We start from the raw sequence: 57,236 nt of genomic DNA on the forward strand, positions 1-57,236 counted from the left end.
AAAATCAACTTTGCGCACTTTGCGTGTCTTTTATTTTACTTTGCGGTTAATTTCTTTTGTCGCAAAGGTTTTTGGAGTATTCGCAAAGTCTTTCTACAGAATAGTAAAAAGCAGTTCGCTAGGCGCTATATTCTTCTAGTTATCTTAGTTAGGAAATGCAATCTCCTTTAGAAAACCAACTTTCCGCACTTTTCGTGGTTCTTATTTTTCTTTGCGGTTAATTTCTTTTTGTCGCAAAGGTTTTGGAGCATTCGCAAAGAACGCAAAGGCTTTCTACAGAATAGTAAAAAGCAGTTCGCTAGGCACCGCATTCTTCTAGTTATGTTAGGAAAAGCAATCTTTTTTGAAAAATCAACTTTGCGCACTTTGCGTGTCTTTTATTTTACTTTGCGGTTAATTTCTTTTTGTCGCAAAAATTTTGGAGTATTCGCAAGGAACGCAAAGGCTTTCTAAAACAAACTCGTTGCGTTAATTATGACAATTAAATAATTCTAATTATCTGTAATATTGCAGCAAATGAATCATAGCCTTTATAATCCCTTCAAAACCTTTGATTTTAGGAACGAAAAATGCTTTTTAAGTGGTAACAGTGCGCAGCCGTTAGCTATCCGAGTACTTCCAAATTGGCTCATCGAGATGGCTGGCTTAACTGGGCAGGAGCAAATCAAGCTGTTGGACGAAAGCATTAGAACTTACGAAAGTTTGGTTGTTCCAGTAAGCTCGGAAGTTTATGCTAGCGCCATCTTACCATTGGAACAAACAATAGAAGCTGCTTTTGAAAAAGGCTATGAAGGCGTTTCTGCTTTGCCAGAGTTAGCATTATTTCAGTGGATTGGCAAATTAATGTACAGCTTTTTGTATATCGAAATGCAAGGCGCCATCCGCTTAAAACAACTTAGCGGTGATGGCATGAACATGTCGCAAGGCTTGATGCATAAATTCGGAAATCTGCACTTAATGTTGCAGAGCATCTATCGTGAGGTGGAGTTTGAAAATTTCCAACCATGGTCTATCAAGGTAGTGTCGTTGGAAAATGCGGAAACTGGATTCAGCTTCAGAGATGAAATTAACACTTTAATCTTCTCGCTTAAATTTAAAGATTTTGGCATTGTAGCTTGCCTACAAGATAATGGCGCAAATAAAAGATATCATCAGCCACTGCTTAATACAATTGAAGGTAAAGCATTGAGCGACCAACAATTTGAGGAATTGGCCGCCCGTTTTTTCTATTCGGCTTACTTATTTAATCGCTTGCCGGAGTATAACGTAATTGAAGCTAATGGCGTAGCCTACATTGATCCTATGCCATTAAGAGGCATACAAAACAAGCCTATTTTTGACGAATGGCAGCATAAAACCTATGGGCAGGTGCTCGAAAATTTTTGGAAGCCTTACGGGTTAACTTTATTCGAAATCATTAAAAACCCGCAGGCGCCAATGAGTTTTTTTGAAGAGCCTTTATTGCCAGATGCTTGATAATTGCCCAATAAAATGAGGGACGATACCTGGTACTAAAATCACAGTTAAAATTAATCCAGCTAATGCGCCGAAAAAGTGGGCATCGTGGTTAATGCCATCCCTCGCATTTTTGGACATATACATGCAGTAGGCTAAATAAAGCACGCCAAACAAAATTGCATGCATTGGGATAAACATTACGCCGATCATGCTTAGAGGGGCGAAAAGGATGTAGCTAAAAAGTACGGCACTGATAGCTCCCGAAGCGCCTAAACTACCATAGCCTAAATCATGCTTATGGCGCATTGCTGTAGGGATATCACTTACTACTAAAGAAACGAAATATAACACGGCAAACTGCCAATGCCCAACGGCGGCCTCTAATTGGAATGCGAAAAAATAAAAGGTGAACATGTTAAAAAACAGGTGCATCCAATCTGCATGAATTAATCCGCTGGTGATAAACGTATACAGCTTTTTGCCCCTGGCCACGCTGTAGGGATGCAACATAAATTTGCCGTACAACTGGTTATCATTAAAAGCGTAGATGCTGGTAATAATGGTGAAAACAAAAATTATTGAGGCTACAGGAGCGGCGTTCCAATATTCTAAAATCGTCATTGAGGTCAATTTTTTTTTAAGTAGTAATTAAATTATTTTGGCATATCGTCCAACAATTTCAAATACACGGCTAAATGTTGCTCGGCCACAACCGTTGGCGAAAAGTGGGTTAAAATGCTGCGGCGTGCTTCCTTCTGCACTTCTTCTTTTTGTTCATGCAGAAAAAGCCATTCAATACCATCGGCAAGGTCGCTGGCATCTTCATACTTGGCAAGGTAACCGTTTTGCAAATGCTTCACCATATCGGGTATGCCACCGGTGGTGAATGCTATTACCGGAGTTGCACAAGCTAAGCTTTCCATCACCGTATTAGGAAGGTTGTCCTCTAATGATGGCGTAATAAAAGCATCAGCCGCAGCATAACATTTGGCTAAATGCTCATCTTTATTAATGGTTCCTAAAAAAGTGGTTTTAAATGGAAATTTCGGCACGTTTTCTTCATCCTTATTGCCAAAAATTACCAGCTCAATTTGATCTTTAGGAATTTCTGGTCTGCGGGAAAGCTCAAACAAAGCATCAACTAAAAACTGTGTCCCTTTATGTTTGTCGTTTTTTGAAGGCATAAAACCGCTCATGATCACGAACTTTTCGGGCGCTATTTTCAGTATTTTTTTGGCCTCACTTTTCACATAAGGTTTAAATACATCTACTTCAATCGTGTTAGGGATTACATTTACCTTTCTTAAACCCAATAAACTGCTTTCTTTTACTGATTGTGCCATCCAATGGCTTGGTGCTACCACGTGAAAATTTACTTGCGAATAGGCTTTTTGCTTGCGCTTCCAAGTTTGGTGAGAGATATCTTTTGGGCCGCTCATTTTCAGCAAAGGGCAGTTACCACATTGCCGATGGAAATTTTCGCAGCTGTAACGTACGTGACAACCTCCCGTAAAAGCGTTGCTATCATGAAAAGTCCAAACAATAGGTTTGTCTAAATCCGCCAATTCGGCTAAAAATTTAGGGTTTAAAAAACCGTGGTTTACCCAATGGATATGAATTACATCAGCTTCCTTAACCAACTTGTTTTTAACTACACTTTTACCAAACCACTGCAAGGAAAACGGCGTTTTTACAGCTTTAGCAAAGGCTTTTGATAGATAGCGCTCGGCCATAATGTTAAACACGGCTTTGGCCTTTGCGAATGGACTTTTGCTGAGGTTGGTGATGTTGGGGTTATTGCCAAATTGATAGTAAACCAATACTTTCGAATCCACGCCAATTGCGTTCAAGGCATCGCTTAAACGTAAGCAGGCTCTTCCAGCACCGCCATTACCATCGTATGTGTTAAGGTGTACAATTTTCAAAGCAATCAAAAATACATTTTATTGTTTAGGTTTGTAAAAACGTAGCAGAATTTAACTAACTATTTAAAAATAAAATCGTCTTATTTAGTTGCGCTTTTCTAATTTAAGCCTAACTATTTAATTGATTAATCTGTATTAAAAATGAAGATAAAAGTTTTTTTTGGTCGCTTGGCCATGGGCTTTTTGTTGCTGCCATCTTTGGCGAAGGCTCAAAATCAAACCTATTTTGCAAGTTATCCAGCCTTATCTCCTGATGCGCAAACCATTGTGTTCAGTTATGATGGGGATATATGGAAAGTACCGACCAAAGGCGGTTTAGCCTCAAGAATTACGGCGATGCAGGGAGAAGAAATCAATCCTAAAATTTCACCTGATGGCAAGTGGCTAGCTTTTTCTTCAAATCAATACGGTAATTTTGATGTGTATTTAATGCCAATGGCTGGTGGCGAAATTAAGCAGCTAACTTTTAATGAAGCCACCGATGAGGTAGATAATTGGAGCTGGGATTCAAAAACAATTTACTTTACCTCAGGGCGATATAACAATTACTCCAGCTATAAAGTGGGCATTAATGGTGGTACAGCGGTGCGTTTGTTTGATAATTACTTTAACACTACACACAACATCGCCGAAGCTCCAGACGGTAGCTTGTTTTTTAACGATACTTGGGAGAGTAGAAACTTTGCTAACAGAAAGCATTACAAAGGGGCTTTTAATCCAGATATCCAATCGTACAACCCAAAAACTAAATCTTACAAACGCTATACAGCATATTTAGGTAAAGATTTTTGGACAAGCATCGATCAAAAGGGGAATATCTACTTTGTTTCTGATGAGCTAAATAACGAATATAACCTTTACACCTTTACTAACGGGAAGAAAACCGCATTGACCAAATTTGACACTTCAATTAAGCGTCCTTTTGTTTCGGCCAACGGTAGCACCATCGTTTTTGAAAAGGATTATCAGCTGTTTGTTTATGATGTTGCTTCGAAAAAGGCAGAGAAAGTAAATATCAGCTCCTTTAGAAATCAGGTGTTAACCAAAGAACAAGAGTATGAAGTGAAGGCCAATATTTCGAATTTTGATGTATCGCCTGATGGCAAAAAAATAGCATTTGTTTCCAGAGGCGATTTATTTGTGAGCGACGCTGAAGGGAAATTCATTCGCCAAATTAGCACCAATGTTGGTGGTGTTTTCGAACGTGTAATGGAGTTAAAGTGGCTATCGGACAATAAAACCATTCTTTTCAATCAAACTGTGGATGGCTACCAAAATTGGTTTACGGTGGTTGGCGATGGTAAATCGGTAGCTAAACAAATCACTAAAGACAAGGCGAACAATCACGATATTTCTTTCAATAAAACTAAAACTCAGGCAGTTTATTTAAGCGGTCGTAACCAATTGCGCTTAATGGACTTGAAAACATTGCAAAGCAAAACTGTAGTTACCGATGAGTTTTGGGCAATTCAAAATTCGGCACCAAGCTTTTCTCCAAACGATCAGTATGTGCTTTTTACGGCCTATCGTAATTTTGAACAGGACATTTTTGTTCACGACATTAAGGCAAACAAAACCATAAATTTAACCAATACAGGTGTTACAGAAGCTAGCCCGGTGTGGTCGTCGGATGGTAAGTACATTTATTTTACTAGCAATAGAACCAAGCCTTCTTATCCTTTTGGTATGCAGGATGCCCACGTTTATCGCATGGCTTTGGATTTTTACGATGCGCCTTACAAAGCTGATAAATTTGATGAGTTGTTTAAGGAAAACACACCTGCAACACCAGTTACCGCACCTGCAAAAGACGTTAAACAAGCCGATACAGCAAAAAAGAAAGCGGTTACGCCACCTAGCCCTAAACTAATTACCATCAATACAGATAGGATTTTGGATAGGGTAGAAACTGTTAGTCCGCTTTACGGCACACAGTACTTAATTGATGTTTTTGCCAAAGGCGATAAAACTTATGTCATTTATGCATCCAGCCATGAAGGGATGCCAATGAGCACCTACAGAACGATCATAGAGCCATTTGAAGCTAACAAGACTGAAAAAATAGCGCCTGGTACGTTGAGTACGGTAGAGTCGGCAGGCAAGTATTTTGCCTTGGTGCGTGGTGCAATTAATAAATACAATGTTGAAGCCAATAAGCTTGATGCCATTGAGCACAGCTATAAATTTAGCAGGAACCTAAATGCTGAATTTACCCAAATGTTTTATGAAACCTGGGTTGGTTTGGATGAGAATTTTTATGATGATGATTTTCATGGCGTAGATTGGAACAACATGAAAAACCGATATGCTGCTTATTTGCCTTACGTGAACAACAGGTCTGATTTGAGGATTTTGCTAAACGACATGCTGGGCGAACTTAATTCATCGCACATGGGTTTTAACAGTTTTGGTGCCGAAGAACGTAAAAACATGAACTATGTGACTAACGAAACAGGTTTGATATTCAACAATGAGCGACCTTACAAAGTAGAAAGTATCGTTGCCCGTAGTAGTGCATCATTGCTTGGCGGTAAAGTTGCCATAGGCGATGTTTTAACTCACGTAAATGGTATTAAAGTAGATCAAACGGTGGATAGAGAATATTATTTCAGTAAGCCATCGCTTGATAAAGAAATGAGTTTGACTTTTTCCCGTAATGGTAAATCATTCGATGTAAACATCCATCCTCAAAGTGCTGCTACACTTAAAATGAACTTGTATGATGAGTGGATAGCCAACAACAGGAAAAACGTAGAGAATTGGGGCAAAAATCGAATTGCTTATTCTTACATGAAAAATATGAGCACCGGCGAATTGCAGAGCTTTTTGCTAGATATGGTAGAGCAAGAGAACAACAAGGATGGCATCATTTTAGATTTACGTTACAACACCGGCGGTAATGTGCATGATGAGGTGCTGAAGTTTTTATCGCAGCGCCCTTATTTGAAATGGAAATATCGTGGCGGTACACTTACTACACAAAGTAATTTTGCGCCTGCAGTGAAACCTATTGTGTTATTGATCAACGAACAGTCTTTAAGTGATGCAGAGATGACTGCAGCCGGATTTAAGCAGCTTAAACTCGGGAAAATTATTGGTACGGAAACTTATCGTTGGATTATCTTCACTTCGGCAAAGGGTTTGGTTGATGGTTCCTCTTATCGCTTGCCATCTTGGGGTTGCTATACAATGGATGGCAAAAATTTGGAAAAAGAAGGCGTGGCGCCTGATATCTTCATAAAAAACACATTTGAAGATAGATTGGCCGGTAAAGATCCTCAGCTGGAGCGTGCCGTAGCCGAAATCATGAAAGAACTGAAATAACTAATTGAGCAATAAAATAAACTTACGAAGTTTAGAACGGCGAAGCCCTCAACTTTGCCGTTGAAACAATAATAGTTAAGGTTAAACTTCGTAAGTTTACCCCTGCAAAATGGACAACTTATTAACCGACAGAAATTTTTGGGTCAATTATTGGGAAAGCAAAACGGGGCTTTCCGTAGCTATCCCAGCCAACTATTTATTTCACCAACAGCTAAGCAACATCGTTAAAAGCAATAATGTGAAAAGCGCAATTGAACTGGGAGGATTTCCTGGTTATTACGCAGTTTTTTTAAGGAAGTACTTGAAGTTGGATGTGACTTTACTTGATTATTTTGTTCACCAGCCCATTACGCACCAGCTTTTAAAAACCAATAATTTACAAAGTGATGATATCCACATCATTGAGACGGATTTGTTCAATTACACGCCAGAGAAACAGTATGATTTAGTGCTAAGCTGCGGGTTAATTGAGCATTTTAACGATACAGCAGATATCATTAATAGACATATCGCTTTTTTAAAACCCGGCGGAACTTTATTTATTACACTGCCAAATTTTAAGGCGTTAAATGGCTGGTTTCAAAAAAACTTTGATCGTGAAAATTACGATAAGCATAATATCAATTGCATGGATCCTGCGTTATTAAAAACCATTGTGGAAAATGCAGGGTTACAGGTAAAACAAGCAGGCTACTTCGGAAAATTTAGCTTGTGGTTAGAAAATGAAAAAGAGAAATCTGCCAGTGTAAAACTGTTCAAGAAAACTACTTGGCTGGTGGGTAAGGTGCTTACAAAAATATTCCCTTTCGAGTCAAGGCAATTATCGCCTTACATTATTATTGAAGCGAAAAAAGTTAGCTAAAGCGTTGTTTAAGGTAACGTTTAACCCTATCCCATAAATTACCTTTTCTATTGGCTAAAAAGGCTTTAATGGCCTGATAAGCTTCTTTGTTTTCCGTTATTTCTGTTGGAAATTGTGTAATTGGTTTCGGATTAATGATGACGTTGTAGATATCGTTAATGCCTGAGTGTACGCCTGTGCCATCGTGGCCAATGTTGTTCACTAAGGATTGCGATGGGTTTAAGGTTAATCCGCCACGTAAAAAGATGGAGGCGTACCAACGAATGGCCCAAGAGTTGTTTTTGCCCTTCTTAAAGTCTTGCATTTGCTTCCAGAAGTTCATGGTGCCTTCAATAGCAAATTGGTTTATTTTCTGCCTATCAAATTGAGCAATTAACTTATCAATATTAGGTTCGAAATGTTGCCAAGCGCTTTGCCAAGTGGCCCATCCCCAGCTTGTTGCAGCTCTGTAGAAGAAGCTTTCAGGCAGGTTGCTATCTTTTAAATGATACATGTAAGCGCCAATGTGCATTACTTTGTCGTCATTTCGATAACGGTTTAGTGCCTCATTAAAGTAGGTTAGCGTGTGTGGCGATGAAACCAAGTCATCCTCAAATACAATCACCTGCCCATAATTGTTGTTGAGTTGCGTTACACCTTCAATTACCGAATTTGCCAAGCCTTTATTGGTTTTGCTTTCAATAACTTTAACTGATTTGAAACCATCTACCGTTTTAATGAAGTTGCGCACCTCATTTACCTGCTCTTCGTCTGAGTTGTTCTTTGGACCATCGGAGAAAATATAAAGCCGACTATCCGGAGCTAGAAGATTTTGCTGTAAGAACTTAATAGTACGCTCAGTGTGCTTCGGACGGTTATAAACAAATAAGGCGATAGGAGCTAAGGCTTGCATTGGGCAAAAATACGTTAATAAACGAGATGGAGGGAAATTTTATGATGATTAAAACCATGTAAGGCACATAAGTTCATTGAAGGCTCCTGCATTTTCCACTTTTTAGATAGGACATGTTAATAGTTAAACCATATAAGGCATATAAGTTCATTTAAGGAAATCTGCATTTTCACTTTTTGATAGGACACGTTATTACTTAAACGATGTAAGTCATATAAATCATTGGAAAAACTTCTATGCTCTTACATGCCTTATATGGTAAGTTAAAAACATTTAAAATAATTTCATTGAAGGCTACTCGTTTAAGCCATATAAAACATATAAGTTCATTCAAGGAAACCTGCATTTTCCACTTTTTGATAGGACACGTTATTATTTAAACGATGTAAGTCATATAAATCATTAGAAAAAAACTTCTATGCTCTTACATGCCTTATATGGTAAATTAAAACCATATACCATAATATGGCGAAAAAAAATCAAAATAACTCTTCGAAGAACTCATTTACATATGTCTTTTGCCCTTCTGAATAAATATGTGTGCAATTGAAGTTCAGCATTAGGCCCATAGGCTTGCGGAGCAATTTCATATACGTAAGTAATTGCGCTTTGTGAATGGGAAGTACAGTCTCCACGGCTTTTAACTCAACCACCAGCATATCTTCGATGATGAAATCACAACGCAGCGAAGCATCGATTTCTGCGCCTTTGTAATAAATGGGCAAATTTACCTCACTTTTAAAGTTGATTTCTCGCAACGAAAGCTCATGTGCGAAACAGCGATGATAAATGTTTTCTAATAATCCTGGGCCTAAGGCCTTGTGCACTTCAATAGCTGCACCATTTACCTGGTAAACCAAGTCTTTAAGGTATTCTCTTTGCGTCATCATAGGAGGGATGTTTCTCCTAAAATACAAAACTCAACGCATTGATTTACGTAGTGCTAGAAAATCTTTACTTCCTCATCTGTCTTTTTTACTAAAACGGTATAGGCATTTGCTAAATCTTCTTGTTTCTTTTTACCAAACAGCTTACCAATTGTAATTTTGAGCATATACTCAAGCTTCACCTTTAAAGATTTAATCGGGCTTTTTTTAATGTTTCTGTTGATGTAATCGTTGAACAAAGTAACCTCAGGAGTAATTATCGAAGTTTGATCAGCTATGATAGCAAGTCCTTCACTTTTCAGCAAAAAACGAAGTGAAGTTGGGGTATACATGTTAATATGTCCGTAAGCTAAAAAGTGATTAATACGCTCATCCACGCCAAATTTATAGTCTCTAGGCACTTCAATTACAAGATGTTTAGCTACGCGTTTAAGCTCTCTAATTAGTAGCCTTTCATGCTCCACATGTTCTAATACATGAGCTAGGATAATCAAGTCGAAACTGTCATCGGGATAAGGAATAGTGTATCCATCAAAAACTTGTACCTCTTTTACGCTTTTTAATTTCCTTTCTTTAATTTTTTCAACACCGGAAGCTGCAATTTCTAAGGCGTAAATTTCTGGAGCAAAGGCATATTGATCTAAAAAATGCAGTATGCTACCATCGCCAGCACCTACTTCAAGTACTTTTTGGGGCTTCATGCTTTTGCAAACGTTGATGATGTTCTGTGCCTTATATTTAGCACCCAGCATGCGCCAAGCTACATCATTATCAGTGTAGAAATTTTGATAAGCTTTTTGGAAATCGGTGTTTAACATATTTGTAAATATAACAACTATCTCAAAATTGTGACGCTTCCGGCATCCCTAGTTTTTTGATTTGCAGATTAACCGTAGGGTTTTTACTGTGGGATTATTTAATTTGGTGATGTTAATGTGGTAAGAAATAAAATTAGCATTAATTACATTTCTTAATTATATTTGGTTTATGAAAACAAAATTAACTCTCTCTCTATCTATCCTATTGATTTTTATTTTTTTTGCTGGATGTAAAAAAGAGCCTATCAATAGTGATACCGATCAAAACAATAACTTGTCTAGGGATAAGGATATTTCAGCGCTAAGTTCAACATCACCATACATAGTTGGCATCGATTTCGGGCCTGATAATATTGTGTACTATTGGGAATCGTCAAACGTAGTTACCAAGGGCTGGGCTGATCAAATTTGCGGTACATTTTCGGAATATTTTATTGATGGCAATCATGCAGACGTTCTTTCGGTAGCAACTGCAAGTGATGGAAGAGGCTACGTTTGGTATAGTGATGGTACAGTCTCGGCCGGAGATAACTACATATGGATGAGAGATTATATCGTTTCACAACCTTTTGCTCTTCCGAGTGGAAAAAGCCCTTCAGACATTGTAGGGATAGCGGTTGATAAAAATACCGACTACTGCTATGCTTTTTACGACGATGGTACGTATTCGGTTGGCTCTCCTACCGACTTAGCAGCATATTCAGGAATTCAAAGTTATCTAATAGCTCCAGGCGAAACTTATGCTAACATTGTAGACGTAGCATATTCGAATAATAACGGTATGTTCTACGTTTGGTATAACGACGATAAACTGTCTGCAGGTACGGAATCTGATTTAAATGCCTACATCCCTTTAAAAGATATGAGAGCTGGTTGCGGGTCAATAATGTCGCCAATGGCCGGTATTGATATTGGATCTGATGATGGAGTTTATTTTTGGAGAACAGATGGTCAAGTAAGTAAAGGTGTTTCCACAAATCCTACCGGTTTTACTACGTCTTATGTGCTTCCTTTTGGAAAGAGCATGAGTCAGGTGGTAGATATGGGAATTTCAATTAGTGGAAAAGGCTATGTATGGTATAAAGATGGAACAATGTCTGTAGGATATGGACTATATAATTTTGGAGATTTTGTTTCGCCCAAGCCTTATGTACTACCGTATGGAAAAAGTCCCTCAAATATTGTAGGCATTGCTATTAGAAGAACTGATGACCATTGTTTCGCATTTTATGATGATGGCACTTTTTCCGAAGGAAACTCTACAGATTTGGGCGCATATGCTGGCCTACAAAGTTATGCTATTTCACCTCACGAGGAATACTACAGCATTAAAGATATTGGAATTGCGCCATCATCTGGTAAATTTTATGTTTGGTTTGCAGACGATAAGATGTCCGTTGGCAGTCAATACAACTTAAATGATTTTATTCCACTTAAGCCAATGCAGCAATAAAATTTGCTAATATTGCAATTCAAAACAGATATTTATAAAATTGAATAAAAACTTAAAAAGCATTTTTCAGAAGTTATTTTATTATCTACAATATAGCAAATCATACTCTCAAGATGGTGAGGATATGATTTTGAAAGCGCTTTTCGAATCAAAAAAAGGTTACAAGGGTTTTTTTGTGGATGTTGGTGCGCATCACCCAGTTAGGTTTTCTAATACCAAATATTTTTACGACAGAGGTTGGAAAGGCATCAATATAGAGCCTACACCTAACGCAATTAAGGCGTTTAAGCTATTTCGAAAGAGAGATATCAACCTGAATATAGGAATTGGTACAACTGAAGGTAGCCTCACTTTTTATTGCTTTAATGAGCCTGCATTAAACAGCTTTTCGAAAGAGGTGTCCGAAAAGATACATCAAAGCGGCGGAAAATATCGGATAATTAAAGAAGAGAAAATTGAAGTGCTGCCTTTGTCAAAAGTATTTGATAAGTATTTGCCAAAAGGTCAAACAATAGATTTTATCTCTATCGATGTTGAAGGTTTAGATTACAACGTGCTTTTGTCAAATGATTGGGAAAAATATCAGCCTCAGATAATTTTAGTGGAAGAAAATGTGAACGTAGATGAACTAGGGAATTCTCCAATATACCAATTCTTAAAATCTAAAGGTTATAGTTTCTTCGCTAAAACTTTAAGAACCTGCATCTACAAAAAGTAAAGCTTAACGTTTAACAAGTTTTTGAAATAGTGTAACCAAAAATAATGATTTTAACATCATTAGGCCCTGCTTACTGGTTTTAGGAATAAGTAAAATCAAAAAGGTAGCAGAAAAATACGCCGCTAAAGTAGCAATTGCCGCACCCATAATGCCATATTTTGGGATTAGAAAGATATTTAAACCGATATTAACTATTGCCCCAAAAGCGGTGCGGGCTAAAGAAATTTTGGTATAGCCTTCAGCAATCAGGTATTGGCCGCTAGCCGAGCCTAAAAATACAAAAATGCCAGCCCAAACATGTACCGAAAGCACATGAGCGCCACTCCAAAATTCACTAGTATAAATAATTTTATAGGCCAAAGGCGATATAAATGTAGTCACAATGGCGATGCTCAGGCTAAGCCAAACCATTAAGTCGTACATGTTTTGTAGCCGCTTTTGATAACGTTGTTGGTCATCTCTCCTGGCATTCATAATGGCAGGGAAAACGGAAGTAACAATAGCTACCGGGATAAAATACCAACTTTCGCTCAATTGCACCACGGTAGAGTAAATGCCCAATTCGCCCGAACCTAAATAATTATCAACCATCAGCTGGTCTATCTTCATGTATAATGAAACCAAAATAGCGGAAAAAGCCAAAGGCCAAGAATTGGCTAGCAGATGTTTTGCTACCGATTTTTGATAATTCCAGTGGGACAAGCTGCCAACCTTCTTGAAATAAAAATAAAGATAGCCAACCGACAAAATTACTGTATCAAAGAAAATGGCCCAAATGAACCAGCCTAATGGGGCGTGGTTGATAATGAGTATGAGCTTAACTAAAGCAGATAAGATGTTTCCAAAAATTTGTGTAAAGGTTACATATTTAGCCTGTACTGTGGCTTGAAAATAACTATCAGTAATATAAAAAGCTTGTGTAATTCCACTTAAACCAACAATTAGAATGTAGTTTAAGGGCGTTTGCGTAGGCGTAAAAAAATGCTGGTTTACCCAGTAGCCTAAGTAAATTAAAGGCAATGCCATTAATCCACCTATCAATTTTAGCCTTAAGGCGGTTCCTAAAAGTTCATTTCGTTTTTCAGGATGCTTTAAAAGTTCTCTTGTAGTAAATCCATCTAATCCAAGTGCTGCAGCGGCTATAAAAAATGCAACAAAAGCTTGTGGATAGTTGAGTAGGCCATTTTGGTCTTTACCTAAATAGTTGGCAATAGCAAAGCCAACCAAAACCTTAATTAACAAACTGCCGACACGTGCCAAAATTAGCCAGCCAGTATTTTTTAAATACTTTTGTAGGGCATCTTGGTCAAAACCTTTAATGTGTGGCAGTTTCATCGGCTCAAAGATGCGAAATTAGCGCTGTAGCAAAAAACTATTTTCAATGCGTTGCAGTTGCTGGTAGTGGTGTTTCAAGTGAATTTCAATAAAACGTAACCACTGCTTGGCATTTAGATAGCCTAGCACAGGATGTTTCACTTTCATTTTAGGGTCAGCATCCTTGATTTTCGACTGCACATTTGCGAGTTGAAGTTCAAAATCTGTAATAAGTTGCTGGGCAGCAGTAATGCTGATTTTCTTTACCCTAGCTGCTATTTTTGGCGGCGCTTTGTACTTTTTCCTAGGAGGGAACATTCCAAAAAACAGCACTAACTTTACCAAAAAAGCGGTTGGCTTTAGCTTGCCTTCGTTTTTTATACAGCTGTTAATCGCCAATACCGATAGCAAACTGGCATCAAAAATATGCGAATAAACTTCGCTGTAGCTCCAGCCGCCAATAGGTGGTGCCAACTCAAATTGATCAGTACCTAAAGCACCTAGCTTTTTGCGGTAGGCTTCAGCTATGCTTAAAACAGATTGATATATTTTGTCGCTATTCATTAGCACATTTAACGTTTCTGCAGTGAAAATCTTTTATCTGAAATTAGAAGTGGTTCATTAACTCTTCTAAATGGTGGATTTGTTCCTGCACATCACTAGGTTTTTGTGCTTTAAAAGGGTTGAAATAAATTGCCTTTATGCCAAAGTTTTGAGCGCCGTACACATCAGCTTCAATGCTATCTCCAATCATCACGCTCTCGTGTTTTTGTGCTTTTGCCAAGTTAAGTGCATACTCAAAAATTGCCTTGTCGGGCTTGTTAACACCCACATCTTCAGAAATCACAACGTTTTTGAAATAGGGATTTAGGTTAGATACACTCATTTTCGTAGTCACCGCTTCCTTAAATCCGTTCGAAATAATGTGCAAATGATACTTTTCTTTAAGATAAGTGAGCACTTTCTCCGCACCATCGAAAAGGTTTGTTTTAGTGGGGCCTAATCGTACATACTCGTCTTCAAAATCAAGCGGTATTAAATCTGGTTTTACTCCAAGGTCGATGAAGGTTTTTCTAAATCTTTCCTGGCGTAAGGCCTCCTTGGAGATTTTGCCAAGGTGATATTGCGCCCACAGCTGGTGGTTATTGATGGTGTAAGTAGCAATAAAATTCTCCGCCGATGTTAAACCAATATTTTCGAGTTGATAGGTTTCGTATAGTTCTAAAAGCGTTTCGCGGGCATTACGGTCAAAATCCCAAATGGTATGGTCTAGGTCGAAGAAAATGTGCTTAATCAAAATTTAAAGTTGAGCTATTTTAAAGTTGGTGAGTTAAATGGTTCCCTCATGTAAATCCCAAATCGGAAAGCACATCTCATAGTCGTTCCAAACAATATCGCCGTATTCTATTTTAAAATTTTTAAATTCAGTTACATCTAAAAATTTTTTGGTCATTGGACTTTTTGCTGATTTCAAAAAGTTGGCAAAATCAATAGTACGTACTTCTCCATCGGAAAACTCAAATTCAATTTTATAATTTTCCAGATAATTCGCTTTATTAATTGCTATAACCATAATTATAATTTTTTATTAATGATTTCCGGTTCTATTGCTTTATTGTAAACGAAAAACTCAATCCATTTGTTTACGATATCAAACTTATATGCATTTACAAAAATAGTGAAATTCTTAAGGTTTTTCTTGTCCAATGGTTTCTTGCCTTTTACATCTGAAACTCTAATTTCCTTGAAAATACCGTTTTCAAAAATTATTTCTGCTTTACTTTCCATTCCTTGAAATTTTCCATGAACGTGAATAGGCTCATGTTCATTTGAATAAAAAAGTATAATCAACCCTTAATATTCATAAAGCTTTGGCATATATCTTTAATTGGGTATTCTTTTGAACCTTTCCGACTTTTTTTCTTTATTGAGGTTTATACAATGATTTATTGCTTTACACCATAAGCCAAATCTCCGGCGTCGCCTAGGCCAGGTACAATATAACTTTTACTGGTCATTTCGTCATCAATAGCGCCTAGCCACAAATCTGCTTTTGGTAAATTGGCTCTCACATGTTTTACACCCTCGGCGCTCGCAATAGCGGCAACAATGTGTAACTTATCAATTTTATAAGCACTTATTAACTGTTTGGCACAAAGCACCACGCTTAGTCCGGTGGCTAGCATTGGGTCAACCAAAATAACTGTTTTACCTTCTAAATCTGGTGCAGAGATATGCTCCATTTGAATAATGAAATCTCCGTTTTTTTTGGATTTACGGTAGGCGGTAATAAACGCAGATTCTGCTTGGTCAAATACGTTGAGCATGCCTTGGTGCATAGGCAAGCCTGCCCGTAAAATGGTAGCCAGCACAGGCTGTTGTACTAATACCGAACTGTTGGCTATACCAAGTGGCGTTTGTGTTTCAACCTCCTTGTATTTTAATGTTTTGCTGATTTCGAAAGCAAAAAAAGCGCCTAGCCGTTCCATATTCTTTCTAAAACGCATGGCATCTTTCTGGATTTGCTCGTCCCTCATTTCGGCAATAAAAGTGCGGGCAATGGAATTGTTTTTGCTTAGGTCGTATATCATACCTTAAACTTACGATTTTTAAGTTAAATTATGAGATAAACGCAGGGCTTGCTAAAATGTTCCAGTTGCCAGCTGCCAACTAATTATTGTGAGGCCGCCGCCAACATGTGCTCGTAAACCTGTTTCCAGCCCTTCCAATGGCCAGTTTCAGATAAGCTTTCGTTGTGCCACAAGCTGTAAAAACTGCCGTCAACCATCTTCACGCAATTCACTAGTTCCTCAATAAGTAAGGTGGCTTGTTTTGGGGATAATTTGAGGTATTTATGTAGCGTTGCATCCATCACGGCAAAAGGATAAACTTTAAGGTGTGATTGCTTTTCCAACTGTAAATCGTACCAAAAAAATGGCGTACAGGTGCCAGCTCTAAAGCCAACTTCCGAGGCGTAGCCCATTGTATAATCGTGGTTGATGCCAACTTTAATGAGCTGTAAATAAGTTTTGGGCAAATGGAGTTTTAAGTAATGCTGTCGCGATAAATCGGTGGTTTTTTTTAACAAAGTGTCCAACACCATTTTTTCTTCCTTCAACTTTAACACGTTGCTATTGGATGCGTATGAAGGATGGATTCCAACCTTGCCCTGTTTGGCCGTTGCCACAATCAAATCCTGCAGAAGCTCATCATTGGGATGGATATTAACATCGTGATTTTTATCTCCCTGATGGGATAATAGGAAAAAGAAAATAGGCTTTAAATGATATCGCTGATGGATTTGTTGCAGAAATTGGTAGGTGTCAAAAGGATCTTTGCGTTTGCCTAAGCCAGTGGTGATAATATTTTTAAGTCGTTCGGTATCGCCTTTGGCCAACGCCTTTAAAAGCCTGGCGGTGTTTTTTACTATGCCGCTTGATTTAAAATGATAAGCCCGATCAATATCTATGGTTGGTACGAACTCAAATTTGCGTGTGCCAAAATGCAAGTTTTCCAGTTTGCTAGCCAGTAAGTTTTTAAGGATAATGGCCCATTGGTCAACTACGGGAGTTCTAAGCAATCCAAGTTCAAATTGTAAACTAGCTTTGGGCGGAAAGCGCAAATGCTCATCAGGAGTGTAAGGCAAATACTCTTCATATCTGCTTACAAAGTAAAACGAAGCGGCAAAAACATCAAAAGGCAATGTGCTATCTTCTACCGCAAATGGCACTTTTTCTCCACCAAATGCTGATATTTTAATGCTTGGCTTTTCAATATTGTTTTTGGAAAGGAAACCCGATGCTTTGAAAAAAAGCTCTTTTCCGGTTGGCCGCTCTGCATAACTAAATTTGGGACCTTGATAAGCTTCAAATTGATTGGTAACACTGGTAAGTTCTATGTCGCATCGTAATACTTCCCTAAACATGAAGTTGAAAATATACTTGATGCGTGGCGTAACCTGTGGCGTATAAATGAGCAGTTGCATTATACTAAGATAGCTAATCTTTAAAAATTAATGATCATTTGCTTATCTGGAAAGTTAACTTTTGTGCTTTTTCTCGCAGCATTTTTTTCTACGTGGAGGATGTTCATTTGGTCATCAAACAAATCATACAAAATGCCATTGCTTACCGCTAACTTTTTAAATGCGGCTATATTTTCTATCTCTAGGTAGATATTGGTTGCTTCGTGATCATTTTCAAATCCTATGTAGTTTGGTTCAACGGATTTTCCATCAACTACAAATTTCAAATTGGTAGTTACGTAACTTTTTACCAAGGCATTCATTTCTTTAGCCTGTTTTTTTGCGCTTAGGTCAATTTTTTTCTTGAAACGCTGGTTTAAAATGGTTTCAAAGTCATCTGTAAATATGCGGCAGGTAATTTCCAGCGATTTGCTTTTCGTATTGTAGGCAATTTCTGTAGTGCTTACGTGAAAAGGGTGTTTGTATTCGTGGGGTTTTCCGTAAAACAATACGGGGATACTGATAAAAAGTAACAATTTTGACAATAACGCACTCATTTCCTAAACAACTTCTTAAAAATTAAACGAAACAATTTAACTTAGCTAACATTACGACGCTAAACTAAGTTTTATTATGCCCTTTTCCGATTTTTTGTTTTATTTTAAACTAGGCTGGTCACATATAGTTAGTTTAGATGCGCTAGATCACCAACTTTTTATTTTAGCATTAGTTGCAGTTTACACCACGCGGCACTTAAAACAAATTTTAATTTTAGTTACGGCATTTACCATTGGGCACTCGGTTACTTTGGCACTTAGTGTTTTTGATATAATTCGGTTTAGTAGCAAATGGGTGGAGTTTTTAATTCCGTGTACTATTTTTCTCACCGCTTTATTTAATCTCTTCCGTAAGGAAAAAATACAAAAAAAAATAGCTTTAAATTACTACTTGGCACTTATATTCGGTTTAATTCATGGTATGGGCTTTGCCAATTCGGTGCGCATGATGCTGGCTAAAGATCAAAATATTGGTTGGGGCCTGTTTGGTTTTAACGTGGGACTGGAGGTTGGTCAAGTGGTTTTCGTGATTTTAATATTGGCAGTATCATGGTCAATGCTTAACTTGTTCAAAACCAAAAGAAGAGATTGGATTATATTTGTTTCATCGGCAGTTTTTGCTTTAGCTTTGCAGATGGCCATACAAAGAATACCTTTTTAAAAGAAAGATGATGAAGAAATTTTCTTATTTATCGCTTTGCGCAGTATTACTGATGCAAACAGCAGTAGCTCAAAACATTCAAAATAATCCGGGTAGCAACCACGGAAATAAGTTTGAGCAATTGGGCACCATTTTGCCAACGCCTAATGAGCAGCGCACAGCTAGTGGAGCGCCCGGCGTAAAATATTGGCAACAACGTGCTGATTACGACATCAAATGCGAATTGGATGAAACGACACAAACTTTAAAAGGTAGCGAAACAGTTACTTATACCAATAATTCGCCCGACCCGTTAACCTACATTTGGTTGCAGCTAGATGAAAACCAGCACAGCAGCGTGAACAACGCCAATTACCAAAGTGCAAGTAAAATGCCGGAGCGTACAACCGATAAACAAATTAGCGGCTTTGAGTTAAGCAATGCTGATAATGGCTACGGTTTCCGTATTTTGAAATTAACAGATGCTTTAGGCAAAAGCCTGAAATATACCATCAACAAAACGATGATGAGGATAGAAGTTCCAACCTTAAAGTCGGGACAAAAATTTGTGTTTAAGTTAGATTGGAGCTATAAAATTGCCGATAGGATTGCGATGGGCGGCCGCGGGGGTTATGAATATTTCCCAACTGATGGCAATTACTTATTTACGATGGCGCAATGGTATCCTCGTTTGTGCGTATACAGCGATTTTCAAGGTTGGCAAAACCACCAATTTACTGGTCGCGGAGAGTTTGCATTAACCTTTGGTGATTTTAAAGTGCAAATGACCGTTCCTGCGGATCACGTGGTTGGTTCAACAGGGGAGTGCCAAAACTACGCACAAGTACTATCAGCAGGGCAACTGGCAAAATTCAACAAAGCGAAAGTGGCTACATCGCCAGTAGAAATTGTAACATTAGCTGAGGCTAAAGCTGCAGAAGCAAAAAAATCAACCGCAAAAAAAACTTGGATTTTTTATGCTAAAGATGTGAGAGACTTTGCTTGGACATCATCACGCAAGTATATTTGGGATGCCATGAATCAAAAGGTAGATGGCAAAAATGTGCTTTGCATGAGTTTCTACGGTAAAGAAGCCTACAATTTATACAGTAAGTTTTCGACAAAGGCAGTTGCTCATACCATCAAAACTTATTCTGATTTCACCATTCCTTATCCTTACCCTGTTGCGCAAAGTATTGAAGCTGCAAATGGTATGGAGTATCCGATGATTTGCTTTAACTACGGCCGTACCAACGAAGATGGAACTTATAGCGAAACCGTAAAAAATGGCATGCTAGGCGTAATTATTCACGAAGTTGGACATAACTTCTTCCCGATGATTATCAATAGTGATGAGCGCCAGTGGAGTTGGATGGACGAAGGTTTAAACACTTTTGTAGAGTACCTTACCGAGGAGCTTTGGGATAACAAGTTCCCTAGCAAACGAGGGCCAGCTTATACCATTGTACCTTACATGAAGTTGCCAAAAGATCAATTGGAGCCTATCATGTCTAACTCCGAAAACATTGTTCAGTTTGGACCTAATGCTTATTCAAAACCGGCTACAGGCTTAAATATTTTACGCGAAACCATCATGGGGCGTGAGTTGTTCGACTATGCGTTTAAAGAATACGCAAAGCGATGGGCTTTTAAACATCCAACGCCGGCCGACTTTTTTAGAACTATGGAAGATGCCAGTGGAGAAGATTTAGATTGGTTTTGGAGAGGCTGGTTTTACAGCACTGATGCTTGCGATATCTCGTTAGATGAAGTACGTTACGCTAAAGCTGATTTTCCTAAGCCTGCAAAAACAATGAAGCAACAAGCAAAAGTGGAGAAGCCGTTGCTAACTTATGATGATATCAGTAAAATTCGCAATAGAGAAGATAAACGCATTAAATTCTATACTGATCAGGATTTAGAGGCAAGGGATTTTTATTGGAAATATGCCCGCGGCTTGGTACAGGTTGATAGCACTAAGGCCAAAACTATTGAAGTAACCTTGCCTTTAGACGAGTTTACGGCTGATGAAAAAGCAAAGTACGCCAATAAACATTTCTACGAGTTGAACTTCAGCAATAAGGGCGGTTTGGTAATGCCAATTATTGTAGAGTTTACGTTTAAAGATGGCACTAAAACTTTGGATAGAATTCCGGCACAAATTTGGCGCTTAAATGAAGTGAAAACGTCTAAGTTTTATGCACTTGATAAAGAAGTGGCCAGCATCAAGGTTGATCCTTTTAGAGAAACAGCTGACATTGATGAAAGCAATAATACTTGGGGTGCAACTGAAGCTTCGCCTTCTAAGTTCCAATTGTTTAAGTCAAAACAAATGGCTGGCAGAGGTCAATCAGAAGGTATTAATCCAATGCAGCTAGAAGTAAAGAAAAGTAAGTAATGTACAGCATCTTGCCAGCGCACTACAGTGTTGGCAAGATGCTGTTTAAAAAATGACTTAAGTTAGTTACCTCTATTGTTTTCGACTGATAGGTTTCGCTTTTTGGTGTAATGATGAAGCTCTTGGTAGGTTCTAAATCTTCAATACAATTCAAAAAACCTTTTGATACAGTAGGGCTATTCGACAATTTAATTTCTACACAAGCTATTGGTTTAAGCCCCTCCACCAAAACCAAATCACATTCTGCTCCGGCCTGTGTTCTGTAAAAAAACAATTCCAGGCCTTGTCGTTTGAGTTGATATACCTGTTCTATCACGTAACCATTTATGCATTTACCTAGTAAATCAAAAACTAAACTTTTGATTTACTAGGTAAATAAACGTGTTTGTGTTTTTATAAACCTTCTTTAAGCTAAAAATTGTTTAGCTTGATATCTTATCTTTGTAATAATGAAGTTCAAACTCATATCAGAATATAAACCTACTGGCGATCAGCCGGGAGCGATAGATCAGTTAGTGCAAGGCGTTAATGCAGGCGAGCATTATCAAACGCTGTTGGGCGTAACCGGCTCGGGTAAAACTTTTACGGTGGCTAATGTAATTGAGCAAACTCAAAAGCCTACGCTTATTTTAAGCCACAATAAAACTTTGGCGGCGCAGCTGTATGGTGAAATGAAGCAGTTTTTCCCCGAAAATGCGGTAAATTATTTCGTTTCCTATTACGATTACTACCAGCCCGAGGCGTATATGCCTACTACCAATACCTATATCGAAAAGGATTTACAAATTAACGAGGAAATTGAGAAACTACGTTTACGCTCTACTTCTTCCTTAATTTCGGGACGTAGGGATGTCATCATCGTTTCGTCTATTTCTTGTATTTACGGTATGGGAAACCCTGATGATTTTTCCAAATCAGTGTATCGTTTTGGGGTTGGAACGAGAGTGAGTAGAAATGCATTTTTACATCATTTGGTTGAAATTTTATATGCCAGAACGATCAATGATTTTAAACGAGGAACTTTCCGTGTAAAAGGGGATACGGTAGATATTTATCCTGCCTACATGGATTATGCCTATCGCATTTCTTTCTTTGGAGATGATATAGAAGAACTATCAGCTATTGATCCTGTAACTGGAAAAACGTTAGAGAAGTTGGAAGATATTGCCATCTACCCAGCCAATCTTTTCGTAACACCTAAAGACAGGTTTAACCAATCCATTTGGGGCATACAAGAAGAGTTAGAAGTTCGTAAAAATCAGTTGCTTGGTGATGGTTTGCTTTTAGAGGCAAAACGTTTGGAAGAAAGGGTGAATTTCGATATTGAGATGATGAAGGAATTGGGTTATTGCTCTGGAATTGAGAACTACTCACGTTTTTTTGACGGCCGTACCCCCGGAATGCGCCCCTTCTGTTTACTTGATTACTTTCCTGATGATTACCTAATGGTGATTGATGAAAGTCACGTAACTGTACCGCAAATTAGAGCTATGTACGGCGGAGATAGATCACGTAAGTTATCTTTAGTGGAATATGGCTTCCGTTTGCCTTCAGCTTTGGATAACCGTCCACTCAACTTTGAGGAGTTTGAACGTTTAGCACCTCAAACTATTTACGTAAGCGCAACTCCGGCCGATTACGAATTGCAAAAATCGGGTGGTGTGGTAATTGAGCAGGTAATTAGGCCTACCGGATTATTAGATCCGCTGATTGAAGTGAGACCTGCCATTAACCAAGTGGATGATTTGTTAGATGAGGTGGATAAAACCATCAAACAAGGCGATAGGGTATTGGTAACCACGTTAACTAAGCGCATGGCCGAAGAGCTTACCAAATACATGGATAGGCTTAACATTAAATGCCGATACATCCACTCGGAAGTAAAAACGTTGGAACGTGTAGAAATACTACGCGGCTTACGTTTGGGCGAGTTTGATGTTTTGGTTGGAATCAACTTACTGCGTGAGGGTTTGGATTTACCAGAGGTGAGTTTAGTAGCTATTTTGGATGCCGATAAAGAAGGCTTCTTACGTTCTGACAGGGCCCTGATTCAAACTATTGGTCGTGCTGCCCGTAATGATCGGGGTCGGGTAATCATGTATGCCGATGACATTACCGAATCTATGGAACGTACGATAAGCGAAACTAACCGACGCAGGGAAAAACAAATTGCCTATAACTTAGAGCATGGCATTGTTCCAAAAACAGTCGGAAAATCTAAGGAAGAAATCTTAGAGCAAACATCCGTTTTAGAGGTTTCGGAAAAACAAAAAGCCAGGGCAAAAGCGTATGTAGAAGTTGATGAAGTTAGCGTAGCTGCTGATCCGGTGGTGCAATACATGACCAAACCCGAAATGCAAAAAGCCATTGATAAATCACGTAAGGAAATGCAAAAAGCAGCCAAAGAAATGGACTTTTTGCTGGCAGCACGCCTACGCGATGAAATGTTTGCCTTAGAAAAAGTATTTGAAGAAAGGTTTGGAAAGGCTTAATTATCAGCTGTTAATGTAAAAATATTGGCATTGGCTTGTCCATTGCTTTGCGTGTATTTCTTCATTTGGTGCAACATTGGGCGCTGGGTTGCGTCTTTTGACTAAAACCATTCAAATGAAGAAAATTTTACCGCTGTTACTTTTCGTTTTTATTTTTCAAATCTCTAACGCTCAAAAAGGAACCATTACTGGTGTGCTGTTAGATAGTGCCAACAAAAAAACGACCCTCAATTTTGCTACAATTTCTGTTTTTAAGGGTGCAGATACCGTGTTGCATACCTACAAGCTGTCTGATGATAAAGGAGTTTTCAAACTCGCCAATCTGGAAGCGAACACCAAATACCGCTTGGTAATTAATGCTTGGATGTACAATGTGGTTCGTAAGGAAGTTTCCATTGATCCGGCGCAGCTGAATGTAAACTTGGGCAATATCTATCTCTCTGAGAAAACAAATAATTTGAACGAGGTGGTGATCCAATCCGAGCGACCACCAATTATAGTTCGTAAAGATACCATCGAATTTAATGCCGAATCTTTTAAAACTTTGCCAAGTGCCGTAGTAGAAGATTTGTTGAAAAAGCTGCCAGGAGTAACTATTGATGGAGATGGAGGCATTTTAGTGAATGGAAAATCAGTAAGTAAAATTTTAGTTGATGGAAAGGAGTTTTTTGGAGGCGACCAGCAAATTGCTACTAAAAATCTTCCTGCAAATATCATTGATAAAGTGCAGCTCACCGACGATCCTGAGGCTAAGCGTAGAGATCCGGATATTGTTGCTGGGAACATTCCTCAAATTATCAATCTAAAACTTAAAAAGGCCATTAAAAGCGGTGCATTTGGAAAGTTGTATGCTGGTGCTGGTCCTAGGGAATTGTTTGAAGCCGGCGGTATTATGAACTTTTTCAGAGATACCACACAAGTAAGTGTTTTAGCTTACGGTAACAATGCAAATAAGCCGGGCTTTAGCATTTCTGACGTAATGCGCATTGGTGGTTTTCAACGTTCGGGAGTTAACTCTACCTCTATTAATTCCGATGGTGCTTTCAGTTTAAATGGAATTTCCTTTGGAGGCTCAATGAACGGCGGTATCCAAAAATCTGCGGGCGGTGGTGCTAACTTTAATACCATCACCAAAAAAGGTGTTAAAATTAATGGCAAGTACTTTTTAGGTTACAGCGATAACTTTACTGATCAGCAGACAGACGTGGATCAAACACTGGCGAATAGGCGAGTGTTTACCAATTCCATTTCTCAGCAAACTAGCCGAAATTATAGTCACAATTTTGGCGGGCGCATAGAGGCAAAATTAGATAGCTTAACCAAGCTTACCATAGAGCCAAATATTTCCATTGGCATTTTGAATACCAGCGGCTTGCTCAAAACATCAACCTTTAATAATCAATTACTATTAGAAAGTAATGGCGATAACAGTTCTAAAGTTAAAGGTAATGCTGCCGATATTAACTTAAGTACAAGTATTTGGAAAGATTTCAAGAAAACAGGCCGCTCCTTAAATTTAACATTCAATTTTTCTAAAAGAGAAAACTTAACGGATAGTTACAATATTAATGAAAGCAATTTTTTCATTCCAACAAAGCCAAGCGAGTATTTGGATCAATGGAGGGATAACAACATTTCAAACTTAAATCTTAACATTAACGGAAATTATAGCGAGCCAATTAGTAAAGTGCTAACACTTAGTATTGCTAGTAGTGCTAACTTTTTAGATAATGAAAATGCATTGGCTACCTTTATTAAAAATCCTAACAACCAAGCATACGATATTCCTGTTCCGCTACTTAGCGAAACGGTGAACCAAAGTGGTTTCAAAACTAATAACCGACTAAGTTTGAGATGGAAAATCACCAAAGATTTAAATGTACAGCCGGGTTTTGTTTTCAACACCATCGATTTAAAAAATGAATTTGCCAACAACCAAGGGTTTGATCAGCATTTCCAATTTTTTGCACCTCAACTAACTATCAGGTATAAAAGCTTAAACTTTAGCTATTCTCCATCTTTTAGAGAGGCCGATGTAAGGTACCTGCAACCGGTTGCAAACAATACCAATCCTTTTTTCATCCAAAATGGAAATCCAAATTTAAAGCCTTCAAAAACACATCAGGTAAATATGAACCTGTATAAGTACGATACACAAAAAACACTAAGTTATAACCTATACTTGGGCGGTAGCGTACAAAATGATGGAATAATCATGTCCAGAACAGTAAGCGATGGTGGTGTGCAAACTACTACGCCTGTTAACCAAAATGGCATTTGGCAGTTCCATAGCAACGGTAACATTTCAAAGGATTTTAAAGGAACTAAAAGACAATTTACTTTAAGCACAGGCTATTGGGGAAATTACAATCAAAGTTATGTGATTGTAAACAGCGTGAAAAGTAAAAGTGTACTTATTAATGGCGGTCCTCGTTTAGGAGGTCGCCTTAACTTAAACGACAAGTTTGAGCTTGGCGAAACTTACAGCTTTGGTTTTAATAGCAGCAATTACGAAAGTGATTTCTTTAGAGATTTAAATTACTACAACCACAACAGCGATACAGAGTTGATTATCCGCTTTCCAAAAAAGGTAGTTTGGGAAACCAATTACAAACTACAGTATAACACCCAAACACTCAACGGACAAAGCAATACGCTCAACTATTGGAATGCTGCAGTTACATTGCTATTCCTTAAAAATGATAGGCTGCAACTGAAATGTAGCTTCAACGATATTTTAAATACCAATAACCGCCGCTACGTTTACATTACCGAGAATACCGCTAGGGATTTAAGGATAAACAATATTGGTAGGCACGGACTCTTTACCTTCACCTACAACATTCAAAATTTTGGAGGAAAGGTTGGCGGTAAAGATACCATGTTTAGATTTTAGGATGGTTAATAGTTAATTAAATGAAAAAAGGCCGTGGATGCGGCCTTTTTCATTTTAAATTCAACTGCGTTAAACGCCTTTAAAATTGCTTATAACAATTCAGACTCTAACGTAATATCTGTATTTAACAATTTGGAAATAGGGCAGTTAGCTTTGGCGTCAGCTACTAGCTCATCAAATTTTTCTTGAGATAAACCTTCAGCCTTTACCTTTACCACCAAGTGGATATTGTCAATTGCACCTTTTTCGGGGTTGAGGTTAACCGTAGCCTTGGTTTCGATGCTTTCTGGAGTAATGCCTTCGCCTGAAATGTTGAAGCTTAATTTCATGCTAAAACAGCCGGCATGCGCCGCAGCTACTAACTCTTCAGGGTTGGTGCCAACACCTTCTTCAAACCTGCTCTTGAATGAATACTGCGTATCTTGTAAGGTAGTGCTTTGTGTAGTTAAAGTACCTTTACCATCTTTTCCAGTGCCATTCCACATGGCAGTTGCGTGTCTTTTCATATTTTTTAATTATTTAGAATGATATATGTTTGTGAGCAATAAAGCTATACAAATTTAATGAGCGTTTTTTCAACTAATGTTTTTGCAGCGTTAATTGTTTTTTAAATTTAACTTTAATCTTTTAAAACCTAAAATCATGACGGCTAACGAACAATTGATTACCCAATTTTATACCGCCTTTCAGCAAAAGGACTTTAAAACAATGCAAAATAGTTATGCCGACAATGCCATTTTTAACGATGCGGTGTTCAGCAACCTCAATGCTACAGAGGTAAGGGCCATGTGGCAAATGCTGATTTCAAGAGGTGCAGATATGAAGTTAAGTTTTGGCGATGTAAAACAAAGTGGCGATCAAGTTACAGCTTATTGGGAAGCGCATTACACCTTTACAGCAACCGGAAAAAAAGTGGTTAACAAAATCAACGCTCAGTTTCAAATCAACAACGGCAAAATTGTAAAACATACCGATAATTTCGATTTCTACAAGTGGGCAAAGCAAGCCTTTGGTTTTGGCGGTTTTATTTTAGGATGGACCAACGCTTTCAAAGGAAAAGTGCGCCAAACCGCAAAGAAAAAATTAGATGATTATCTTCAAAAAACTAATCTACAGTAACCGTTAGGCCTTCTTGCTGTAAAATTTTTCTGTACACTTCCATTTCAGTAAACGAGCCCTCTAACACGGCGCATTTACCTTTGTTATGCACTTCCCAAGCAATTTTTTCGGCTTGGGTTTCACTGTAGTCCAAATAACGCATCATACACCAAATCACATGGTCAAAAGTATTCACATCATCGTTCCACAAAATTAAACGATGCACCGTTTTCAGTGAAGTTAATATTTCCTCAAGTGTGAAGGTTTCTTCTTTGGTTTCTGTTGACATGCTGCAAAAATACAAATTGATTTACGAAATACGATTGTAGATTTACGATTTGGTTGAGGAACATTTGATTAAGATGTTGTTTTATATTTTTTGAAAAGCAAAACCTATGGTTCTTCGGTTGCGCCAGTCCCGCTTTTCGTTAAAATCTTTTTGTTAGGCACTACAGTTAAATAGTTGTCATGCTGAGCTTGTCGAAGCATCTATTAGGCAAAATGCTTCGACAAGCTCAGCATGACAGGAACAAAAAGTATTTCCACTACAATCGGGTTTGTAGAACCAAGACTTGTACTAATTGCAAACTTTGACAAACCTCAAGCAAGAAGGATAGACTTTGCGTTCTTTGCTAAACTCTTTCTTGTCTTTGCGTGAATAATAACCGTAAAGGTTTTAAAGCTTTCGCAAAGTGGCGCAAAGGGAAAACCGACGTTGCAGTCTTTCGTTTGTGCCGGTCAATCGTAATTCGTCAAACTAAAATCGTAAATTAACCTATCTTTGAAAATCAAACCACCCAAAATATGTACAGGTCAAAAATAGCTGGTATTGGTCATTACGTACCTAACAACGTGTATACAAATAACGATTTGTCCAAGTTCATGGAAACTAGCGACGAGTGGATTCAAGAGCGTACCGGGATCAAGGAACGTCGTTTTGCCGACAGGTACGAAGAAACCACCACTACAATGGGCATTGAGGCCGCTAAAGTGGCAATGGAAAGGGCAGGCGTAACTACAGCCGATATCGATTTTATTATCTTCGCTACCCTCAGTCCAGATTATTACTTTCCGGGCTGCGGTGTATTGCTCCAACGAGAAATGGGCATGAAAGAAATAGGTGCTTTAGATATCCGTAACCAATGCTCGGGTTTTGTGTATGCCTTGTCAGTGGCTGATCAGTTCATTAAAACAGGAATGTATCAAAATATTTTGGTGGTAGGCAGCGAGAAACATTCGTTTGCAATGGATTTTGAAACACGCAGTCGCAATGTATCTGTAATTTTTGGCGATGGCGCCGGAGCTGCAGTTTTACAAAGAGCAAACAAGGATGGACAAGGTATTTTGAGCACACATTTGCATAGTGATGGCGCCGATGCCGAAATTTTAGCAATGCACTATCCGGGAGCGCATGCCAACAAGTGGTTGAAAGATAAACCTGCATTTCCGGATCAGGAATTGGGCGGGCTTTTTATCACCAACGAACAGTTGGAAAGTGGTGCGGCATTGCCTTACATGGATGGCCCTGCGGTTTTCAAAAAAGCAGTAGTTAAGTTCCCAGAAGTAATTAACGAAGCGCTTAACGCAAATAATTATACTGCAAAGGACATTGATTTGCTAGTGCCTCATCAGGCTAATTTGCGCATTAGCCAGTACGTACAACAGCTATTAGGTTTAAGCGATGATAAAGTGTTCAATAATATTCAAAAGTATGGAAATACCACTGCCGCTTCTGTTCCTATTGCACTAAGCGAAGCTTGGGAAGCAGGAAAAGTAAAAGAAGGCGACTTAATCTGCCTCGCTGCATTTGGCTCTGGTTTTACCTGGGCAAGTGCGCTAATAAAATGGTAATTTGATTGACGATTTTAGACTTACGAATTTCGATTGTTGAACTAAAATCGCCTGCTATTTTCCGAGCTTTCTTATCTTTATGCAATCATAAGAAATTATATCTTCCGACTTTGCACATCCAACTTTCGTTTGCTTATCTTTATGCAATTCGTAAGAAATATATCTTCCGACTTCGGACATCCGACTTCCGGACTAAATCTAAATACTAAAATCTAACTACTAACTACTAAAAATGTTCAAAATAGGGGATTACGTCCGTTTCATCGACGAAAAAAGAGAAGGTTATATTACCAGAATTATCGATAGTGCGTCAGTAGGTGTTACCGATGAAGACGGCTTTGAAATTCCGGTAGCGGTAGGTAATTTGACCTATGTACATGGGCATCACAGCAATGCGGATACTGCAAATAATGCAATGCCTGTCGCAAAAGTGGATGATCAGTTTGTTGAAAACGGCGTTTATTTAGCCGTTGCAGAAGACAATAAAGGATCAGTAGTTGCTCATTTCACCTTGGTAAATCGTAGTTCATTTCAGCTATTGCTTACATTAAAAACTGAAAAAGGAGGCGTCTTCAAAGGAGATTTTGCCGGTGTAATTCAGCCAAAAAGTAGTGTGCAAGTTTACACGGCCAATCTCGGCGATTTAGATAACTGGCCTAGCTTCACCTTTCAATCGTTATTTTTTAGTACTGGTAATGTTGCACCTAAAAAGCCTTTTGAATTGCACAAGCGATTTAAGTCGAAAGATTTTAGTGGTGCAAAAAGTCAAATCAACGAAATCAATAAATACGGTTGGCTAATCCGATTAGATGAAGCGCCATTGGTAATTGACGCACAAAAATTGAAAGAAAGTTTTTTCAGTGTAAAACAAGAAAAACCAAAGGTGTTTAAGCCAGCACAAGAGGTTGATTTACATATTGAAAAGCTACGTGATGACCACCACTTTCTATCGCAGAGTGAGATTTTAGAAATACAATTGAAGAAATTTCAGGAAATATTAGATGCGGCTATTGTACACCAAATGCAGTCGATTGTTTTTATTCATGGGGTGGGCAACGGCACATTGCGCAATCAGATCCATAAGCTAATTAGCAAGCACCCGCAAGTGCGCACCTTTATGGATGCCAGAAAAGAGAAGTTTGGATATGGCGCTACGGAGGTGATTTTTAAAGTGTGAGTGAGTGCCGTATCATCTGCATTAACTCCCCTTAGCATTTCTAGTCATTTGCTCCAACATATCCCACATTTCAGATGGAATTGCCTCTAAGCCGTTCATTTGTCCGGCACCTTGCAACCATTCGCCGCCATCAATAGTAATTACTTCACCATTAATGTAGTTGGAGAAATCACTTACCAAAAAGGCAGCTAAATTGGCTAGCTCTTGATGGTCTCCTACACGTTTTAGAGGTACACGGTTTTTGAAATCGAATTTTGCAGCTAAGTCTCCGGGAAGCAACCTATCCCAAGCACCTTTAGTGGGGAATGGCCCCGGAGCAATAGCATTGGTACGGATTCCATATTTACCCCATTCTACCGCTAATGATCTGGTTAGAGCAAGCACCCCACCTTTGGCACACGCAGATGGAACTACATAAGCAGAACCAGTAAACGCATAAGTAGTGACAATATTTAATACGCTTGCCGCCTGTTTTTGCTTGATCCAATGTTTCCCGAAAGCTAAGGTACAATTTACAGTGCCTTTAAGTACAATATCAATAATGCTAGAAAATGCGTTAGCTGAAAGACGCTCGGTAGGTGAAATAAAATTGCCAGCGGCATTATTTACCAATACATCAACGCTACCAAATTTCGCTAAAGTTTCTGCCAATACGTTTTCAACCTGAGCGTTATCACGAACATCGCACTGTACCGCTAAAACTTTGCCGCCAGTTGCCTCTTCCATTTCCTGAGCGGTTTTTTGCAAAACATCTAACTTCCTGCTGGTAATTACCAAGTTGGCGCCTAATTTTAGGAAATAGCTGCCCATTGCTTTGCCAAGCCCAGTTCCGCCGCCTGTAACTACAATAGTTTTACCCTTAAGGGCATCATCTTTTAACATTGGTTGGTTGTACATTTGTTAGTATTTAGTAGTTAGATATTAGCAGTTAGAAAGCCGCTTTTTAATTTTTAATTTAACTTTTCGATTTAAGCCCGTCTATCAAAGATTTTAAAATGGCTCTTGTAGCTGGCGACCACCATTGCTTGAGCATCAGCTCTAAGTCTTCACTTTGGTCGGCACTTGTAGCATCAATAATCTCCTTACGTAGGTTTAACTTGCTTTGTTGCCAAGTGTTTGCCTCAAAGGACATATATTTGCGCACCTTTCTTTCGGCGGCAGTTAAAATACTTTCTGATTTTACCAGCTCATCAACTAAGCCAACTGTTAAAGCTTCGTCAGGAGAAAATAGTTTGCCTTCTAATAAGTTTTTATAAGCGTTAGCCTTTCCAAGCCAAAAGGAATACAGAGAGAATATGCTATTTGGAACAATAATGCCAACTGGAACCTCATTTAAGCCTATAATGTACCTGCCTTCGGCCATCACTCTGGCATCACAAGCTAAGGCAATTACGCAACCGCCAGCTGGGCTATGGCCATTAATTGCAGCCACTAAAGGTTTTTTGAAGGCAGTGATTTTAGCAACAAAATCTAGAAATAAATACCAGAAGCTTTTTGCCTCTTCTTCGTTGTAATGATAAAGCTCAATTAAATCTAAACCCGCCGAAAAAAAACTCTCCCTTCCAGTTATAATGGCACCGCCGATATTGTCATCTTGCTCAATGTTGTGCAGCATAGCAGTTAATTCGGTTACCATTTCGCGGTTTAGCGAATTAGATTTGCCTCTGTTTAAAGTAATAATTGCAAGTCTATCTTTAACAGATGTTGAAATTGTATTCATACCCCTTAGCTCATTTTTAGTTTCATAAAGCTAAGAGGTTTGACTTTATTATGCAAGCATAATTTATTTTGTGTTTTATTTTACTTCGTAAGTTAATACTTTCCTGGCCAAATTACCATCGGCATCAATGCCTTCAATTACGATACGTTGTTTTCCTTTACGATCAGAATTGTAAAATGAAAACGAAGCCAGCCCTTTGGCGTCAGTAAATATTTGCGGGTTCCAGTACGTTGTGGTACGTAAATCGGCAGTCTCGGTTTTTACATCGTATTTTGGAGAGTAGAACTGTTTGATAGGGGTATATCCCTTTAAAGTGGAAGCAACTAAGCCTGGGGTATAAATATCTGCCATTGTTAGGCTTTTGCCCCGTTTGCTGCTTACTACCAATAAACCATCATTCACTTGTGTGCCGTAAATGGTTAGTAAAGAAGGCGTGGTAATTACTTCTATGCTCTCAATATTTGCAACAGGTATATCTTCTAATTTTAAGTTTTGCAATATCATCCCGTCAAGTGAAACGGACAAAACTGGATGGTAGATGTTACCGGTTTCATCTAACTTACTGCGAGTGCTGATGGCATAGCCAGCGCTATCAGCAACGCCTCTTACCCTGCCTTGTGCAATAAAATTTGCTAAGGATGGTGTCATGCCTAAATCGGCTTCAGTAATTACTTGGTCGGCCCGGCCCCTACCGTTCAAGTTGAGCGAATGTGGCGCCGCCATATCCTCTTTCGTTATTTTTTTGCCTACAATATCTACAGTTTTGAGGACGTTGGTTCGCTCCAAAAATCCACTTTTCATCTGCTGCTCAAAGTAGGCATCGCTTGAGCTGAGGTAACTCATCAAGGTTACATTTACATCCTTTTCTTGCGGATATTTACGTACGTCAATTTCTTCCGAAGTTACTTTGTCTAATCGTACATTTACGTTCTTTTTACCCTCGGGAGTTGCTGCCTGAACAATGAACTTATTGTCATCTTCCAAGTAAATCTCATCGAATTTAAAACTCCCTTTTTCATTAGTCTCTGTATTGGCAATTACCATTTTATTGTTGGGAAAAAGCAAAGTAACCTTAGCCTTATTTACCGGTTTTTTACCTATTGTAGTTACCGTTCCCTGTATCGATATGCCTTTTTCTGGCTGGTATTTTTGGGTATTAGCTGTAGCAGCCCAATCAATATTTCTCCAAGCTTGTGTGAGCATTAAATTATCAATACGTTCTCTGTTTATAGCGGCATCACCAATAAAATAGGCGCCAACATTTTCGATGAATCCTTTTGCTTCGGATTTAACCAAAAGGCTGCTAAAAAGATTGCTTTCATTGTTTTCGTCGGCATTAACTGCATCTAAATTAGTTATTGCCACTGATAAGCTGCCTTGTGTTGGTAAACCATCGTTTGTAGCATTCAGGTTAATATCTACCTTTTCTCGGGTATGATATACATTTTTCAGGCCTTCGGTTGCTAAAGCGATGTACGTTTGCGGATTGTTATTAAATACTATACGTTCAGCTGCGGCTTTTCCTTGAGGGTCAAATAAAGTGAGTTGGATTGTTCCGCTTGGGAGCTTGCTGCGAGGGATGCTAACCGAAGAAATTTGTCGTTGGGTAGGTATTGCGATATCAAACAACACACTACCTAGCCTATGTCCAATTAAACGGAGCTGCCCATTGTTAACCAAAGATTCGCTCATCAAAACTTTGACATCAATCTTTGTGCTATCGAGTGCTGTTGCGGCAAGTGCGTATCCAGAGGCAACAACTTTAGGCAAAGGGAAGGTTTTTACACCACCGTTGTGCTTAACCTTTGCGCTGTAGGTTTTAGAAGCATCGGGTGTTAAAAAACAGTTGCCCATGCCCAGGTATAGGGTTTCAAAAGCAGTTACTTCATTACCGTCATTATCTACAATAGTACCAGTAATATTTTCGCCAAGCCCCAAGCTATTAATGGCCTTTATACCTATTTTGCATGGCAGTCCACTTACTAAATTACCGCCTTCAGGTAAAAATTGAACATCAATATTGTTGTTATTCAATACAATTGGAATAGATTTCAGCACATTAAAGCCATTAGTTAATTGCGTTGATAAATTGATGTATGGGTTAAAGCTTTGAGCCGCTTTAGGCTCTTCAAAAGATAAGGTGATTTCTCCATTAGCGTTGGCATTGGTTATCCCTTCCAGTGGTTTTTTGTCAGTTAGAAATATCTGGTAAGTGAATTTGCTCCCTGCCAATGGCTTCTTATCCTTATCTGTAATTTTAATTATTGCCTTTACCGTAGTAGTATTATCTTTTGAAAAAGTGGTTTGAGTATAGATATTATTATTAAGTGAATTACCTATTTTGATGTTTTGATCGTAAAAATAATTTGGCCCAGCATTACGCATTAAATTGGTATAGGCTCTTAACCGATAGTTACCTTCGCTTAGCGTATCAGGCAGTTCAATACTGCCCCAAGTTGTACCTCCTTTAATAGGCAAGGTTAACTGTTTAGTAAGCTGATTTTTTCCATTAATAAGATCGGCGTGTAATACACCACTGTTTGAAGACGGTTTATTGCTGCTGTAATCAACTACGTAAGCCTTTAACCAAATAACGTCGCCGGCAGCGTAATAAGGCTTATCTAAATGCAGGTGAACCTTTTCATTGGGTAATGAGGCAATTGATTTCAGGCGTTCATCAGCCGAATTTAAGGTTTGAGCATTTACATTACTACCACAAAAATAGGCAAGTGCAATCAACGAAAGCATCATGCCAATTTTAATGTTCAGTTTCTTCATTGTATATTTTTTACTTGATAATTCAGTATTTTTCTGGCTAAATTTCCATCGGCATCAATGCCCTCAATTACAATACGGTGTTTACCTTCTTTATCTCCATTGTAAAAAGAAATACTCATTTTTCCATCTTCACCACTGGTTAAATTTGGATTCCAGTAAACGGTTGTTCTTAAATCAGGGGAACTGTTTTGATCTGTAACATCATATTTTGGAGCATAAAAAAGTTTTGCAGGAGAATATCCTTTTATTGATGATGCGACTAATCCGGGAGCATGGATATCTGCTAGAGATTTTGATTTTCCCCTTTTGGTGCTTATTACTAGTAACGCATCGGATATGGTTGTTCCGTACATTACAAGTAGGGCTGGGTTTAACAGTACTTCAATACTTTCAATGTCATCAACTGCAACTTGTTCTACGTCAAACTCTCTAATAAGCACCCCATCAATTTCTGCAGAAACCTCTGAATAAGGATACCTTGTAATTTGTAGCGCGTTATCCGAACTGGATCCTGATGCTATCGTTACACCTCTGATACGCCCTGCCAAAATAAACTGTTTGAGAGAGCTTGCGAACTCTAAATCTTTGGCCGAAATTACCTGATCAGCTCTTCCAGGGCCATTTCTATTGGTAGAGTATGGCGCTGTCATTTCTTCCATTTTAGTCTTCTTTTCTACAATGGTTACCGTTTTCAGCAAATTTGTTTTGTTGAGCATTCCATTTTTATACAGCTCTTTAAAGTAGTCCTGGTTATCGTTTAAATAGTTGCTCAGTTCTGAGTTAACGTCAGTTTCTAGTGCTAATCTAGTTAGCGCTTGAACCTGTTGATCATCTATTTTATTGATATTGACGTCAACATTTTTTTTGCCCTCCTTGGTACTGGCTTGTATTACGAATTTGTTCTCGCCTTCTATATAAATGTCTTGGAAGCTGAATTTTCCTTCATCATCGGTTTCCGTATTAGCTACTAGCATTTTGTTGTTAGGGAACATAAGTACAGTACTTGCCGATGGAAGGGGCTTTTTTCCTAAAGTTGTAACTCTACCGTTAATTTGCAGGTTTTTTTCGGGCAAATATTTGATGTTATAAAGTGTGTCTTGCTTGCTCCAATCGAATTTACGCCACGCTTGGGTGAGCATTAAGTTATCAAGGCGCAATCGAGATTCCTCGTTATTTGCTGCAAAATAGGCATTAGGCTTTTCAATGTGGCCTCTTAAGTCTGATTTGAGCAGCAAACTTGTTAAAATATTAGTTTCATTATCTTCATCGGCCCCATCATTGTTAACGTTAACCGAGCTAATGGAAAAACTGCCAGCAACTGGCGTCCCGTTATTCAGCGCATCAATATCAATGGTAACTTTATCTCTCTTTTTGTATTGGTTTTTAAGCTGATGTACGTTCAATTTAATTTCGCCGATTGATTGGCTGTTGTTGATGAAAACCATTCGTTCACTCAGTGGCTGTTCCGTAGCACTGTACAGGTTAAACTGGATGATGCCAGACGGGAACATGTCTTTTGGAATAGATAGCGAGGAGATTTGCTGATCTGTAGAAATTGCCATATCAAACAGTAGTTTTGCTCCACGGCGTGCCACTAATTTTAAAGGTGCTGTGTTAAGAAGCAACTTGCTTGTAAAAACTTTGATGTCAATTTTGGTGCTATCTAAGGAATTAATGGCTAACTGATAGCCCGATTTTTCGATGCTTGGCAGGTTGTATGTTGAGGTGTTACCGTCTGCTAATTTGATTTTTGCAGTGTATGTTTTGTTTACATCAGGCGTAAGTATACAATAGCCCATGCCCAAGTAAGGCGCTTCAAATGTAGTAACTTCTAAACCTTCATTATCTGTAATAACACCCTTTATATTTTCGCCCAAACCATTTTCGTTAATGGCTTTTATACCAATTTTGCAAGGAAGCCCATCAATTAAATGGCCGCCTTCAGGCAAAAACTGCACATCGGGTTTTATTGCTTTTAGCTTAATTGGAATGGTTTTTTTGTTTTGAAAACCGCTTTGTTGCGGAAGCGTAATGGCAATGTACTGCGGTAAGCTCTCATCAACAGTTGCCAGCTGGTTGAAATTGATTTTTAGCACACCGTTAGCATCAGTTACCACATTGCCTAGGCCTTTAATTTTATCGCCCGCCATCACTTGATAGGCAACTTTTGTATTTGCGTAAGGTTTTCCGTCGCGTTTGGTTAGCTTGATGCTGCTTTTAACTAAAGCACTGCTTTTATCGGTACCTTTGGTAAAGGTGGTTTGGGTAACTAAATTGCTTGTAAGCGAGTTGCCTATTTTTACATCTTGGTTAAAGAAGTAGTCTTTCCCAAAATTCCTCATCCATTGTGTGTAGGCGCTTATGCGATAATTCCCCTCCGAAAGTGTATCTGCTAATTCTATATTGCCCCAAGAGGTACCGCCCTTGATAGGGAATTTCAGCTGCTGTGTGATTTTGTTCTTTTCGTTGATTAAATCAACATACAGTACACCGCTTGTAGCACTTGGTTTATTGCTAACATAGTCGGTAACGTAAGCTTTCAGCCAAATAATATCTCCAGCTGCATAATGTGGTTTATCAAGTTGTAAATGTATTTTTTCATCTTGAAAACTCTTATAGTTCACATTTAATTTTGATGATTGCGCTGTTACTAATAGCGGACTAAGAAGCGTTATTAAACTAGCTATAGCTTTAAGTGTTTTCATTTCAGGAGGTTAATTAGTGGCAAAAGCAATTTAGGTGAATTATTTTAAATTAAATGGCAACCGTAAATTTATTTTACTTCGTAGTTGATTACTTTTCTAGCCAAGTTCCCTGTCCCGTCAATACCTTCAATAACTATTCGATACATGCCAGGTAAATCGGTATTAAAGTAACTTATGTTAGCTTTTCCGTTGCTGTCGGTAATAATTTTTGGTTCCCAAAATACGGTGGTTCTTAAATCAGGGTCGGTGTTTGGCGTAACATCGTATTTAGGTGAATAAAACGTTTTTACGGTGTCGTAGCCAATGAGCATATTTTTAACAACACCGGGTGTATATTGTGAGGTAGAACTTAAGCCAGTGCCAGTTTTTGTAGTAATCACAACAACGAAACTGTCTGGGCCTACTCCGTTTGCGGCGTAGCCTTGTGATTGTTTGAGTATTTCGAGGGTTTTAATATTCGTGACGTCAATGTTGTCGATATCATAATCACTTCCGTTTAAATTATAACGTAAACCGTCTATAAATATCACAACTGATCGCCTTGGAACTTGTAATTGACCACGTGTAACGGTCAAATTGGGCACTATTGACATGAGGTATCTCGATAGTAACACCGCCTTTTCTAAATCTTTTGCATTCACGGAAATATCTATGATGCCAGGTAACATTAGCTCTTCAAACTGTTTGCTTGTTGGGCGGCGTTTAACGATATTAACTTGATTAAGTTGGATGGTTTTGTTTAGAAATCCCTTTTTCGTTTGATCATCGAGATATTTTTTGCTAGCGGATAAATAATTGTTTAAAGTTTGGTTAATATTTACCTCTATATCGCCAGTGTTGGGATTGGGAGTAACTGTTTGCTCGGTGCTAGCATCTAAAGTTATAGTGACAAATTTTTTATCTTTTTCCGTTCGGGCTTGTACCACATATCTCAAAGTATCCGTAAGTTCAATTTGGTCGAAAACAAAGTGACCGTTTTTGTCAGTTAGGGTATCAACAGCAAAAACTTTTCCTTTTAACGAGGCTAAGGTAACCTTTCCATTGATAACGGGCTTTCCACCCTTAGTTACCGTGCCACTTATTTGTAGTGATTTTTCAGGTTTGAACAACGGAATGTCCTTATTGTCGGCATTGATTTTATTCCAATCTATTTTGCGCCAACCTTGGCTTAGCATGAGGTTGTCTAAATCTGTCAGTGTGTTTTTATCCTGGTTAAGAAAATAATAATTTGGCTTTTCTACGTAACCCTTCAAGTCAGCAGTTAATAGTAACTGGGTCCATATGTTGCTTTCATTTTCTGGGTCGGGCTTTATTGCCGATGTGTTGGTAACCGCAATAGAAAAACTGCCTTGTACCGGTTCTTCCTTGTTTGTGGCTAATAGGCTAAAATCAACTTTTTGTCGGGTGCCATAGGTAGCGTTTAGCTGCTCGGTAGCGATGGCAATTTTATCTTGAAAATTATTAACGAAAACAATCCTTTCGCTTAGCGGAGTAAGGTTAGCTGAAAATAAGGTTAAGGTAAGCACTCCAGATGGGAAGTTGTTTTTAGGAACGCTCAATGAAACCACCTGCTTATCAGAGGCTATCTTTTTAGAGAAATAAACGATGCCGTTTTTCTGTGCTACTAAATAATAATCGTCCTTATTTAAGAGGCTTTCCGATAAGTAAACCTTTACACCCATTACGCTGGTTTCCAAATTGTTTACCGAAAGTACGATACCATTTTTATCTGCCAAGGGAAGTTTCACGGTACGCTGTACGTTATCCTTAAAGCTGATGTTGGCGGTATATATTTCGTTAAGCAGCGGATTTAATACAAAAGCGCCAATACCCACCTTATTAGTTTCAAATTTGGCTACTTCTGTTCCATTTTTATCAGTGAGGGTGCCACTTGCCGTTACGCCAAGTCCATTGCTTCCTACAATTTTTACTGCCATTTTATTAGGTAAGTTGGCAACATAACTTCCACCTTCAGGCAAAATTTGGATATCTACATCCTTTGAGATGCCTATGAGTGGTATTTCCTTGCGTACTACATCGTTATTGGGCAGTTTCAGTGAAGCAATTAAGAAACTTTTTTGGTTAAGTTGAAGCGTTTTATAGTTGATGTTTAGCGTGATTTTGCCTTCGTTATTAGTAGTTGCCTTACCACTAAGCGCTGTTTGCGTTCCTATTTTCACCTCATAACTCACATTGTTTCCGATGTAAGGCGTATTAAATTTATCAGTAAATTGAATGGTGGTACTTACTTTTTGCTGTTCGTTTTCCTTGTTTACCACGTGGCTTACCATTGTAAATACATTGTTGGCCCACGAATTTCCAATTTTGATGGTTTTATCAAATAAAAAATCAGCTCCGTTGTTACGCATCCATTGTGTGTATGCTCTTATGCGATAATTCCCTTCTTTAAGCGAATCAATAAGGTTAAAATTACCCCAACTTATGCCGCGGGTTAAGGGTAGTTTCAATGCTTTAGCAACGTTATCTGTTTCATTAATCAACTCCACGTATAACACATTGCTGATATTAGAAGGAAACCCTGTTTTTGCATTAACCACATATGCTTTGAACCAAATATCATCGCCTATGGCATAGTAAGGTTTGTCCAAATGCAAGTGCACTTTTTCTTGTGCATTTGCAGTGGTATATTGGGCTAATCGTTGTAGTAGCGCATCAATATTTTTTTCTTGTGCATTTGCAAGTTGCGTGCAGAGTAGTAATAATATGAAGTATAGAGAACGTTTGTGGATCATGATTTTCTATTTTACATCGTAAGTTAATACTTTCCTGGCTAAATTTCCCTGCACATCAATACCTTCAATCACCAATCTATAAGTGCCAGGTACATCTGCATTGAAATAGCTAATTTTCGCTTTACCATCAGTATCGGTGTTCAAATTGGGCTCCCAAAAGATAGTTGTTCTTAAGTCGGGTTTTTCATTTTCCGTCGTATCGTATTTTGGTACGTAAAATGTTCTTGTTGCTGAGTATCCTTTAGCTTTAAATGCAGTAATGCCAAGTGGAGGTGTCGCGTTTTTAGATGGATCATAAATCTTAGTAGTTATAATCATTACGCCGCCGGCACCTCGCCCACCATAGGCAGAAGTGAGGCCTGCATTTTTTAAAATCTCAATCGATTCTATATTTTCTACATTCTTTAACACATCATTATTCATCATCCCTTCAACTATCAACAGCATAGGGTAGCGATTATTATACAAGTAAAATGGGCCGTCGCCGGCAAGTCCTGCAACCCTTGCTTTTAAAAAATTCGCCAAATGGGTTACCCCCTTCAAGTCTTTTTCGGTAAATATCTTATCAGCGTTGCCAGCACCATTAATATTTTTTGATCGTGATGGTTCTGGTTTCTTAGCAGTAATTGATACCTCTTTAAGTAAATTAGTTTTAGAAAGGAATCCTTTTTTTTCTTGGTCTAAAAAATGCTTTTCACTTTCTTGCAGATATTTTTTTAGCGTTTGGTGAACGTTTTGATCCATTTCGCCGATGTATTCGTTGTTTGCCGTTAATGGCGGCGAAATAGTATCAACCAATATTTTGATTTGTTTCTGTTTTGTTTCTGTTTGTAATAAAAAGTTCCTTTCCTCTTCAAAATCAATGTCGTCAAATACAAACAATCCATTTTTATCTGTAATCGTATCTAACTTTAAAAAGCCGTTAGATACGGACAGTAGGCTTATCTTTTCGGCAGGCTTTGGCTTGGAACCCAGGCTAACTTTACCACTTAATTTCAAGGTTTTTTCAACAGGGAAAGTATGAGTTTTTTCGTTATCGCTTGTCAGTTCTTGCCAATTTATCTTTCTCCAACCTTGAGTAAGCAAAAGGTTGTCCAAATCAAATCTTCTTTCCCAATCATCTTTTAAAAAGTAGTAGTTGGGTTTTTCTACATGTCCTGCTAAATCGGAAGTAAGCAGAAGCCTAGTTAAAATGTTAGTTTCGTTTTCAAAATCAGGTTCTACAGCAGCTGCATTGGTAACAGCAATGGATAAATTAGTCAAACGAGCCATATCATTTTTTTTGGCTGTTAACACCAAATTTACAAGTCCCTTTTTGCCCTGTGAAATAGTTGCGCTATCTAACGCTATGTCAATTTTTTGTTTAGAGGAACTGATAAATGCAATACGTTCATTTAACGGAATGAGGTTTTCTGAAAGTAAAGTAATTTGGACAATACCGACAGGAAGACTATCCTTTGGAATAGTAACAAAATTTACTTGACTTTTTGAGAGGATAGGAGAAGAAAAATACACTCTCCCATTTTGGTGGATAATTAAGTTATATTTTTGGTTGTTTACCAATGTTTCAGAAAAATAAACATGAACAGACAGCTTTTGTTCATCTAGATTTCTGACAGTTAGTACGGTGCCCTGCCTTGATGTGTTGGGAAGATTTACAACCTTTTTTGATCCATCGTTGAATATTAACTCGGCAGTGTAGCGCTCGTTATTTTCCGGAGTTAAAAAAAACGAACCCATGCCTAATTTATTGGTTTCCGCTTTTGCAACAATCATTCTTTGGCTGTTGAATACAATAAATGATGCAGGTTCGCCCAGTCCCTTTTGGTTAATTATTTTTATAGCGATGTTGTTAGGAATACATTCAACAAATTGTCCTCCCTCAGGGAAAAATTGAATATCTCTATCTTTGATATTTGCTTTTAAAGCATATTCTTTATGGATTACTTTTTTGTTAGGCAGCACAATATCGGCCAAAATTTTACCGTCTAACTTAACGTTAAGTTTAGTAGTGGTTACTATAGTGATTTCGCCCTCAGTATTGGTTTTTGCTCTACCTCTTTCTGTATTATCATTTGTTTTTACAAAATAAGTAACGGCGGCATTTTCAATAGGAACTTCCTTTTTGTCAGTAAATTTTATAGTGGTAGTAATTTTTTGCAGATTGCCATTAATTTCAATTGAGTGGCTGGCAGAAGTGAACAAATCATTTGCCCACGAATTACCAATTTTAACTGTTTTATTAAAGAAAAACTCCGGGCTACTATTCCTCATCCATTGAGTATATGCCCTGATCCTATAATTTCCCTCAGCATATAAATCGCTAAGTTTGAAATCGCCCCAGGCAATGCCATTTCGCATTGGTAACGTTAGCCGTGTTAATAGAGAATCTGTTTCATTGATCAACTCCACGTATAATATGTTGCTGATATTAGAAGGAAAGCCTGTTTTTGCATTAACCACATAGGCTTTGAACCAAATATCATCGCCTATGGCATAGTAAGGTTTGTCCAAATGCAAATGCACTTTTTCTTGTGCATTTGCAGTAGTATATTGGTCTAGCCGTTGTAACAGGGCATCGATATTTTTTTCTTGTGCATTTACGATTTGCGTGCAGAGTAGTAATAATATGAGGTATAGAGAACGTTTGTGGATCATGATTTTCTATTTTACATCATAGGTTAATACTTTCCTGGCTAAATTTCCCTGCACATCAATACCTTCAATCACCAATCTATAAGTGCCAGGTACATCTGCATTGAAATAGCTAATTTTCGCTTTACCACTGGCATCGCTCACCATTTGTGGCTCCCAGAATATGGTAGTACGCAGGTCAGGTCTGCTGTCTGGTTTAACATCATACTTTGGAGCATAAAATTCTCTCACAACTGCATAGCCTTTTGGCACATAGTTAACTAAACCCGGTGTGTAAGGGTTTACCGACCTTGCTCCATCACCACGTTTGGTGTTAATTACAATTACGCCAGCCCCGCCCTGCATGCCATAAATCGCAGTTGTCCCGATGCTTTTTAAAATCTCTACTGTTTCAATATCCTGTACAACGATATCATCTAGGTCGAAACTATCTCCGTCCATCATCATTCCATCTAAAGATATGCGCATTGGACTTTGACTACCTCTAGCAAAAGCCTGCCCGTTACGTATTTGTACGCCAGCTACACGTCCCTGCAAGTACTGCGATAAAGAAAATGCAGTTTCCAATTCCTTGGCGGTAATTACAGCATCGGCATTGCCAGCCCCGCCAATGTTTGATGAGTTGTAAGTAGGTTTGCGCTTCTCTACAATGTTTACTTCATCCAACAAAATAGTTCTGTTAAGCAAGCCTCTTTTGGTCTGATCTTCGAAAAATTTGCCACTTGCATCTAAATAGCCAGCAAGTGCTTGGTTAATATTCACTTCAATATCGCCAGTATTTGGATTTTTGCTTACCGTTTGCCCGGGGATATTGTCCATCACAATGTCAACAAACTTTTTGTCTTTTTCGGTACGGGCTTGCACTACAAATTTAGTGCTATCTAAAAACTCAATCTGATCAAAGTTGAAACGGCCTTTGTCATCAGTTAAAGTATCAGTCATGAAAAAACCACCTGTAAATGAAACTAAAGTGATTTTCCCTTTCACAACAGGTTTTCCACCTTTAGTAACGGTTCCGCTTATTTGTAACTTTTTCTCCGCAGGAAACTTTTCTGCTAGTGGCCCGCTTTCCACCTGTTTCCAATCAATTTTGCGCCACCCTTGAGTAAGCAACAGGTTGTCAAGATCAAACCTCGTATTTCTATCATTATTTAAAAAATAGTAGTTCGGTTTTTCTACATAACCACTTAAATCGGATGTTAACAAAAGTTTGGTAAGGATGTTCGTTTCATTTTCCGGATCGGGCTTAACTGCAGCGGTATTGGTAACAGCAACCGAGAAACTTCCTTGCACAGGTTTACCATCATGCGTAGTGGCCAATGTTAAATCCATTTTTCCACGCTTTCCATAGCTGTCTTTGAGATTTTCGGGCTTAACCTCAATTTTATCGTTAACGTTGTTTACAAAAACAATACGCTCATTTAATGGCACAAATGTAGATGATAATAGCGAAAGCTGAACGATTCCCGAAGGCAAACTATCCTTAGGAACAGTTAACGAAGTAACTTGCTTTGCCGATGAAACTTTGGTTGAAAAATATACAGTACCATTGTGTTGTGCCAAAAGATTGTAATCGCTTTTGTTCAATAAATCTTCAGTTAGATAAATTTTCAACGACATTTTATTGCTGTCTAAATTACCTACCGAAAGCACCGTGCCACTTCTTTCAGCCGTTGGAAGATCCATGGTTTTTTTAGCGCCGTTGGCAAAAGTTAGGTTAACCTTACAGGTTTGTCCTACAACAGGGTTGATGAAAAAAGAGCCAATGCCAAGTTTGTTGGTTTCAAATCTTGATATTTCGGTTCCATCATTACCCACAATTACGCCACTAGTTAACTCGCCTAGGCCACTGCTATTGATTGCCTTAACACCCAATTTATTAGGTAAGCCAGCTACCATTTTACCGCTTTCTGGTAAAAACTGAACGTCAATATCGTTTGAAGTGGTTTTAAGTGGGATTTCCTTAGTAATAACCTGCTTATTAGGTAATGTAATAGTGGCGGAAATATGGCCGCTTTTCAGCGCTTCAGGCTGTTTATTGGTGGTAGCAATTATAATTTCGCCGCGGGTATTCGTGTTTCCCTTGCCTCGCTCCACCGTTTTGTTGTTTAATTTTACCTCGTAACTTACAGCGGCATTAGCATAAGGTAAATCTTGTTTATCCGTAAACTGAATAGTTGTAGTTACTTTTTGTTGGTTGTTTTCGGTACTGAGTACATTATTTGATTTGGTGAAAACCTTGTTGGCCCAAGAATTTCCAATCTTGATGGTTTTATCGAAAAAGAATTCTGGACCTGCGTTACGCATCCATTGCGTGTAGGCTCTAACCCTGTAGTTGCCTTCCTGTAAAGAATCGGTTAATTTGAAATCTCCCCAGGTAATACCGCTTTTCATTGGAAGTTTAAGCTGTTTGGCAATGGAGTCTTTCTCGTTAATTAACTCCACATAAAGCAAACCGCTAATGGTTGATGGCATACCTGTTTTGGCATTTACGGTATACGCTTTAAACCAAATGTTATCGCCTATGGCATAATAAGGCTTATCCATATGGAGATACACTTTCTCCTGGGCGGTCTTATTGGTTAAATCATCAAGTTTTTTTACAAAGTTGTTTAAGTTCGCATCCTGTGCCCAAGTTAAAGAAGAGCTCAGTACGCAAAAAAGCGCCAAGCCCAGTTTGAAAAATTTAGTTTTCATTCAGGTGTTTCATGTTAATAGCTATGAAACTACTGGACTTTGGAGTGCGTGAATCCGTTGGTTTCATTATAAAATAAATTAAATCCTTGCCAAAAAAGGCATTCTTCGGTTTGTTTGGTTGAGGTTTACGAACTTAATTTACGAGTTGATTTTGTTAAGTTACTAAATATAGACTATCATTTTGGTTACAAGGTTCAAAAAGTTTTTAAAAATTGTTTTTCCACATCATACTTTCCACGGGGCGAGTAGTTTTGTTGTTGTATTTAGCATTGGTTTTGGTGTTGTACATGTTGTCAATTTGGCCTTCAACAACGAAATAAATCAGTTGTCCCACTGGCATTCCGGCATAAATTCTAACTGGTTGTACACAAGATATTTCTAGGGTCCAGGTGTTGCAAAAACCCACATCGCCTTTACCAGCGGTAGCGTGTATGTCTATCCCTAAGCGTCCGGTACTGCTTTTGCCTTCCAAAAATGGTACGTGTCCGTGTGTTTCGGTATATTCTACAGTAACGCCAAGGTATAAGGTGCCAGGCTGCAATACAAATCCATCTTTCGGAATCTCGAAATGTTCTATCTTATTGTGGCTTTTTGCATCCAACACACGATCTTTATAAGTAGCCAAATATTTACCCAAGTGTACGTCATAGGAGTTAGTACCTAAACATTCTGGCTTAAAAGGTTCAATAATAATGGTGCCCTTTTCAATTTCCTCAAGTATCCGTTTGTCTGATAGTATCATTTAAAAGTTTTTTGGACTAAATTAGATTAAAATTAGCAAAGGGCAAAGGACATATTGCCAGCAATTTGGATGTTTTGTTTCGGTGTTAAACATTCGTGCTGGTTTAAATCTATTCCGCATGTGCTGTGTTAAATTTTCATTACTTTTGTACTGATTTTCTAAATAGAGGATGCCCATAGTTTTTGATTTAAAAATTGATGAACATACCGAGCTTTCGGTGTGGAAAATAGAGGAAAGCCACGAACAGCTAATGGCAGGCCTACAGCTCAAGCAGCACGAAATCGATATCATTGAATCCTTTAAAAGTGAGAAGAGGGCATTGCAGTGGTTGAGTACGCGATTATTGCTTAGAACCATGTTAGATACCAAGGAATACATTGACTGCCAAATGGATGACCACGGCAAGCCTTACTTGGTAAATTACGATTATCACATTTCCTTAAGCCATTCTTATGATTATGCTGCCGTGATGATTAGCAGAGATAGCAATAAAAAAGTGGGGTTGGATATGGAGATGATCAAGCATAAAATTAAACTGGTGCGCCATAAATTCCTATCGGATATTGAGCTATCGCAAAAGCAAATTGGTAATAATATTAACGGTTTGTACGTTTGCTGGTGCGCTAAAGAGGCTATCTATAAATGGCATGGAAAAAAAGAATTAGAATTTAAAAGAGATATCCATATTAAACCTTTTAAGTTGCGTGACGAGGGCGGCCTCAATGCACTGGTTGAACTGCCCGAAGGCACTAAAGAGTTGGAGATAGATTATTTTAAAACGGCTGATGGCTATATGCTTGCTTACGTAATTGGGTAGGAAATGAATGAATTTTGAATGAGTAAATTAGAGAATGACCAAACGTGCATCTGCAATAGGTCTAACTACTAATGTCTAACTACTAAATACTCAACAAAAAATGAACAAAAAAGTAAAATATATTGATTGGGGCTTAACTGATTATCAGGAAGCGTGGGACAGGCAAGAGGCAATTTTTAATGAAACGGTTGCGTTGAAAACCAAAAACAGAACCGAAAACACGCAAATTGAAACACCTAACTATTTGATTTTTAATGAGCATCCACATGTTTATACGTTAGGTAAAAGTGGTAAGCCCGAAAATTTGTTGCTGGATGAGCAGGGGCTGAAAGACAAGCATGCTACTTATTACAAAATTAACAGAGGCGGAGATATTACCTATCACGGACCAGGGCAAATTGTAGGCTATCCCATTTTGGATCTTGATAATTTCTTTACAGATATTCATTTATATCTCCGTACGTTGGAGGAAGCCATTATTTTAACCTTGGCAGATTATGGCATCAAAGCAGGTAGGTACGAAGGTTACACGGGTGTTTGGCTAGATGCCGACAACGAAAAAGCCAGGAAAATTTGCGCCATGGGCGTACGTTGCAGCAGATGGGTTACCATGCATGGTTTTGCCTTTAATGTAAATGCGGATTTAGCTTACTTTAAAAATATTGTGCCCTGCGGTATTGATGATAAAGATGTAACTTCCATGCAACGAGAGTTAGGCTATGAGCTGGATATGGAAGAGGTAAAATCAAAATTAAAAGGAAATATTGCCAAGCTTTTTGAAATGGTGGTGATCTAATAAAGATTGTTTAGCTTCCATGCAGGTCGGAATCTTTAAATGAAATAGTTTTAAGAAAGTCAAACGATTAATTTTGATTTCAATTGGTAATCTATAATTTTAGTCATTAAACTAAACCAACTAAATTATGGATTATTCTTCTCAGTATCCTTCAGAAAGCGTAGGCATTTTGGCAGCCGGAATTTTTGGCACTATTTTATTAGTTTCCTTTATTTTTACTTTGCCTTTCATTGCTGGCATGTGGAAGACTTTCACAAAAGCAGGTAAACCTGGCTGGGCGGCCCTCATTCCTATTTATAACACGTATGTTATGATTGAAATTGTTGGAAAACCAAGCATCTGGTTGCTATGGTGTTTGCTACCCTGTGTAAATTTTGTCTTTGCTATTTGGTTAACTAACCTAATCAGTAAAAGCTTTGGTAAGGATGAAGGCTTCACTGTTGGCCTTTTGTTGTTAGGATTTATCTTCTGGCCTATCTTGGGTTTCGGAAGTGCAAAATATCTAGGTCCGTCGGCCGCAGAGGCTCAACAAGGTCGCTTTGGGGGTAATTTTAACAATCCTAATGATCCTTTCAATCAACCTCCGGCAAATCAATTTTAATTGTTGCTAGTGTTAAACATTTACAAAATATCCGCTTTGCTATTTATAGGCAGAGCGGATATTTTTTTGATTCCCTGCCCATTTAAGTACTTATTTAAAATAGATTGCCCAGGTTGTGGGTTTCAGCGTTCGGTTTTGGCTTTAATTAAAGGCGACTTTCCTGCTAGCTTTGAATTATACCCTCCAACAGTTCCTTTTTTATTGAGCGTATTGTTAGGAGTTGGCACTTGGGTGCTAAAGTTGGATACTAATGCAAAATGGTTAAAAGCAATGTACTTTTTCACTGGTTTTGTAATGCTAGGGAATTATCTTTACAAAATCGTTTTTCATCAGTTACACTAAAATATGGCACAGCAAATTTCCTATCTAGCACTTGGCGATTCTTATACTATTGGAGAGGCAGTCGAACAATCGGCTTCGTTTCCGCATCAGTTGGTAGCGCTACTTAAAGAAAAAGGATTAGACGTTAGCGAACCAAAAGTAATTGCTAAAACCGGCTGGACCACCGATGAACTCAAGGCGGCTATAGAGCAGGAAAAGATCAACGAAACTTTCGATTTAGTGACCTTGCTAATTGGGGTAAATAATCAATATCGTGGCTACTCGCCAGAAGTTTACAAAAAAGAATTTACCGAATTGTTAGAAATGGCTATTGGATTTGCTAAGGGTGAGCAGCAAAGGGTGTACGTGGTTTCTATTCCAGATTGGGGCGTTACGGAGTTTGCTCAACAAAGCGGTAGAAACCAGCAAACCATAAGTGAGGAAATTGATGTTTTCAATGAAATCAATAAGCAAATTACCGTAGCGAAACAGGTTAGCTATTTAGACATTACACCTGCTTCTAGAGAGGCGGTGAACGATAATTCGCTTATTGCGAAAGACGGACTACATCCTTCAGAAAAAATGTACCAGCAGTGGGCACAACGCTTAGCAGCCTCAATTAAACTGCCTTCGAAGTAATTTGAATATAATCGGCAGAAACGGTTTTTAAAAATTGCATTTCATTCATTCCCTCCGGAATTGTGATGCCCAAAAATTCAGCTACTTTAGCCGACATGGTGTAAATCAATTCTGCATTGTAGGTGCGGTAATAGGTTCTAATTACCTCATGCACCAACTCAATATCCCTGTCTGCTAATAGGTGTACGCTAGCAAATTGCGGCACATAATCTTCATCACCGGGATGAAAAGCAATATGTTCAATTTTGGTAGCTGGTTGAGTTTTAATTACTGTAGTGCCGGCTACAATATCGCCAACACGTTGTTTCTTTTCCGAAACGGCCACACATAAAAAACCTAGTAAGTTGGCAGTTAAGGTAAAATCAATTATTCGGAAAACCCATCTAATAAAATATTGGCCTGTACTTGCTTGTGCGCCATCAATGCTCACAACTTTGATCTTCATTAACTTTTTGCCTAAACTTTGCCCATTGAAAAGTACTTCGCAAGTTAAATCATAAAAAGCATATGACGCTAAATATATGATAACAGCGATAATAATGGCCTTTTCACCTAAGCCACTAAACGAACCCACAATACTGCCAAAAATAACAACGAGATAAATTGCCATGAAAATAGCGAGGTCGATAAGATAGGCGGCAACTCTTTCGCCTAAGCCCGCTACCGGATAATCAATATCTACATGCTGGCTAGTGTTAATTTTTACGGTCTCCATGTTCAAATATAAAAATTATGCTTTCACTATAACTGCTGATGTAAATAATTTTAAACTCCAAATTCATTTAACTTGATTCCCCATGTTTGAAACCAATACGACGATAAAAATAGAGATAAGTTGCTACACTGTAGATTTTTTAGTTGTAATGCTTTTTTTGCAGGTTGATTTTTTTATTTTATTTTAACGGCAAATAAGCAACTGTCTGATGAAAGAAGCGCTCTTCGTTAAACAAAATTCGGAAAAATGGAAAAGTTATGAGGGATTAAAAACTGATAACCCTGATGAACTTGCACAGCGTTTTGTGGACATTACCAATGATTTGGCTTATGCTAAAACTTTTTATCCGAAGTCTAAAACTACTGCTTATTTGAACGGTTTGGCAGCTACCCTGCACCAATCCATCTATAAAAATAAAAAAGAAGAAACCGGGCGCATTGCCAGGTATTGGAAATATGAGCTGCCTACGTTGTTTTACACGTATCGAAGGCAAATTCTTTACGCATTCCTTTTCTTTGTTGTGGCCATGTCCATAGGTGTACTTTCGGCAAAATACGATGATAGGTTTGTGCGCCTAATACTGGGCGATCAGTACGTTGACATGACTAACGAGAACATTGCTGAGGGCAATCCGTTTGGGGTTTACAAAAAAGATAACGAAGCTTGGATGTTCCTTTATATTGCCATAAATAATACTTGGGTTTGCTTTGTGACCTATGTAAGTGGCGTATTTTTTTCCATTGGCCCGGTTTATAATTTGTTGCGAAACGGCATTATGGTTGGCGCTTTTGAGTATTACTTTTTTAGCAAAGGCTTAGGCTTACAGTCTGTTTTAGTAATCTGGATACATGGCACTTTGGAGATTTTATCCATCGTAGTTGTTGGTGGCGCCGGTTTGGTGCTGGGCCACGGCTTGCTGTTCCCCAAAACTTACACCCGCTTGCAGGCATTTCGAAGAAGCGCAAAAGATGCTTCAAAAATTGCAATTGGCATTATCCCAATTATTTTGCTGGCTGCTTTTTTCGAAGGTTTTGTAACCAGGCATACTGAAATGCCAGTTTGGCTTAGTGTATTTATTTTAGCAGCCTCATTAAGTTTTATGGTATGGTACGTGGTAATTTATCCATACCTGCTCCATCAAAAAACAAAAAAATTAAATTAACGCAGTTGATATATGAACGATAAAATTGAATTTAGGCAAATCAGAGAGTTTGATGGGATCATATCTGGAACACTGCTATTCATCAAGCAAAATTTTAAACCATTACTTAAATCTGTATTTTATCTATGCGGCTTTTTTATGCTTGCTGGAATCATTTCAGCCGTATTTACAGAAAATGAAATCAGCGGTTTATCCCAAAATTTTGAGGATGGTGATTACAATGAAAATGTATCATCATGGAGTACACTCCACATGCTAAGGTTGGTTTTAACATTAGTTTTTATGGTGTTAAACTACACAGCGCTTTACACTAGCGTACTGAGTTATGTGGCCCTTTATGTAGAAAAAGGTAACATAGCACCTAGCGTAGATGAGGTTTGGAGCTATTTTAAATATTATTTCTTCAGGGTAATGTGGGGCGGCATTGTGGTGTCTATTTTATGGGTAATCTGTTTCGTATGCTGTTTTATTCCGGGGCTTTATGTAACGCCTGCCTTGTTTGTTTTTTACGGCGTAATCGTGTTAGAAAATCAAGACTTTTCTACTGCGTTTAGTAGGGCATTTGCCTTAGTAAAAAACAACTGGTGGATTACCTTTGCTACCATTTTTGTAACCTTGGTGGTTACCACTTTGTTTACCAGTATTACCCTTATCCCAACGTATGTCATTATTTTCGGCGGTTATTTTTATGAAAAGGCCGAAGTTTTACAACAGGGTTTTCAAATATTCATCGCATTGTCGCAGCAACTCAGTCAAATATTTATGATCATTCCCTTGGTAACCACTGCGTTTGTTTATTACAGTTTGGTAGAGAGAAAGGAAAGCGTTGGTTTAACGAAGCGTATTTCTGAATTCGGAAACGGCTCAAACCAAGTAGCACAAACTGATGAAGAATATTAGCAAGCGTTTTTCGGTAGTTCTGTTGTTAGCCGCTTTTTTGCTGCTTACTTCAACTTTATTGGCGCAAAAACCCAAGGCAAACGCGTTTAAAAAAGTAGCTAAAGATACCATTGCTTTGCGTTTGGATAGCAGTAAAACCAAAGTACGACAATTTGATGGGCAGGCAATTGAAAGATACAAGGCAGAGAAAGAATTCCAGTATGGCGAATCTGATACTCAGCAATTAAATTGGTGGGAACGATTTTGGAAGAACTTTTGGGCTTGGATAGATCGGCTTTTCGGAAGCGATGAAGCACCCAAAAAATCAAAAAGCTGGCCAGCTTTCGTTAAGTACGGGGTGATAGCTATTGTCGTGTTAGGCATTATCTTCGTTATTTTTAAGCTAGTGGGTGTCGACTGGAAAATTTTCTCCAAAAAGTCGAAGGAGATAGAAGTACCCTACGATGAAAGTTTAGAGAACATTCATGAAATTAGCTTTGAAGATGAACTTTTGAACGCCACGCAAAGCCAAAATTACCGATTGGCAGTGCGTTTACTTTACCTGCAAACGTTAAAACTGCTTAGCGATAAGGAGTTAATTGATTGGGAGGTAAATAAAACTAATGCGATTTATGTGAAAGAGTTTAAGCAAAACGGTGGAAACGATGTTTTTGCCAACTTAACCTATCAGTTTGAATACGTTTGGTACGGCGATTTCCCAATAGATAAATCCATTTTCGACATGATTCAGGCTTCTTTTGAACAATTTAAAAATCAAATCAAATGAGCGGACTAAGAAGATACCTGATTTTTGGCGCCATTTTGTTGGGCTTGTATTTTGTGGCGCAGTATACTAAACCAAAACCAATTAATTGGGAAAAAACCTTATTGCCAGAAGATAAAATTCCTTTCGGAACCTATGTTCTTCGTCAACAAATTGCTGATGTTTTTCCGAAATCAACACAAACTATAGCTAAGCGAGATGTCCTTGCTACATTAAATACTGCTGCCGAAACAAGGTCAAATTACCTCATCATTGCCCCAAGTGTACAGCTAAATGCTGAAGAGCTAAAAGCAATGATAAAGTACATACAGGCAGGCAATCATGTGCTAATTGCGGCCTTTGAAATGACTGGGGCTCTCGAAGATTCACTGAAAGTTAGCCTGGCCGGGTCATTTAGATTTACTAAAAAGAAATATCCTGTCAACTTTACATCGCCTTATTTAAAAAGAGAGCTTGATTACTATTTTGAAAAAGGTATTTCGGCCAATTATTTTACCAGTATTGATACTGCTAAAGCGATGGTATTGGGCAGGAAATATGAGGAGCTTCCTAACTTGGTTCAATACCGTTTTGGCAAGGGGAGTTTAGTATTATGCGCCAATCCTCAACTTTTTACAAATTATAGCTTGTTGAACGAAAATGGTGCTGATTATGCAGCAAAAGTGCTATCGTATTTGCCGCAGGCTAAAATGCTAATTTGGGATGAGCACTTCTCTCGGCCAGTGGTAAATAGTGAGTCACATTTTAGGGTGCTTTTCAGCTACGAGCAGTTGCGCTGGGCCTATTATTTAGCGTTGATAGGACTCATTGTTTTCGTGCTTTACGAGATGAAACGCAGGCAGCGCATCATCCCTATTATCGACCCTTTAAAAAATACTTCGGTTGAATTTGCCAAAGTAGTTGGAAGGGTCTACTATCAGCAACGAAATCACAATGATATCATCGATAAAAAGATCAATTATTTTTTGGCCTATCTCAGAAATAAGTATAGGTTGAAAACTACCATTTTAGATGAAGAATTTACATCGAGCTTAATTAAAATTACAAGTATTGATGAAATGCTAATTCAACAAATCATTGCATTTATAAACGCTTTTCAAAAACAGGATAAAAAAACTAAAACTAACGACAATTATTTAATACAATTTAATAAACTAATAGAACAATTTTATAAGCTGGATAGGTAGTAAGATTTCTCGTCATTGCGAAGCAATCTCTAGCAGATGATAAAAACAATATAAACATGGAACAAGAACAAGAAATGTTTAACCAACGTACTGATTTAAGTGAGCTAAGCCAAGCCGTTGAACAAATTAGAACGCAGTTGGGAAAAATTATAGTGGGCCAAACCGCAACTATCGATTTACTGATAGCTGGCTTGTTAGCTAACGGACATCTTTTATTGGAAGGGGTGCCTGGTGTGGCTAAAACACTGAGTGCAAAATTGGTGGCAAAAAGCATCTCGGCTACATTTTCAAGAATTCAATTTACACCCGATTTGATGCCTTCAGATGTTTTAGGTACGGCTGTTTTCAGTCCAAAAACTGCGGAGTTTCAATTTAGGCAAGGACCAATTTTTGGCAACATCATTTTGGTTGACGAGATTAACCGAGCACCAGCTAAAACACAATCTGCATTGTTTGAAGCTATGGAGGAACGCCAGGTAACTGTAGATGGCAACACCTACAAAATGGAAGAGCCTTTTATGGTTTTGGCTACACAAAATCCAATTGAACAGGAGGGAACGTATCGCTTGCCAGAAGCGCAGCTAGACCGTTTCTTGTTTAAAATTGAAATTCAATATCCATCCCTTGAAGAAGAAATTGAAATTTTAACCCAACAGCACCAAACGGATACATTGCACCAGCTTGAAGATATTAAGCCAGTACTTAATGTGGCACAAATTACAGCCTTAAGGGCCACAATTAAGGCGCTACATGTGGAAGCTAAGCTGTTGGCCTACGCCGCTCAAATAGTTAACGAAACCCGCCAAAATAAAGCCTTGTATTTAGGGGCGTCACCTAGGGCATCTTTAGCAATCGTCAATAGTGCTAAAGCTATTGCCGCTATGGCGGGCAGGGATTTTGTAACACCAGATGATATTGTAAAGGTAGCTACACCAGTATTAGCCCACAGGGTAATGCTTAGCCCAGAAAAAGAAATGGAAGGGTTAACTACAGCAGATATTATTGCACAAATTATTAAGAAGATCGAGGTGCCTAGGTAAGTCCTTTCGTCATTGCGAGGCACGAAGCAATCTTACAACTAAAGTTATAGCCGCTTTAGGATTACTTCGTGCCTCGTAATGACGGCAAAATGAAAACAATGAAAAAACTATTTAAACAGTTCTACACCAATCTGTTTTTAGAGAACAGGCTTTTTATAGCGTTGGGTACTTGCTCAGCATTGTTTCTTTTTGCTTTTTTTTTGCCCATCTTGGGCGATATACCCTATATTGCCTTTAGCGTTTTAGTTGCCTTATTACTTATTGATGTTTACCTGTTGCACGCCGTTAAAAAGACTGTTTTTTTGAGGAGAGATGTGCCTGAAAGATTAAGTAATGGAGATGATAACGAACTTAAAATCTACCTCGAAAATTTTTATCCTTTTCCAATATCCGTAGGTATTATAGACGAAATTCCTTTTCAATTTCAAAAAAGAAATTTGTGGTTTAACGCCAGCTTAAAACCTAAAGAGCAAAAAATTATTAGCTACCTTTTGCGGCCAACTAAACGGGGCGAGTACGAATTTGGATTTACCCGCCTGTTCATTAAATCTCCCTTGGGCTTGGTAAGCAGGAGGTTTAATGTGGAGGGAACTGGAATGGTTCCAGTTTATCCATCTTTTTTAAAGCTGCGAGAATATGAATTAATGGCCATCTCCAACCGATTGGTTGATGTAGGGATAAAAAAAGTGAGAAGAGTTGGTAACAGCATGGAATTTGACCAAGTAAAAAACTATGTTGCTGGAGATGATATTAGAACCATCAATTGGAAGGCAACCGCACGTAAAGCGGATTTTATGGTGAACTCCTACATCGAAGAAAGATCACAGCATATTTATTGCGTTATTGATAAATCGAGGGCGATGAAAATGCCTTTCGAAGAGATGAGTTTGCTAGATTATGCCATTAATGCCAGTTTGATTTTATCTAGCGTAGCCTTATTGAAACAAGATAAAGCAGGTTTAATCACCATTGCCGAAAAAACCAAAAATGTGGTGCTTGCTGATCGTAGGCCCACGCAGCTGAATAAAATTATGGAAGTGCTTTACAAAGAAAAAACCCGTTATCTGGAAACAGATATGGAAGCACTTTTTGTAAGTTTACGCTCTGCGCTAAAGCAACGCAGTTTGGTGGTGTTCTTCACTAATTTCGAAAGTATGTCTGCTTTGGAAAGGCAGCTTCCTTACCTTAAACGTATTGCTAAATATCACCTGCTGCTGGTGGTGTTTTTTGAGAATACCACGTTGAAAAGTTTAAGCGATGATGATGCAAAGGATGTGGAGGGGATTTACATCAAAACCATCGCCGAAAAATTTGCTTACGAAAAACGTTTAATGGTAAAAGAGTTAACTAAGCACGGGATTTTGAGTTTACTTACTGCCCCACAAAATTTAACTGTTAACGTTGTAAACAGGTATTTGGCAATTAAAGCAAGGCAGCAGATATAATAGTTCGATTGTATTTTTAACACCTTGTCATCGTAAGTTTGTAGAGAAAAGTTTGGATAGGATTAAACGGAATATA

The 57,236-nt window shown here is 38.3% G+C and carries 48 protein-coding genes; 23 read left to right on the forward strand and 25 right to left on the reverse strand.

Translation table 11 applies throughout. The annotated features are described in order from the left end of the window. The first annotated feature begins 516 nt into the window (after window positions 1-516). Window positions 517-1,476: a hypothetical protein gene (locus tag DUT68_RS17335; protein WP_113639498.1), complete on the forward strand. Its 960-nt coding sequence runs from the start codon at window positions 517-519 to the stop codon at window positions 1,474-1,476. Here DUT68_RS17335 and DUT68_RS17340 read toward each other — a convergent pair. Continuing rightward, on the reverse strand, window positions 1,459-2,079 hold the full coding sequence (locus tag DUT68_RS17340; RefSeq protein ID WP_113639499.1) for a rhomboid family intramembrane serine protease: 621 nt from the start codon (window positions 2,077-2,079) through the stop codon (window positions 1,459-1,461). The genes DUT68_RS17335 and DUT68_RS17340 overlap by 18 nt on opposite strands. A gap of 32 nt (window positions 2,080-2,111) precedes the next feature. Continuing rightward, window positions 2,112-3,392: a glycosyltransferase gene (locus DUT68_RS17345; RefSeq protein ID WP_113639500.1), complete on the reverse strand. Its 1,281-nt coding sequence runs from the start codon at window positions 3,390-3,392 to the stop codon at window positions 2,112-2,114. A 132-nt stretch (window positions 3,393-3,524) separates the two neighbouring features. On the opposite strand from DUT68_RS17345, the gene DUT68_RS17350 reads away from it, so the two are divergent. Then, complete coding sequence (locus tag DUT68_RS17350; protein ID WP_237088370.1) at window positions 3,525-6,707, forward strand: S41 family peptidase; 3,183 nt, start codon at window positions 3,525-3,527, stop codon at window positions 6,705-6,707. 109 nt (window positions 6,708-6,816) lie between these two features. Further along, window positions 6,817-7,569, forward strand: a complete 753-nt coding sequence (locus DUT68_RS17355; protein ID WP_113639501.1) for a class I SAM-dependent methyltransferase — start codon at window positions 6,817-6,819, stop codon at window positions 7,567-7,569. Here the strand turns inward: DUT68_RS17355 and DUT68_RS17360 are convergent. The 3 genes from DUT68_RS17360 to DUT68_RS17370 all read right to left on the reverse strand — a co-directional run bounded on the left by DUT68_RS17360 (window position 7,562) and on the right by DUT68_RS17370 (window position 10,166). Continuing rightward, a complete protein-coding gene (locus tag DUT68_RS17360) occupies window positions 7,562-8,461 on the reverse strand; it encodes a glycosyltransferase (protein ID WP_113639502.1) in 900 nt (299 codons plus the stop codon). The two genes, DUT68_RS17355 and DUT68_RS17360, sit on opposite strands and share 8 nt — an antisense overlap. Before the next feature lie 479 nt (window positions 8,462-8,940). Beyond that, window positions 8,941-9,351, reverse strand: coding sequence for a GxxExxY protein (locus DUT68_RS17365; RefSeq protein WP_113639503.1), 411 nt, complete (start codon window positions 9,349-9,351; stop codon window positions 8,941-8,943). Between the two features lie 53 nt (window positions 9,352-9,404). Next, on the reverse strand, window positions 9,405-10,166 hold the full coding sequence (locus DUT68_RS17370) for a class I SAM-dependent methyltransferase (RefSeq protein WP_113639504.1): 762 nt from the start codon (window positions 10,164-10,166) through the stop codon (window positions 9,405-9,407). 169 nt (window positions 10,167-10,335) lie between these two features. Here DUT68_RS17370 and DUT68_RS17375 point away from each other — a divergent pair, with 169 nt between their 5' ends. Both DUT68_RS17375 and DUT68_RS17380 read left to right on the forward strand, forming a co-directional pair. Further along, window positions 10,336-11,619, forward strand: a complete 1,284-nt coding sequence (locus DUT68_RS17375; RefSeq protein ID WP_113639505.1) for a hypothetical protein — start codon at window positions 10,336-10,338, stop codon at window positions 11,617-11,619. 40 nt (window positions 11,620-11,659) lie between these two features. Continuing rightward, window positions 11,660-12,337 carry an FkbM family methyltransferase gene (locus DUT68_RS17380; RefSeq protein ID WP_198659625.1) on the forward strand — a complete coding sequence of 226 codons (678 nt, stop codon included), beginning with the start codon at window positions 11,660-11,662 and terminating at the stop codon, window positions 12,335-12,337. Window positions 12,338-12,340: 3 nt separating this feature from the next. Here the strand turns inward: DUT68_RS17380 and DUT68_RS17385 are convergent, their stop codons facing one another. From DUT68_RS17385 to DUT68_RS17420, 8 genes are all read right to left on the reverse strand, one after another. Then, window positions 12,341-13,672, reverse strand: a complete 1,332-nt coding sequence (locus DUT68_RS17385) for a flippase (RefSeq protein ID WP_113639506.1) — start codon at window positions 13,670-13,672, stop codon at window positions 12,341-12,343. An 18-nt stretch (window positions 13,673-13,690) separates the two neighbouring features. After that, window positions 13,691-14,215 carry a DinB family protein gene (locus DUT68_RS17390; RefSeq protein WP_113639507.1) on the reverse strand — a complete coding sequence of 175 codons (525 nt, stop codon included), beginning with the start codon at window positions 14,213-14,215 and terminating at the stop codon, window positions 13,691-13,693. A 43-nt stretch (window positions 14,216-14,258) separates the two neighbouring features. Continuing rightward, window positions 14,259-14,948 carry a YjjG family noncanonical pyrimidine nucleotidase gene (locus DUT68_RS17395; protein WP_113639508.1) on the reverse strand — a complete coding sequence of 230 codons (690 nt, stop codon included), beginning with the start codon at window positions 14,946-14,948 and terminating at the stop codon, window positions 14,259-14,261. A gap of 33 nt (window positions 14,949-14,981) precedes the next feature. Continuing rightward, complete coding sequence (locus tag DUT68_RS17400; protein WP_198659626.1) at window positions 14,982-15,224, reverse strand: DUF2442 domain-containing protein; 243 nt, start codon at window positions 15,222-15,224, stop codon at window positions 14,982-14,984. 2 nt (window positions 15,225-15,226) lie between these two features. Next, on the reverse strand, window positions 15,227-15,502 hold the full coding sequence (locus DUT68_RS17405; RefSeq protein ID WP_198659627.1) for a DUF4160 domain-containing protein: 276 nt from the start codon (window positions 15,500-15,502) through the stop codon (window positions 15,227-15,229). A 95-nt stretch (window positions 15,503-15,597) separates the two neighbouring features. Continuing rightward, a complete protein-coding gene (gene upp, locus DUT68_RS17410; protein ID WP_113639510.1) occupies window positions 15,598-16,242 on the reverse strand; it encodes a uracil phosphoribosyltransferase in 645 nt (214 codons plus the stop codon). 83 nt (window positions 16,243-16,325) lie between these two features. Continuing rightward, a complete protein-coding gene (locus DUT68_RS17415; RefSeq protein WP_113639511.1) occupies window positions 16,326-17,636 on the reverse strand; it encodes a polysaccharide deacetylase family protein in 1,311 nt (436 codons plus the stop codon). A 20-nt stretch (window positions 17,637-17,656) separates the two neighbouring features. Beyond that, window positions 17,657-18,172 carry a DUF6702 family protein gene (locus DUT68_RS17420; RefSeq protein ID WP_113639512.1) on the reverse strand — a complete coding sequence of 172 codons (516 nt, stop codon included), beginning with the start codon at window positions 18,170-18,172 and terminating at the stop codon, window positions 17,657-17,659. A gap of 76 nt (window positions 18,173-18,248) precedes the next feature. On the opposite strand from DUT68_RS17420, the gene DUT68_RS17425 reads away from it, so the two are divergent. Further along, window positions 18,249-18,833, forward strand: coding sequence for a HupE/UreJ family protein (locus DUT68_RS17425; protein WP_113639513.1), 585 nt, complete (start codon window positions 18,249-18,251; stop codon window positions 18,831-18,833). Window positions 18,834-18,840: 7 nt separating this feature from the next. After that, on the forward strand, window positions 18,841-21,210 hold the full coding sequence (locus tag DUT68_RS17430; protein WP_237088372.1) for a M1 family metallopeptidase: 2,370 nt from the start codon (window positions 18,841-18,843) through the stop codon (window positions 21,208-21,210). A 22-nt stretch (window positions 21,211-21,232) separates the two neighbouring features. Here DUT68_RS17430 and DUT68_RS17435 read toward each other — a convergent pair whose 3' ends face one another. Next, window positions 21,233-21,526, reverse strand: a complete 294-nt coding sequence (locus DUT68_RS17435; protein ID WP_157960912.1) for an ATP-binding protein — start codon at window positions 21,524-21,526, stop codon at window positions 21,233-21,235. A gap of 133 nt (window positions 21,527-21,659) precedes the next feature. Here DUT68_RS17435 and uvrB point away from each other — a divergent pair, with 133 nt between their 5' ends. Both uvrB and DUT68_RS17445 read left to right on the forward strand, forming a co-directional pair. Beyond that, complete coding sequence (gene uvrB, locus DUT68_RS17440) at window positions 21,660-23,702, forward strand: excinuclease ABC subunit UvrB (RefSeq protein WP_113639516.1); 2,043 nt, start codon at window positions 21,660-21,662, stop codon at window positions 23,700-23,702. Window positions 23,703-23,817: 115 nt separating this feature from the next. After that, window positions 23,818-26,598, forward strand: coding sequence for an outer membrane beta-barrel protein (locus DUT68_RS17445; protein WP_157960913.1), 2,781 nt, complete (start codon window positions 23,818-23,820; stop codon window positions 26,596-26,598). Between the two features lie 89 nt (window positions 26,599-26,687). Here the strand turns inward: DUT68_RS17445 and DUT68_RS17450 are convergent, their stop codons facing one another. Then, the gene (locus tag DUT68_RS17450) at window positions 26,688-27,104 is read right to left on the reverse strand and encodes an OsmC family peroxiredoxin (protein ID WP_113639518.1); all 417 of its coding nucleotides are present in this window, start codon (window positions 27,102-27,104) and stop codon (window positions 26,688-26,690) included. Between the two features lie 136 nt (window positions 27,105-27,240). Between DUT68_RS17450 and DUT68_RS17455 the strand changes: the two genes are divergently transcribed. Then, on the forward strand, window positions 27,241-27,717 hold the full coding sequence (locus tag DUT68_RS17455; RefSeq protein ID WP_113639541.1) for a nuclear transport factor 2 family protein: 477 nt from the start codon (window positions 27,241-27,243) through the stop codon (window positions 27,715-27,717). Here DUT68_RS17455 and DUT68_RS17460 read toward each other — a convergent pair. Then, on the reverse strand, window positions 27,704-27,985 hold the full coding sequence (locus tag DUT68_RS17460) for an ATP-dependent Clp protease adaptor ClpS (protein WP_113639519.1): 282 nt from the start codon (window positions 27,983-27,985) through the stop codon (window positions 27,704-27,706). The two genes, DUT68_RS17455 and DUT68_RS17460, sit on opposite strands and share 14 nt — an antisense overlap. Window positions 27,986-28,500: 515 nt before the next feature. Between DUT68_RS17460 and DUT68_RS17465 the strand changes: the two genes are divergently transcribed. Both DUT68_RS17465 and DUT68_RS17470 read left to right on the forward strand, forming a co-directional pair. Further along, window positions 28,501-29,547, forward strand: a complete 1,047-nt coding sequence (locus DUT68_RS17465) for a 3-oxoacyl-ACP synthase III family protein (RefSeq protein WP_113639520.1) — start codon at window positions 28,501-28,503, stop codon at window positions 29,545-29,547. Window positions 29,548-29,779: 232 nt separating this feature from the next. Then, window positions 29,780-30,724 (forward strand): Smr/MutS family protein, encoded by a 945-nt coding sequence (locus tag DUT68_RS17470; RefSeq protein ID WP_113639521.1) that lies wholly within the window; start codon window positions 29,780-29,782, stop codon window positions 30,722-30,724. A gap of 21 nt (window positions 30,725-30,745) precedes the next feature. On the opposite strand, the gene DUT68_RS17475 is transcribed toward DUT68_RS17470, so the two are convergent. The 8 genes from DUT68_RS17475 to dcd all read right to left on the reverse strand — a co-directional run bounded on the left by DUT68_RS17475 (window position 30,746) and on the right by dcd (window position 46,774). After that, entirely contained in the window at window positions 30,746-31,621 is an 876-nt protein-coding gene (locus DUT68_RS17475) for an SDR family oxidoreductase (protein ID WP_113639522.1), read from the reverse strand. A 58-nt stretch (window positions 31,622-31,679) separates the two neighbouring features. Beyond that, complete coding sequence (locus DUT68_RS17480; RefSeq protein WP_113639523.1) at window positions 31,680-32,444, reverse strand: enoyl-CoA hydratase/isomerase family protein; 765 nt, start codon at window positions 32,442-32,444, stop codon at window positions 31,680-31,682. Window positions 32,445-32,519: 75 nt separating this feature from the next. Then, window positions 32,520-35,222, reverse strand: coding sequence for a TonB-dependent receptor (locus DUT68_RS17485; protein WP_113639524.1), 2,703 nt, complete (start codon window positions 35,220-35,222; stop codon window positions 32,520-32,522). Next, the gene (locus tag DUT68_RS17490; RefSeq protein WP_113639525.1) at window positions 35,219-37,927 is read right to left on the reverse strand and encodes a SusC/RagA family TonB-linked outer membrane protein; all 2,709 of its coding nucleotides are present in this window, start codon (window positions 37,925-37,927) and stop codon (window positions 35,219-35,221) included. The genes DUT68_RS17485 and DUT68_RS17490 overlap by 4 nt, the downstream gene beginning before the upstream one ends. Window positions 37,928-37,995: 68 nt before the next feature. After that, window positions 37,996-40,680 (reverse strand): Plug and carboxypeptidase regulatory-like domain-containing protein, encoded by a 2,685-nt coding sequence (locus tag DUT68_RS17495; protein WP_113639526.1) that lies wholly within the window; start codon window positions 40,678-40,680, stop codon window positions 37,996-37,998. 6 nt (window positions 40,681-40,686) lie between these two features. Then, the gene (locus tag DUT68_RS17500; protein WP_113639527.1) at window positions 40,687-43,338 is read right to left on the reverse strand and encodes a TonB-dependent receptor; all 2,652 of its coding nucleotides are present in this window, start codon (window positions 43,336-43,338) and stop codon (window positions 40,687-40,689) included. 6 nt (window positions 43,339-43,344) lie between these two features. Further along, entirely contained in the window at window positions 43,345-46,032 is a 2,688-nt protein-coding gene (locus DUT68_RS17505) for a TonB-dependent receptor (protein ID WP_113639528.1), read from the reverse strand. 205 nt (window positions 46,033-46,237) lie between these two features. Beyond that, the gene (gene dcd / locus DUT68_RS17510) at window positions 46,238-46,774 is read right to left on the reverse strand and encodes a dCTP deaminase (protein ID WP_113639529.1); all 537 of its coding nucleotides are present in this window, start codon (window positions 46,772-46,774) and stop codon (window positions 46,238-46,240) included. A gap of 169 nt (window positions 46,775-46,943) precedes the next feature. Here dcd and DUT68_RS17515 point away from each other — a divergent pair, with 169 nt between their 5' ends. From DUT68_RS17515 to DUT68_RS17535, 5 genes are all read left to right on the forward strand, one after another. Then, a complete protein-coding gene (locus DUT68_RS17515; protein WP_113639530.1) occupies window positions 46,944-47,591 on the forward strand; it encodes a 4'-phosphopantetheinyl transferase family protein in 648 nt (215 codons plus the stop codon). A 100-nt stretch (window positions 47,592-47,691) separates the two neighbouring features. After that, on the forward strand, window positions 47,692-48,387 hold the full coding sequence (gene lipB / locus DUT68_RS17520) for a lipoyl(octanoyl) transferase LipB (RefSeq protein ID WP_113639531.1): 696 nt from the start codon (window positions 47,692-47,694) through the stop codon (window positions 48,385-48,387). 127 nt (window positions 48,388-48,514) lie between these two features. Next, entirely contained in the window at window positions 48,515-48,988 is a 474-nt protein-coding gene (locus DUT68_RS17525) for a DUF5684 domain-containing protein (RefSeq protein WP_113639532.1), read from the forward strand. 9 nt (window positions 48,989-48,997) lie between these two features. Beyond that, window positions 48,998-49,330: a DUF2752 domain-containing protein gene (locus DUT68_RS17530; protein WP_198659628.1), complete on the forward strand. Its 333-nt coding sequence runs from the start codon at window positions 48,998-49,000 to the stop codon at window positions 49,328-49,330. A 3-nt stretch (window positions 49,331-49,333) separates the two neighbouring features. Next, complete coding sequence (locus tag DUT68_RS17535; RefSeq protein ID WP_113639533.1) at window positions 49,334-49,948, forward strand: SGNH/GDSL hydrolase family protein; 615 nt, start codon at window positions 49,334-49,336, stop codon at window positions 49,946-49,948. Here the strand turns inward: DUT68_RS17535 and DUT68_RS17540 are convergent. Beyond that, window positions 49,929-50,663: an RDD family protein gene (locus DUT68_RS17540; protein ID WP_113639534.1), complete on the reverse strand. Its 735-nt coding sequence runs from the start codon at window positions 50,661-50,663 to the stop codon at window positions 49,929-49,931. The genes DUT68_RS17535 and DUT68_RS17540 overlap by 20 nt on opposite strands. 208 nt (window positions 50,664-50,871) lie before the next feature. Here DUT68_RS17540 and DUT68_RS17545 point away from each other — a divergent pair, with 208 nt between their 5' ends. The 6 genes from DUT68_RS17545 to DUT68_RS17570 all read left to right on the forward strand — a co-directional run bounded on the left by DUT68_RS17545 (window position 50,872) and on the right by DUT68_RS17570 (window position 57,160). Continuing rightward, on the forward strand, window positions 50,872-51,825 hold the full coding sequence (locus DUT68_RS17545; protein WP_113639535.1) for a stage II sporulation protein M: 954 nt from the start codon (window positions 50,872-50,874) through the stop codon (window positions 51,823-51,825). 12 nt (window positions 51,826-51,837) lie between these two features. Continuing rightward, window positions 51,838-52,725, forward strand: coding sequence for a hypothetical protein (locus tag DUT68_RS17550; protein WP_113639536.1), 888 nt, complete (start codon window positions 51,838-51,840; stop codon window positions 52,723-52,725). Further along, window positions 52,712-53,491 carry a hypothetical protein gene (locus tag DUT68_RS17555; RefSeq protein WP_113639537.1) on the forward strand — a complete coding sequence of 260 codons (780 nt, stop codon included), beginning with the start codon at window positions 52,712-52,714 and terminating at the stop codon, window positions 53,489-53,491. The genes DUT68_RS17550 and DUT68_RS17555 overlap by 14 nt, the downstream gene beginning before the upstream one ends. Then, window positions 53,488-54,675 (forward strand): DUF4350 domain-containing protein, encoded by a 1,188-nt coding sequence (locus tag DUT68_RS17560; protein WP_113639538.1) that lies wholly within the window; start codon window positions 53,488-53,490, stop codon window positions 54,673-54,675. Before DUT68_RS17555 ends, DUT68_RS17560 begins: the two co-directional genes overlap by 4 nt. Window positions 54,676-54,731: 56 nt before the next feature. Beyond that, window positions 54,732-55,715, forward strand: coding sequence for an AAA family ATPase (locus DUT68_RS17565; protein ID WP_198659629.1), 984 nt, complete (start codon window positions 54,732-54,734; stop codon window positions 55,713-55,715). Window positions 55,716-55,813: 98 nt separating this feature from the next. Next, on the forward strand, window positions 55,814-57,160 hold the full coding sequence (locus DUT68_RS17570) for a DUF58 domain-containing protein (protein WP_113639544.1): 1,347 nt from the start codon (window positions 55,814-55,816) through the stop codon (window positions 57,158-57,160). Window positions 57,161-57,236 lie beyond the last annotated feature (76 nt).

It is taken from the genome of Pedobacter zeaxanthinifaciens (assembly GCF_003313335.1).
GTDB lineage: Bacteria > Bacteroidota > Bacteroidia > Sphingobacteriales > Sphingobacteriaceae > Pedobacter > Pedobacter zeaxanthinifaciens.

What these genes read in the sequence shown, in the direction of transcription:
- DUT68_RS17480 (WP_113639523.1), bottom strand. Translation starts at nt 32,444, where the DNA reads ATGAATACAATTTCAACATCTGTTAAAGATAGACTTGCAATTATTACT.
- DUT68_RS17415 (WP_113639511.1), bottom strand. Translation starts at nt 17,636, where the DNA reads ATGCAACTGCTCATTTATACGCCACAGGTTACGCCACGCATCAAGTAT.
- DUT68_RS17350 (WP_237088370.1), top strand. Translation starts at nt 3,525, where the DNA reads ATGAAGATAAAAGTTTTTTTTGGTCGCTTGGCCATGGGCTTTTTGTTG.
- DUT68_RS17445 (WP_157960913.1), top strand. Translation starts at nt 23,818, where the DNA reads ATGAAGAAAATTTTACCGCTGTTACTTTTCGTTTTTATTTTTCAAATC.
- DUT68_RS17425 (WP_113639513.1), top strand. Translation starts at nt 18,249, where the DNA reads ATGCCCTTTTCCGATTTTTTGTTTTATTTTAAACTAGGCTGGTCACAT.
- DUT68_RS17525 (WP_113639532.1), top strand. Translation starts at nt 48,515, where the DNA reads ATGGATTATTCTTCTCAGTATCCTTCAGAAAGCGTAGGCATTTTGGCA.
- DUT68_RS17390 (WP_113639507.1), bottom strand. Translation starts at nt 14,215, where the DNA reads ATGAATAGCGACAAAATATATCAATCTGTTTTAAGCATAGCTGAAGCC.
- DUT68_RS17485 (WP_113639524.1), bottom strand. Translation starts at nt 35,222, where the DNA reads ATGAAGAAACTGAACATTAAAATTGGCATGATGCTTTCGTTGATTGCA.
- DUT68_RS17375 (WP_113639505.1), top strand. Translation starts at nt 10,336, where the DNA reads ATGAAAACAAAATTAACTCTCTCTCTATCTATCCTATTGATTTTTATT.
- DUT68_RS17555 (WP_113639537.1), top strand. Translation starts at nt 52,712, where the DNA reads ATGAAGAATATTAGCAAGCGTTTTTCGGTAGTTCTGTTGTTAGCCGCT.
- DUT68_RS17535 (WP_113639533.1), top strand. Translation starts at nt 49,334, where the DNA reads ATGGCACAGCAAATTTCCTATCTAGCACTTGGCGATTCTTATACTATT.
- DUT68_RS17565 (WP_198659629.1), top strand. Translation starts at nt 54,732, where the DNA reads ATGGAACAAGAACAAGAAATGTTTAACCAACGTACTGATTTAAGTGAG.
- DUT68_RS17475 (WP_113639522.1), bottom strand. Translation starts at nt 31,621, where the DNA reads ATGTACAACCAACCAATGTTAAAAGATGATGCCCTTAAGGGTAAAACT.
- DUT68_RS17370 (WP_113639504.1), bottom strand. Translation starts at nt 10,166, where the DNA reads ATGTTAAACACCGATTTCCAAAAAGCTTATCAAAATTTCTACACTGAT.
- upp (WP_113639510.1), bottom strand. Translation starts at nt 16,242, where the DNA reads ATGATATACGACCTAAGCAAAAACAATTCCATTGCCCGCACTTTTATT.
- dcd (WP_113639529.1), bottom strand. Translation starts at nt 46,774, where the DNA reads ATGATACTATCAGACAAACGGATACTTGAGGAAATTGAAAAGGGCACC.
- DUT68_RS17355 (WP_113639501.1), top strand. Translation starts at nt 6,817, where the DNA reads ATGGACAACTTATTAACCGACAGAAATTTTTGGGTCAATTATTGGGAA.
- DUT68_RS17340 (WP_113639499.1), bottom strand. Translation starts at nt 2,079, where the DNA reads ATGACGATTTTAGAATATTGGAACGCCGCTCCTGTAGCCTCAATAATT.
- DUT68_RS17545 (WP_113639535.1), top strand. Translation starts at nt 50,872, where the DNA reads ATGAAAGAAGCGCTCTTCGTTAAACAAAATTCGGAAAAATGGAAAAGT.
- DUT68_RS17450 (WP_113639518.1), bottom strand. Translation starts at nt 27,104, where the DNA reads ATGAAAAGACACGCAACTGCCATGTGGAATGGCACTGGAAAAGATGGT.
- DUT68_RS17365 (WP_113639503.1), bottom strand. Translation starts at nt 9,351, where the DNA reads ATGATGACGCAAAGAGAATACCTTAAAGACTTGGTTTACCAGGTAAAT.
- DUT68_RS17515 (WP_113639530.1), top strand. Translation starts at nt 46,944, where the DNA reads ATGCCCATAGTTTTTGATTTAAAAATTGATGAACATACCGAGCTTTCG.
- DUT68_RS17465 (WP_113639520.1), top strand. Translation starts at nt 28,501, where the DNA reads ATGTACAGGTCAAAAATAGCTGGTATTGGTCATTACGTACCTAACAAC.
- DUT68_RS17400 (WP_198659626.1), bottom strand. Translation starts at nt 15,224, where the DNA reads ATGGTTATAGCAATTAATAAAGCGAATTATCTGGAAAATTATAAAATT.
- DUT68_RS17540 (WP_113639534.1), bottom strand. Translation starts at nt 50,663, where the DNA reads ATGGAGACCGTAAAAATTAACACTAGCCAGCATGTAGATATTGATTAT.
- DUT68_RS17570 (WP_113639544.1), top strand. Translation starts at nt 55,814, where the DNA reads ATGAAAAAACTATTTAAACAGTTCTACACCAATCTGTTTTTAGAGAAC.
- DUT68_RS17505 (WP_113639528.1), bottom strand. Translation starts at nt 46,032, where the DNA reads ATGAAAACTAAATTTTTCAAACTGGGCTTGGCGCTTTTTTGCGTACTG.
- DUT68_RS17495 (WP_113639526.1), bottom strand. Translation starts at nt 40,680, where the DNA reads ATGATCCACAAACGTTCTCTATACTTCATATTATTACTACTCTGCACG.
- DUT68_RS17360 (WP_113639502.1), bottom strand. Translation starts at nt 8,461, where the DNA reads ATGCAAGCCTTAGCTCCTATCGCCTTATTTGTTTATAACCGTCCGAAG.
- DUT68_RS17455 (WP_113639541.1), top strand. Translation starts at nt 27,241, where the DNA reads ATGACGGCTAACGAACAATTGATTACCCAATTTTATACCGCCTTTCAG.
- DUT68_RS17335 (WP_113639498.1), top strand. Translation starts at nt 517, where the DNA reads ATGAATCATAGCCTTTATAATCCCTTCAAAACCTTTGATTTTAGGAAC.
- DUT68_RS17500 (WP_113639527.1), bottom strand. Translation starts at nt 43,338, where the DNA reads ATGATCCACAAACGTTCTCTATACCTCATATTATTACTACTCTGCACG.
- DUT68_RS17470 (WP_113639521.1), top strand. Translation starts at nt 29,780, where the DNA reads ATGTTCAAAATAGGGGATTACGTCCGTTTCATCGACGAAAAAAGAGAA.
- DUT68_RS17430 (WP_237088372.1), top strand. Translation starts at nt 18,841, where the DNA reads ATGATGAAGAAATTTTCTTATTTATCGCTTTGCGCAGTATTACTGATG.
- DUT68_RS17385 (WP_113639506.1), bottom strand. Translation starts at nt 13,672, where the DNA reads ATGAAACTGCCACACATTAAAGGTTTTGACCAAGATGCCCTACAAAAG.
- uvrB (WP_113639516.1), top strand. Translation starts at nt 21,660, where the DNA reads ATGAAGTTCAAACTCATATCAGAATATAAACCTACTGGCGATCAGCCG.
- lipB (WP_113639531.1), top strand. Translation starts at nt 47,692, where the DNA reads ATGAACAAAAAAGTAAAATATATTGATTGGGGCTTAACTGATTATCAG.
- DUT68_RS17460 (WP_113639519.1), bottom strand. Translation starts at nt 27,985, where the DNA reads ATGTCAACAGAAACCAAAGAAGAAACCTTCACACTTGAGGAAATATTA.
- DUT68_RS17490 (WP_113639525.1), bottom strand. Translation starts at nt 37,927, where the DNA reads ATGAAAACACTTAAAGCTATAGCTAGTTTAATAACGCTTCTTAGTCCG.
- DUT68_RS17550 (WP_113639536.1), top strand. Translation starts at nt 51,838, where the DNA reads ATGAACGATAAAATTGAATTTAGGCAAATCAGAGAGTTTGATGGGATC.
- DUT68_RS17560 (WP_113639538.1), top strand. Translation starts at nt 53,488, where the DNA reads ATGAGCGGACTAAGAAGATACCTGATTTTTGGCGCCATTTTGTTGGGC.
- DUT68_RS17420 (WP_113639512.1), bottom strand. Translation starts at nt 18,172, where the DNA reads ATGAGTGCGTTATTGTCAAAATTGTTACTTTTTATCAGTATCCCCGTA.